Source organism: Micromonospora echinaurantiaca (assembly GCF_900090235.1).
Taxonomy (GTDB): Bacteria; Actinomycetota; Actinomycetes; order Mycobacteriales; family Micromonosporaceae; genus Micromonospora; species Micromonospora echinaurantiaca.
The window spans coordinates 6,268,183-6,324,642 of sequence record NZ_LT607750.1; the positions used below are offsets into that span (position 1 = coordinate 6,268,183).

At 73.0% G+C, this 56,460-nt stretch carries 50 protein-coding genes and 3 pseudogenes (2 of these 53 cut by a window edge); 29 read left to right on the forward strand and 24 right to left on the reverse strand.

Going from position 1 to position 56,460, the window contains the following annotated elements; all coding sequences use genetic code 11:
- Positions 1-173, reverse strand: partial view of a molybdenum cofactor guanylyltransferase gene (gene mobA, locus GA0070609_RS28405; protein ID WP_231928931.1) — the 5' portion only. It extends 550 nt beyond the left edge of the window; only the first 173 of its 723 coding nucleotides appear in the window; it begins with the start codon at positions 171-173; its stop codon lies beyond the left edge, outside the window.
- Positions 174-179: 6 nt separating this feature from the next.
- Here mobA and fdhD point away from each other — a divergent pair, with 6 nt between their 5' ends.
- A complete protein-coding gene (fdhD, locus tag GA0070609_RS28410) occupies positions 180-1,034 on the forward strand; it encodes a formate dehydrogenase accessory sulfurtransferase FdhD (RefSeq protein ID WP_088996632.1) in 855 nt (284 codons plus the stop codon).
- 13 nt (positions 1,035-1,047) lie between these two features.
- Here fdhD and GA0070609_RS28415 read toward each other — a convergent pair whose 3' ends face one another.
- Positions 1,048-1,761, reverse strand: coding sequence for a GAP family protein (locus tag GA0070609_RS28415; protein ID WP_088996633.1), 714 nt, complete (start codon positions 1,759-1,761; stop codon positions 1,048-1,050).
- 168 nt (positions 1,762-1,929) lie between these two features.
- On the opposite strand from GA0070609_RS28415, the gene GA0070609_RS28420 reads away from it, so the two are divergent.
- Genes GA0070609_RS28420 through GA0070609_RS33745 form a run of 3 tightly spaced genes read left to right on the forward strand, consistent with a single transcriptional unit; the run spans position 1,930 to position 2,832 of the window.
- Positions 1,930-2,409 (forward strand): DUF2975 domain-containing protein, encoded by a 480-nt coding sequence (locus GA0070609_RS28420; RefSeq protein ID WP_088996634.1) that lies wholly within the window; start codon positions 1,930-1,932, stop codon positions 2,407-2,409.
- Positions 2,409-2,615 (forward strand): helix-turn-helix domain-containing protein, encoded by a 207-nt coding sequence (locus GA0070609_RS28425; RefSeq protein WP_026874506.1) that lies wholly within the window; start codon positions 2,409-2,411, stop codon positions 2,613-2,615. Before GA0070609_RS28420 ends, GA0070609_RS28425 begins: the two co-directional genes overlap by 1 nt.
- Positions 2,616-2,667: 52 nt before the next feature.
- Complete coding sequence (locus GA0070609_RS33745) at positions 2,668-2,832, forward strand: hypothetical protein (RefSeq protein ID WP_172899426.1); 165 nt, start codon at positions 2,668-2,670, stop codon at positions 2,830-2,832.
- A gap of 58 nt (positions 2,833-2,890) precedes the next feature.
- Here GA0070609_RS33745 and GA0070609_RS28430 read toward each other — a convergent pair whose 3' ends face one another.
- The 4 genes from GA0070609_RS28430 to GA0070609_RS28455 form a co-directional block, all read right to left on the reverse strand.
- A complete protein-coding gene (locus GA0070609_RS28430; protein WP_088996635.1) occupies positions 2,891-3,652 on the reverse strand; it encodes a hypothetical protein in 762 nt (253 codons plus the stop codon).
- Complete coding sequence (locus GA0070609_RS28435; protein WP_088998018.1) at positions 3,652-4,203, reverse strand: SigE family RNA polymerase sigma factor; 552 nt, start codon at positions 4,201-4,203, stop codon at positions 3,652-3,654. The genes GA0070609_RS28430 and GA0070609_RS28435 overlap by 1 nt, the downstream gene beginning before the upstream one ends.
- Positions 4,204-4,332: 129 nt before the next feature.
- Positions 4,333-5,214: a thioredoxin family protein gene (locus GA0070609_RS28440; RefSeq protein ID WP_088996636.1), complete on the reverse strand. Its 882-nt coding sequence runs from the start codon at positions 5,212-5,214 to the stop codon at positions 4,333-4,335.
- Positions 5,215-5,826: 612 nt separating this feature from the next.
- The gene (locus GA0070609_RS28455) at positions 5,827-6,060 is read right to left on the reverse strand and encodes a hypothetical protein (RefSeq protein ID WP_088996639.1); all 234 of its coding nucleotides are present in this window, start codon (positions 6,058-6,060) and stop codon (positions 5,827-5,829) included.
- Positions 6,061-6,434: 374 nt separating this feature from the next.
- Here GA0070609_RS28455 and GA0070609_RS28465 point away from each other — a divergent pair.
- Positions 6,435-7,182 (forward strand): annotated as a pseudogene (locus GA0070609_RS28465) (DUF5753 domain-containing protein).
- Positions 7,170-7,361, forward strand: a complete 192-nt coding sequence (locus GA0070609_RS28470; RefSeq protein ID WP_088996641.1) for a DUF397 domain-containing protein — start codon at positions 7,170-7,172, stop codon at positions 7,359-7,361. The pseudogene GA0070609_RS28465 and the gene GA0070609_RS28470 overlap by 13 nt, the downstream one beginning before the upstream one ends.
- Positions 7,362-7,393: 32 nt before the next feature.
- Here GA0070609_RS28470 and GA0070609_RS28475 read toward each other — a convergent pair whose 3' ends face one another.
- Entirely contained in the window at positions 7,394-7,858 is a 465-nt protein-coding gene (locus GA0070609_RS28475; protein WP_231928439.1) for an Lrp/AsnC family transcriptional regulator, read from the reverse strand.
- Between the two features lie 110 nt (positions 7,859-7,968).
- Here GA0070609_RS28475 and GA0070609_RS28480 point away from each other — a divergent pair, with 110 nt between their 5' ends.
- A complete protein-coding gene (locus GA0070609_RS28480; RefSeq protein WP_088996643.1) occupies positions 7,969-8,901 on the forward strand; it encodes an SMP-30/gluconolactonase/LRE family protein in 933 nt (310 codons plus the stop codon).
- A 105-nt stretch (positions 8,902-9,006) separates the two neighbouring features.
- Here the strand turns inward: GA0070609_RS28480 and GA0070609_RS28485 are convergent, their stop codons facing one another.
- On the reverse strand, positions 9,007-10,053 hold the full coding sequence (locus GA0070609_RS28485) for a DUF4192 domain-containing protein (RefSeq protein WP_088998019.1): 1,047 nt from the start codon (positions 10,051-10,053) through the stop codon (positions 9,007-9,009).
- Between the two features lie 290 nt (positions 10,054-10,343).
- Here GA0070609_RS28485 and GA0070609_RS28490 point away from each other — a divergent pair, with 290 nt between their 5' ends.
- The 5 genes from GA0070609_RS28490 to GA0070609_RS28510 all read left to right on the forward strand — a co-directional run bounded on the left by GA0070609_RS28490 (position 10,344) and on the right by GA0070609_RS28510 (position 17,058).
- Positions 10,344-11,258 (forward strand): fructosamine kinase family protein, encoded by a 915-nt coding sequence (locus tag GA0070609_RS28490; RefSeq protein ID WP_088996644.1) that lies wholly within the window; start codon positions 10,344-10,346, stop codon positions 11,256-11,258.
- Positions 11,255-12,268 carry a GTP 3',8-cyclase MoaA gene (moaA, locus tag GA0070609_RS28495; RefSeq protein WP_088996645.1) on the forward strand — a complete coding sequence of 338 codons (1,014 nt, stop codon included), beginning with the start codon at positions 11,255-11,257 and terminating at the stop codon, positions 12,266-12,268. Before GA0070609_RS28490 ends, moaA begins: the two co-directional genes overlap by 4 nt.
- Positions 12,269-12,270: 2 nt before the next feature.
- Entirely contained in the window at positions 12,271-12,549 is a 279-nt protein-coding gene (locus tag GA0070609_RS28500; protein WP_231928440.1) for a MoaD/ThiS family protein, read from the forward strand.
- A gap of 11 nt (positions 12,550-12,560) precedes the next feature.
- Complete coding sequence (locus GA0070609_RS28505) at positions 12,561-13,805, forward strand: metallophosphoesterase (protein ID WP_088996646.1); 1,245 nt, start codon at positions 12,561-12,563, stop codon at positions 13,803-13,805.
- A 61-nt stretch (positions 13,806-13,866) separates the two neighbouring features.
- A complete protein-coding gene (locus GA0070609_RS28510) occupies positions 13,867-17,058 on the forward strand; it encodes a UvrD-helicase domain-containing protein (RefSeq protein ID WP_088996647.1) in 3,192 nt (1,063 codons plus the stop codon).
- Between the two features lie 42 nt (positions 17,059-17,100).
- Here the strand turns inward: GA0070609_RS28510 and GA0070609_RS28515 are convergent, their stop codons facing one another.
- Entirely contained in the window at positions 17,101-18,129 is a 1,029-nt protein-coding gene (locus GA0070609_RS28515; RefSeq protein WP_172899427.1) for an EamA family transporter, read from the reverse strand.
- Between the two features lie 675 nt (positions 18,130-18,804).
- Between GA0070609_RS28515 and GA0070609_RS35300 the strand changes: the two are divergent.
- The 3 genes and pseudogenes from GA0070609_RS35300 to GA0070609_RS28530 form a co-directional block, all read left to right on the forward strand.
- A pseudogene (locus tag GA0070609_RS35300) lies at positions 18,805-19,089 on the forward strand (LppU/SCO3897 family protein); the annotation flags it as partial.
- A 667-nt stretch (positions 19,090-19,756) separates the two neighbouring features.
- On the forward strand, positions 19,757-20,173 hold the full coding sequence (locus tag GA0070609_RS35085) for an LppU/SCO3897 family protein (RefSeq protein WP_088998022.1): 417 nt from the start codon (positions 19,757-19,759) through the stop codon (positions 20,171-20,173).
- 156 nt (positions 20,174-20,329) lie between these two features.
- Positions 20,330-21,571, forward strand: coding sequence for an ATP-binding protein (locus GA0070609_RS28530; RefSeq protein WP_088996649.1), 1,242 nt, complete (start codon positions 20,330-20,332; stop codon positions 21,569-21,571).
- A gap of 104 nt (positions 21,572-21,675) precedes the next feature.
- Here GA0070609_RS28530 and GA0070609_RS28535 read toward each other — a convergent pair whose 3' ends face one another.
- The gene (locus GA0070609_RS28535) at positions 21,676-22,221 is read right to left on the reverse strand and encodes a GNAT family N-acetyltransferase (RefSeq protein ID WP_231928442.1); all 546 of its coding nucleotides are present in this window, start codon (positions 22,219-22,221) and stop codon (positions 21,676-21,678) included.
- A 133-nt stretch (positions 22,222-22,354) separates the two neighbouring features.
- Between GA0070609_RS28535 and GA0070609_RS28540 the strand changes: the two genes are divergently transcribed.
- Together GA0070609_RS28540 and GA0070609_RS28545 are read left to right on the forward strand one after the other, a co-directional pair.
- On the forward strand, positions 22,355-22,900 hold the full coding sequence (locus GA0070609_RS28540) for a DoxX family protein (protein ID WP_088996651.1): 546 nt from the start codon (positions 22,355-22,357) through the stop codon (positions 22,898-22,900).
- Positions 22,901-23,115: 215 nt separating this feature from the next.
- Positions 23,116-24,561 carry a glycosyltransferase 87 family protein gene (locus tag GA0070609_RS28545; RefSeq protein WP_088996652.1) on the forward strand — a complete coding sequence of 482 codons (1,446 nt, stop codon included), beginning with the start codon at positions 23,116-23,118 and terminating at the stop codon, positions 24,559-24,561.
- A gap of 40 nt (positions 24,562-24,601) precedes the next feature.
- Here the strand turns inward: GA0070609_RS28545 and GA0070609_RS28550 are convergent, their stop codons facing one another.
- The 4 genes from GA0070609_RS28550 to moaC are packed head-to-tail and all read right to left on the reverse strand — an operon-like array spanning position 24,602 to position 27,283.
- Positions 24,602-25,030, reverse strand: a complete 429-nt coding sequence (locus GA0070609_RS28550) for a molybdenum cofactor biosynthesis protein MoaE (RefSeq protein WP_088996653.1) — start codon at positions 25,028-25,030, stop codon at positions 24,602-24,604.
- The gene (locus tag GA0070609_RS28555; protein WP_088996654.1) at positions 25,027-26,286 is read right to left on the reverse strand and encodes a molybdopterin molybdotransferase MoeA; all 1,260 of its coding nucleotides are present in this window, start codon (positions 26,284-26,286) and stop codon (positions 25,027-25,029) included. The genes GA0070609_RS28550 and GA0070609_RS28555 overlap by 4 nt, the downstream gene beginning before the upstream one ends.
- 38 nt (positions 26,287-26,324) lie before the next feature.
- Positions 26,325-26,795 carry a MogA/MoaB family molybdenum cofactor biosynthesis protein gene (locus tag GA0070609_RS28560; RefSeq protein ID WP_088996655.1) on the reverse strand — a complete coding sequence of 157 codons (471 nt, stop codon included), beginning with the start codon at positions 26,793-26,795 and terminating at the stop codon, positions 26,325-26,327.
- Positions 26,792-27,283 carry a cyclic pyranopterin monophosphate synthase MoaC gene (moaC, locus tag GA0070609_RS28565; protein ID WP_088996656.1) on the reverse strand — a complete coding sequence of 164 codons (492 nt, stop codon included), beginning with the start codon at positions 27,281-27,283 and terminating at the stop codon, positions 26,792-26,794. Before moaC ends, GA0070609_RS28560 begins: the two co-directional genes overlap by 4 nt.
- Positions 27,284-28,033: 750 nt before the next feature.
- On the opposite strand from moaC, the gene GA0070609_RS28570 reads away from it, so the two are divergent.
- The 5 genes from GA0070609_RS28570 to GA0070609_RS28590 all read left to right on the forward strand — a co-directional run bounded on the left by GA0070609_RS28570 (position 28,034) and on the right by GA0070609_RS28590 (position 33,993).
- Entirely contained in the window at positions 28,034-30,547 is a 2,514-nt protein-coding gene (locus GA0070609_RS28570) for a putative bifunctional diguanylate cyclase/phosphodiesterase (protein WP_088996657.1), read from the forward strand.
- Positions 30,548-30,621: 74 nt separating this feature from the next.
- Entirely contained in the window at positions 30,622-31,911 is a 1,290-nt protein-coding gene (locus tag GA0070609_RS28575; RefSeq protein ID WP_088996658.1) for a glycosyltransferase 87 family protein, read from the forward strand.
- A gap of 106 nt (positions 31,912-32,017) precedes the next feature.
- Positions 32,018-32,650 (forward strand): phosphoribosyltransferase, encoded by a 633-nt coding sequence (locus tag GA0070609_RS28580; protein WP_088996659.1) that lies wholly within the window; start codon positions 32,018-32,020, stop codon positions 32,648-32,650.
- Positions 32,651-32,669: 19 nt separating this feature from the next.
- Positions 32,670-33,080, forward strand: a complete 411-nt coding sequence (locus tag GA0070609_RS28585) for a TFIIB-type zinc ribbon-containing protein (protein ID WP_088996660.1) — start codon at positions 32,670-32,672, stop codon at positions 33,078-33,080.
- An 88-nt stretch (positions 33,081-33,168) separates the two neighbouring features.
- Positions 33,169-33,993: a maleylpyruvate isomerase N-terminal domain-containing protein gene (locus GA0070609_RS28590; RefSeq protein ID WP_088996661.1), complete on the forward strand. Its 825-nt coding sequence runs from the start codon at positions 33,169-33,171 to the stop codon at positions 33,991-33,993.
- Positions 33,994-34,006: 13 nt separating this feature from the next.
- Here GA0070609_RS28590 and dnaB read toward each other — a convergent pair whose 3' ends face one another.
- Positions 34,007-36,811, reverse strand: a complete 2,805-nt coding sequence (dnaB, locus tag GA0070609_RS28595) for a replicative DNA helicase (RefSeq protein WP_408630684.1) — start codon at positions 36,809-36,811, stop codon at positions 34,007-34,009.
- A 413-nt stretch (positions 36,812-37,224) separates the two neighbouring features.
- Here dnaB and GA0070609_RS28600 point away from each other — a divergent pair, with 413 nt between their 5' ends.
- Positions 37,225-38,874, forward strand: coding sequence for a chromosomal replication initiator protein DnaA (locus GA0070609_RS28600; RefSeq protein WP_088996663.1), 1,650 nt, complete (start codon positions 37,225-37,227; stop codon positions 38,872-38,874).
- A 281-nt stretch (positions 38,875-39,155) separates the two neighbouring features.
- Here GA0070609_RS28600 and rplI read toward each other — a convergent pair whose 3' ends face one another.
- From rplI to rpsF, 4 genes are all read right to left on the reverse strand, one after another.
- The gene (gene rplI, locus GA0070609_RS28605) at positions 39,156-39,602 is read right to left on the reverse strand and encodes a 50S ribosomal protein L9 (protein ID WP_088996664.1); all 447 of its coding nucleotides are present in this window, start codon (positions 39,600-39,602) and stop codon (positions 39,156-39,158) included.
- A gap of 14 nt (positions 39,603-39,616) precedes the next feature.
- Positions 39,617-39,856: a 30S ribosomal protein S18 gene (rpsR, locus tag GA0070609_RS28610; RefSeq protein ID WP_007073789.1), complete on the reverse strand. Its 240-nt coding sequence runs from the start codon at positions 39,854-39,856 to the stop codon at positions 39,617-39,619.
- A 41-nt stretch (positions 39,857-39,897) separates the two neighbouring features.
- Complete coding sequence (locus GA0070609_RS28615; protein ID WP_172899428.1) at positions 39,898-40,422, reverse strand: single-stranded DNA-binding protein; 525 nt, start codon at positions 40,420-40,422, stop codon at positions 39,898-39,900.
- A 77-nt stretch (positions 40,423-40,499) separates the two neighbouring features.
- Positions 40,500-40,790 carry a 30S ribosomal protein S6 gene (gene rpsF, locus GA0070609_RS28620; protein ID WP_076468436.1) on the reverse strand — a complete coding sequence of 97 codons (291 nt, stop codon included), beginning with the start codon at positions 40,788-40,790 and terminating at the stop codon, positions 40,500-40,502.
- Between the two features lie 643 nt (positions 40,791-41,433).
- On the opposite strand from rpsF, the gene GA0070609_RS28625 reads away from it, so the two are divergent.
- The 4 genes from GA0070609_RS28625 (at position 41,434) to GA0070609_RS28640 (ending at position 46,097) form a co-directional block, all read left to right on the forward strand.
- Entirely contained in the window at positions 41,434-42,225 is a 792-nt protein-coding gene (locus GA0070609_RS28625) for a deoxyribonuclease IV (protein WP_088996665.1), read from the forward strand.
- The gene (locus GA0070609_RS28630) at positions 42,222-44,669 is read left to right on the forward strand and encodes a hypothetical protein (RefSeq protein WP_231928443.1); all 2,448 of its coding nucleotides are present in this window, start codon (positions 42,222-42,224) and stop codon (positions 44,667-44,669) included. The genes GA0070609_RS28625 and GA0070609_RS28630 overlap by 4 nt, the downstream gene beginning before the upstream one ends.
- Positions 44,670-44,764: 95 nt before the next feature.
- Positions 44,765-45,301 (forward strand): VOC family protein, encoded by a 537-nt coding sequence (locus GA0070609_RS28635; protein ID WP_088998024.1) that lies wholly within the window; start codon positions 44,765-44,767, stop codon positions 45,299-45,301.
- Entirely contained in the window at positions 45,285-46,097 is an 813-nt protein-coding gene (locus GA0070609_RS28640) for a MerR family transcriptional regulator (protein ID WP_088996666.1), read from the forward strand. Before GA0070609_RS28635 ends, GA0070609_RS28640 begins: the two co-directional genes overlap by 17 nt.
- A gap of 45 nt (positions 46,098-46,142) precedes the next feature.
- Here GA0070609_RS28640 and GA0070609_RS28645 read toward each other — a convergent pair whose 3' ends face one another.
- The 4 genes and pseudogenes from GA0070609_RS28645 to GA0070609_RS28660 form a co-directional block, all read right to left on the reverse strand.
- Positions 46,143-47,645, reverse strand: a complete 1,503-nt coding sequence (locus GA0070609_RS28645) for a glycosyltransferase family 87 protein (RefSeq protein ID WP_088996667.1) — start codon at positions 47,643-47,645, stop codon at positions 46,143-46,145.
- 163 nt (positions 47,646-47,808) lie between these two features.
- Positions 47,809-50,385 (reverse strand): annotated as a pseudogene (locus GA0070609_RS28650) (transglycosylase domain-containing protein); the annotation flags it as partial.
- An 81-nt stretch (positions 50,386-50,466) separates the two neighbouring features.
- Positions 50,467-53,388: a transglycosylase domain-containing protein gene (locus GA0070609_RS28655; RefSeq protein WP_088996669.1), complete on the reverse strand. Its 2,922-nt coding sequence runs from the start codon at positions 53,386-53,388 to the stop codon at positions 50,467-50,469.
- Between the two features lie 191 nt (positions 53,389-53,579).
- Complete coding sequence (locus GA0070609_RS28660) at positions 53,580-54,044, reverse strand: DUF5318 domain-containing protein (RefSeq protein WP_088996670.1); 465 nt, start codon at positions 54,042-54,044, stop codon at positions 53,580-53,582.
- A gap of 174 nt (positions 54,045-54,218) precedes the next feature.
- On the opposite strand from GA0070609_RS28660, the gene GA0070609_RS28665 reads away from it, so the two are divergent.
- Entirely contained in the window at positions 54,219-54,857 is a 639-nt protein-coding gene (locus GA0070609_RS28665) for a PadR family transcriptional regulator (protein WP_088996671.1), read from the forward strand.
- Between the two features lie 23 nt (positions 54,858-54,880).
- Positions 54,881-55,960 carry an inositol-3-phosphate synthase gene (locus GA0070609_RS28670; protein WP_088996672.1) on the forward strand — a complete coding sequence of 360 codons (1,080 nt, stop codon included), beginning with the start codon at positions 54,881-54,883 and terminating at the stop codon, positions 55,958-55,960.
- Between the two features lie 68 nt (positions 55,961-56,028).
- Here the strand turns inward: GA0070609_RS28670 and GA0070609_RS28675 are convergent, their stop codons facing one another.
- A protein-coding gene (locus tag GA0070609_RS28675; protein WP_088996673.1) for a hypothetical protein crosses the window boundary here: on the reverse strand, positions 56,029-56,460 show its final stretch. The gene runs 492 nt beyond the window's last position; only the last 432 of its 924 coding nucleotides appear in the window; its start codon lies off the right edge, out of view; it ends in the stop codon at positions 56,029-56,031.

The following is a 56,460-nucleotide window of genomic DNA, read 5'->3' on the forward strand; positions in this document are numbered from 1 at the left end:
GCGTCGGCGACGGCGGCCAGCACCCGGTCCCGCATCGGGCGGCCGCCGACCGGGCGGACCGGTTTGTCCACCCCGCCCATCCGGCGCGCCGCGCCGCCCGCGAGCACCACCGCCGCGTACGCCCTCACCCGGCCACGGTAGCCCTGCGGGCCGCTCGGCGGGCGGGGCAGGATGGCGGGATGGGACGGGCGACTGACCGGCGGAGCGTGCTCCGGATCGACCTCGACGCGGCGACCGACGGGCGCGCTGCCGTCCGCCGCCGGGACAGCCTGAGCGTCGAGGAGCCGCTGGAGATCCGGGTCGGTCCGGCCGGGCCGGGGCGCCGACGACCGCTCGCGGTCACCATGCGTACCCCCGGCGACGACCTGGACCTGGCGATCGGTTTCCTGCTGACCGAAGGGCTGATCCGGTCGGCGGACGACGTGCACACCGCGCAGCTCTGCGCCGGCGCGGAGACGCCCAACACGTACAACGTGGTGGACGTGGTGCTGGCGCCCGGCGTGCCGGAGCCGACCACCGATCCGGCCCGGAACTTCTACACCACCAGCTCCTGCGGGGTGTGCGGCAAGGCGAGCATCGACGCGGTGCGTACCCGGTCGGTCTTCGCGGTGGCGGACGACCCGGTCGGCGTGCCGGCGGCGGTCCTGGCGGAGCTGCCGGGCCGGTTGCGGGCGGCGCAGAAGGGCTTCGACCACACCGGCGGGCTGCACGCGGCCGGCCTGTTCACCGCCGACGGCGAGCTGGTGGCGCTGCGCGAGGACGTGGGCCGGCACAACGCGGTGGACAAGGTGGTCGGCTGGGCCGTCCGGGAACGGCGGCTGCCGCTGGCCGGGCACGTGCTGCTGGTCTCCGGGCGGGCGAGCTTCGAGCTGACCCAGAAGGCGTGGATGGCCGGGGTGCCGGTGCTCGCGGCGGTCTCCGCGCCGAGCACCCTCGCCGCCGATCTGGCGCAGGAGGCCGGGCTGACCCTGGTCGGTTTCCTCCGCGGGCGCACCATGAACGTCTACGCCCACCCGCACCGGGTCACGGTCTGAAGCGACGCGCCGGTCAGCGGTCGACGAACCGGCCGAACAGCTCCAGCCGGGCGGCGGCGTCACGGGCCAGCAGAAACCCGGCGATGCCGAGGATCCAGCCCATCGCGCTGCCGGAGGTCCGGACGATCCACCCGTTCAGCCGGGCCAGCAGCGGCTCGATCCGGGCCGGCCAGGCCGTCCGGGCGGCCAGCAGCAGCGCCGCCGGCAGCACCATCACCAGGCAGTAGCCGGCGAGCAGCGCCACCACGGCCGCCGCGCCCAGCCCGGAGGTGGTCAGCAGGCCCAGCGCACCGAGGTACGGCAGCATCGTCGCCACCTCGGCCAGCGCGGCGAGCAGGGCCAGCCCGACCAGCCAGCGGACCGAGGAGTCACCGGAGGTGGCCCGGTCCCGCCAGCGCAGCACCGCACCGCCGCCCGACCGGTTGCGCTTGCCGTCGTAGCGGAAGCTGAGCACGAACAGCCCGACGCCGAGGACGAGCTGCCCCCAGAGCACCGGCCGGTTGTCCAACGCGCCGCCGAGCGCGTCGGCCAGTCGGCTGCCGCCCCAGACCAGCAGCAGGCCGACCGCGAGGTAGAAGCCGGCGATGGTGCCGAGGTAGGCCAGGATCCGCCGGGCGTCGACCCGGCCGGGGGTGAGCAGCAGCCAGACCGGGATGAAGAGGGTGCCGATGCTGGTGCTGTCGACCAGCGCCAGCCCGACGAGCGCGAGCAGCAGTCCGATGCTCATGACCGGCCGACGGTGGGAGCGGGCACCTGATCATTGTCCAGGTTCACCCGGACGATCGACACCCCTGGGGGACGAGCCGGGCGTACCGCGCGGCGGTTGCTGTCAACTTCGCCGCCGGGAACCGCGGAATCTATTGACATTCGATAGGTAACGAGTGATAGTCGATGCATGATCACAGAGCATCGGGCGGTGGCCCCTCTCCGGGTCTTCCTCGTGTTGTTGTTCGGGATCCTGGTCGTGCTGCAGACCTTCTCGCTGCCCGGGCAGTTCGCGCACATGGCCGAGGAGTCGCCCGACCAGGCGTACCTGCGGTGGCCGCTGACCGCCCTCGCGGTCTTCTGGGTGCTCTGCGCCCAGGTGGTGATCGTGTCCACCTGGCAGCTGCTCACCATGGTCAAGCACGACCGCATCTTCAGTCCGGCCTCGCTGGTCTGGGTGGACGCGATCGTCTGGGCCATCGCCGCCGCCTGGGTGGTGCTCGTCGGTGTCTTCCTCTACGTCGGCTTCAACGCGGACGACCCGGGGCCGCCCCTGGTGCTGCTCCTGATGGTCACCGGCGTCGCCGTGCTGGGGCTGTTGATGGTGGTCATGCGGGCGCTGCTGCGGCAGGCCACCACGCTGCGCACCGACATGGAAGCGGTGATCTGATGCCCATCGTCGTCCGCATCGACGTCGAACTGGCCAAGCGCAAGATGAGCGTCGGCGAGTTCGCCGAGCGGGTCGGGCTCACCCCGGCGAACGTCGCGGTGCTGAAGAACGGCCGCGCCAAGGCGGTCCGGTTCAGCACCCTGGAAGCCATGTGCCGGGTGCTCGACTGCCAGCCCGGCGACCTGCTCGAGTGGGTCGACGAATGAGCGCGTCCCGTCGGGATGAGCGGCGGGTCCGCCGTCGCCGAAGGGAGAACCCATGAAGTACGTCCTCGCCGTCGTCGCCCTCCTCGGCGTCGCGCTCGGCGTCGCCGGCGTCGTGCTCGGGGAGGCCGACGACTCGCCCGGCCTCCAACTCCTGGGCGTAGTGCTGGCCGTCGGCGCGATCGCGTTCGGCGTACGGGCCGTCCGGCGCAGCCGGTAGCGGTACCGCCGCCGGCATGGGCCGGCACCGGCGCATCCGGTGTCGTTGGGGCGGGCGGTCAGTCGTCGAAGACGCGGTGCAACCACCAGTCGCCGTGGATGTGCGTCCACCGTTCCTCGATCGGACGCCCCGTCAGCGGTGGTGGCGAGTCGACGCCAGGCAGGTGCACGTACTCCCAGTTGTACTGCCAGGAGTTGTCCGGCAGCTGGAAGCCGACCGCGTCGCCGACGCGGAAGATCCGCTCGACCGCCACACCGGACCGCTCGACCGCGTCTGTCACCTCGTCGAAGTCCGCCCGGGCCGCGGCGTCGAACGGCACGAGGTCCGCACACTCCGGATCGCCGTCCCGGTAGTTGCCACGGGGGTACTCCAGGATGCGGCACGGCCCACTTTCCAGGAGGTACAGGGACACCTTGAGGTCCTCGACCACGGGCAGCACCTCCGTTTCGAGGCTGTCCACGTCCGCCTGACGCTGGCTGGGCCCGGGAGGGCCGACCGGCAGGAATCGTCCCGCCAGAGCCTGGATGGCACTACTCCCCGGGACGCTCACGGTGCCGGCGCCGGGCACGGGCAGCGGCCCGGCGAGCGCGAGCATCAGGTACGCGGCCGCCGCGCCGGCCAGAGCCATCATGGAGTTCCGAAGCCGCCGGCGGCGTAACGCACCGCGCGCGCGGGAGGTGACGGTACGCGCGTCGAACCGCGAGGTCTGCAGGCCCGGGGCGCGGGCGCGAAGGTGGGCCACGACGGCGTCGTCGGACAGGGTGCCACTCGGGGAGGTCGGCTCGGCCGCCGTGGACCGCGGCTCGCGGGTGGGGTCCATCACTGCTGCCCTTCCGTGAGCAGGGTGCGCAGCCGGGCCAAGGCCCGTGCGTTGTGGGATTTGACGGTGCCGACCGAGATGTCCAGCTCCCGGGCGGTCTCGGATTCGGTGAGGTCGAGCAGGTGACGCAGCACCACCACGCGTCGCTGAGCGACGGGGAGCGCCGCCAGGGCGCGCACGACATCGTTGCGTCCGTCCACGGCGTCGGCGTGGCTCGCCGTGGTGCGCTGGGGCAGCGTGTCCGGGGCGGTGAGCACCTCCCGGCGGACGCCGCGCCAGCGGTCGATCCGCAGGTTCACCAGAGTCTTGCGGGCATACGCCCGGGGATCGGTGCTGAGGGCGCGATCCCAGGACCGGTAGGTGCGTTCGAACGTGGTCTGCAACAGGTCCTCGGCCCGATCGAGGTCGCCGGACAGCAGCAGCGCGACACGCAGGAGATACGGCCCGACGTAGGCCACGAACTCCTCGAACTGCTTGTCACGGCTCCGCGAGGACCCGGCCTGAACGCGTGGCTGCGCACCAGACAGCTCGACAGCCTCTGGTGCGTCCATGGGTTCGGCGTTCACATCCGACCGACTCGCATGCTCATACCCTCCACCACGGCAGCACCCGCCGGATGGTTGTCACCGGGCCAGCTCACCTCCGCCGCCGGCATGGGCCGGCAGGCAGGGCCGGGTCGCTCAGGGGCCGAAGGTGAAGGCGTACGCGCGGAAGCCGGGTCGGTCGGTGACCAGGGTCAGCAGGTGGTCGTCGCGGGACGCACCGGCGACGAGGCGGATCATGGCCGCGCGGTCGACCTGGGCCACCGCGTCCGGGCCGACGTCGGCGCCGCGCTCGGCGCCGATCGGCTGGCCGTCGAGCAGCACGCTGACCGGGACCGGCCGGTCCGGTCCCGGGTCGACGACGAGGTTCACCTCGCCGGCGTTGAAGGGCAGGGCGAGCTCACCGGTGCCGCCGGCGAGTTCGACGTACTCGCCGCTGTCGCGCCAGTCGCCGGTGAGCGTGAAGCTGCCCGGCACCCGGCGGTCGGTGCCCACGTACGTCTCCTCGGTGAGGTTGGCGTACGTCGGTGGCGTGGCCGCGGCGAAGGCCGCCGCCTCCGGGGTGACCGGGGGCAGGTCGGCCTCGGACACCGTGGCGAGGAGCAGCCGGCGGATCTCCGCCTCGGTGCGGTCGTAGTCGCCCTCCCCGATCCACCGGTCGGCGAGATCCCCGTCCGCGCCGAAGAGGTACCTCGCCGGCCAGGCGATGTTGCCGAGGCCCGCCCAGACCCGGAAGTCGTTGTCCAGCGCGATCGGGTAGGTCAGCTCGTGGTCCCGGATGCCCTGGTCGATGTTCTCGGCGTGCCGGCCGAACTCGAACTCCGGCGCGTGCAGCCCGACGACGGTCAGGCCGACGGGCGCGTAGTCGCGGTGCCACGCCTTGACGTACGGGGAGGTGCGGATCCAGTTGACGCAGGTGTACTCCCAGACGTCGATCAGCACCACCCGGCCGCGCAGCGCCTCCGGCGTCAGCGGCGGCGAGTTCACCCACCGCTGGACCTGGAACGCGGGGATCGGCATCGTCAACCGCCGGCCTGCTCGTCGCGGCGCGGGGTGAGGAGCCCGGTCAGCGCCGCCGGCAACCGGTCGGGCGTCTGCTCGGCGACGGGACACCGGCTGGCGGATGAGCTCAACCCGATCTCCTCACCTGTCGGGGCCGCGTCCACCCTGGCCCGGGCCCTGGACCCGCCGATTCTCCCGGCGCCGGCACCGACCGCGACTCGGTACGGCGGGCAACTCACCCGGTCGAGGTACCGCGACGCGGACCCGCGGTCGCCGGTGAGCGGACGCACCCGGACCCTGGGGGCGGTCGCCAGCCACGCGGCACCACTCCGCTCGACGCGCCGGCCCCGCTCGCGTCGGCGCGTACCGGACCGACAACGGTCATCCGCGCGGGCGCGCCCAGTTGGTGAAGCGCTCGGCCAGCGCGACCGGTGGCGCGGCGTGATCCAGCTCGGGGAGCTCCACGGCCGCCTCGGCCTGGAGCGTGGCCAGGTAGACCAGCAGGGCCGCCCGGTCCGTCCGGTACTCGGCGAGCAGGCGCAGCTTGGCCGCCGAACACGGCCAGGCGATCCCGCACGCCTGGCAGCGCCAGGTCGGCCGGGTGGGCAGGTGGTCACGGGGACCGGCGGCTCACAGGCTCACCACGCGTACGACGCGCACCCGGTCGACCCGGACGAAGGCGAAGCGCGCCCGGACGGCGAGCGACCCGTCCTCGCGTACGTCGTGCCCGCGCACCTCCGCCCAGACGTGCCCCTCGAACGGTCCGCGACTGAGGATCTCGGTGACGTGCAGCGTGAGCGGCCCGGTGCCGAAGCGGTAGGAGTCCTCGGGGACCCGGATCGTGCTGCCGATGGTCAGGCTCATCAGCGGCCTCCGTTGCCGCGCCACCGCTGGGCGGGGGTCAGGTTGCCCGGGCGGCCCGGACCCGCGGTCGGGAAGACTGCCGTCGGCTGCGCCCAGGTCGATCGCTCGTTGCGGGTCGATGGGACGGCAGCCGGGGGCGGAGTCGGCTGCGGCGTGGCGACGGGCTGACGGCACCAGAACCTGAATCGCATGGGTGGCCTCCCTGGGTGAGGGAGCCGCCCCGCCCCTCGCCGGGGCGGCTCCGAGGGACGGCTGCCGAGTTCGGGTTCCCGGCCGCCACCCTCCTGACGCCACCTTGCCGAGTGTTGTTGAACGAGCACACTGCGTTGCAGTATGTACTTCGGACGTTCGGGACGTTCGATGAAGGGCTGGGGATGAACCGTGCGGTGAAGGCCGCCATGGCCGAAGCAGGCGAGACTGCCGAGAGCCTTGCAGCTCAGATCGGTGTTGACCCGAAGACGGCGGCGCGCTGGGTGAGCCACGGACGAATCCCGCAGACCCGGCATCGCGCCCAGGTTGCGGCCATCCTGAGGTAAGGACGTTGTTGAGCTGTGGCCGGATGTGCTGAAGCCTCGGGAGCCAGCTTGGTTTCGGCCGTGGGCAGACATCGAACGCGAAGCCGCCGGACTCCGCTGGTTCGAATCGGCTGTCATTCCCGGTCTCCTACAGACGGAGGCATACGCGCGGGCGGTTCTTGCGAGCAGCCCTCTGTTGACGGATGCGGAGAGCCACGTCGGCATGCGCCTTCGTCGACAGGTGGCCGTCTTCGACCGTCCCCACCCGCCGCTGACAGTGTTCGTCATCGACGAAGCGGCTCTCCGCCGCGGCGATCCGGAAGTCCTAGGGGCGCAACTCGACCACATGGTGGCAATGGCTCAGCGGCCCAACGTCATGGTGCACGTGGTGCCGCTACGCGCAGGACTTCACCCGGGACAGGCCGGTCCGTTCATCATCGCGACCACCCGCGAGGGCGAGGAGGTGGGCTATCTCGATGATCAGTCGGCGGGGCGGATCACAAACGACGTTGTGCCTCTCTGGGCGGTCTGGGATACCGTCAGGTCGGTTGCACTTCCGCGAGACCAAACCATCGATCTCCTGAAAGCACGAGCATGGATGACCTGACCGGTGCACAGTGGCGCACCAGCACCCGCAGCAGTTCGAACGGCGGCGCGTGCGTGGAGGTCGCGGACAACCTGCCCGGCGTCGTCCTCGTCCGCGACACGAACGACCGCGACGGCGGCACCCTGACCTTCTCGCCCGCAGCCTGGCGCAGGTTCGTCGCCCACCTCACGCAGGGCTAGCGCCGCTGGCCACGTCGACGGGGGTGTGACCCCTACCGGGCCCGGTCCGGATCATCGGTGACGTTCAGCGGTCGTTCGAAGAACGTCTCGAGCACGACGATGGTCTCGGTGCCGGTGACACCGTCGATGTCGAAGACGCGGCGCAGCACAGCCTGCAACTGCTCGGTGGTCGGCGTGCGGATCTTCACCAGCAGCGACGAGGACCCGGCGACGATGTGCGCCTCCTGGATCTCCGGGATGGCAGCCAGAGCGTCCCGGGTCGGCGGGTCACCCATCCAGGCGTTGGACTGCAACATGACGAAGGCGAGCACGCCGCGGTCGACGGCGGCTGGATCGACATCGACGGTGGTACGGCGGATGACCCCACGTTCGCGCAGCTTGCGCACCCGCTCGTGAGCCGACCCCGCCGACAGTCCCACCGCCTTACCGAGGGCCGAGTACGGCAGCGTGGCGTCGGCCTGCAGCTCCGCCAGCAGCGCCCGGTCCGTGTCGTCCACCGCACCCCAATCTCTAGAACGTGAGTCAGCTAACTCGTTTGTTGACCATATCACGTTCGGCGATGCTAGCGTCCTACCGAATACCATCAGGCAACGGTGAGGAGCCGGCGATGGCCGAGACCATTCCTGCCCAGTTTCAGGTGCTCGACGAGCGCTTCCAGTACATCAACGGCGACTTCGTGCTCGAACGCATCCACACCGGCTCGCGCAAGACCGAGGGCCCGGCGTACTTCCCGGCCGGGCGCTATCTGGTGTGGAGCGACATCCCCAACGACCGGCTGCTGCGCTGGGACGAGACCACCGGCGCCGTGGGCGTCTTCCGGCACGGCTCCGGTTACGCCAACGGCAACACCGTCGACCGGCAGGGCCGCCTGATCACCTGCGAGCAGGGCAGCCGACGGGTCACCCGCACGGAGCACGACGGCACCGTCACCGTGCTGGCCGACCGCTATCAGGGCAAGCGGTTGAACAGCCCCAACGACGTGGTCGTCCGCGCGGACGGCACCATCTGGTTCACCGACCCGATCTACGGCATCTTCAGCGACTACGAGGGCAACAAGGGCGACAGCGAGTTCGGGGGCGCCTGCTACGTGTTCCGACTCGACCCGGCCACCGGTGAGCTGCGGATCGTCGCCGACGACTTCTGCCGGCCCAACGGCCTGGCCTTCTCGCCTGACGAGCAGCGGCTCTTCATCGCGGACACCCGGCAGGAACCCAGCCACATCCGCGTCTTCGACGTCACCGCCGACGGCGCGCTGACCGGCGGGGAGATCTTCGCCGAATGCGACAACGGCCGCTTCGACGGTCTCCGCTTGGACGACGCCGGCCGGGTATGGGCCGCCGCCTGGGACGGCGTGCACTGCTTCGACCCCGACGGCACCCTCATCGGCAAGCTGCTGCTGCCGGAGAGCGTCGCCAACCTCACCTTCGGCGGGCCGAAGCGCAACCACCTCTTCCTCACCGCCGGGATCAGCGTGTACGCGCTGCGGGTCACGGTCAACGGCGCCCGCTACCCGCAGGCCGACGGAAGCGATCGTCGGTGACCGGCGTCGCGACCGCTGGCCGCACCCGGGCGCGGGCGATCCTCGACCGGCACCGGGCGACCGCCCCCACCCGCGCCAGCGGCCGGTCCCACCCGGCCGGTGACGCTAGGGCCGGCGGCCACGTCGCCGCTCGCGTCGGCGCACCACCCCGGGCTCGCCCACCGCCGGCCAGCCGTCCAGCTCCGACGGCGGTACGCCCCGGCGGAGCAGGTCGTCCAGGAGCGCCGCGAGGGTGTAGTCGGGGTGCTCGGTCAGCGCCCGCTCCAGCGCGACAGCGGCCAGCGCCCCCTGCCCTGCCCGCCACGCGGCGAACGCGAGCAGGCTGGCCGGCGCGGCGGTCAGCTCCGGCTCGGCGCGGCGCAGCACGTCGGTCCAGAGGGCGATGTCCGCGTCGCGGCCATCGGTGCGGTCCCAGGCGTGGTCGCGTACCGGCAGGTGGGTCAGGAGCAGGCTCAGCCAGCCCACCTCGTCGTCGGTGAGCCGCTCGCCGCGACGTTGCCGGCGCAGCGCCGCCCGTACGGCCGCCACGCCGGCAGCGCGCAGCGACCGGCCGCCGAGCAGGTCCGCCGGGGGCGCCTGGTCGAGCAGGTCGGTCAGCCGCCGCTCGGCCCGGGCGGTGGCCCGGCGCATCGCCACCCGGACCGGACCACCGACCGGGGCCACCTGCGCCACCAGGGCGGCCCGGTCGGGCAGCGCGACCTGGCCGGCGACCACCGCGGCCGCGGGCACCGCGCTCGCCCCCGGGTCGTACGGGGAACCGTCGGGCGGGCAGCACTCCGGCTCGGCGCAGAGGTACGACCACCACCGCCCGTCGGTGACCCGCAGCGCGTCGAGCACGGCCAGCCCGGCCCCGGCCAGCGCGGCGCGTACCGCGTCGACGGCCGGGGTGACCCGGGTCGCCGGACCGTACCCGATCACGGTGGCCGAGTCGGCCTGCTGGCGGGCGATCACCCCGGCGAGGTGCCGGGCCGGCGGATCCGCCTCGCTCGCCGGCTCGGGCAGGTCGGCCCGGGCGGCGAAGGTGATCCGCCGACCGCGCATGGCCACCACGACCACGCTGTCGGCGGGATGGAAGCCGAGCAGGTACGGCACGGCGGCGATCAGGTCGGCGGGGGAACGGACGGCGAGCCGGGGGCGGTCGGTCGAGGTCATGTCCGCAGCCTGCGGGCCGGCCACCCGGCGCGGCAGCCCCTGTGGACGACACGCGGTTCATCCACAGCTACGCTCCGTGTTTGCGCTGCTCGGGCCCGATCCGCCGGTCGCGGTGACCCGCCACGTCGGCGCGCCCGGAGCGATCACAGCGGAACCGCCCAGGAGCATGGCGTCTCGTCCGGTGCCACCGCCCTGGTCCGCGGCCCCGCTCCCGGCCGCCGCGGCCACGCCGGCGAGCCGGTCGGGGCGGGGTGGGCGCGACGGCGGCGACGAGCGACTACCTTGCCGTCATGGACCTCGCGTACCTGCGGGCGCACCCGTCCCACCTGCCGACCTTCCTGACCCACCAGCGGATCCGGGAGACCCCGGTGGCCGGGGGCGACATCTGTGCCGCCTCCCGGCTGACCCTGGACGACGGCCACTCGATCTTCGCCAAGACCTGGCCGGAGCGGGCCGGGCGGCCGGTGCCAGAGGGCTTCTTCGCCACCGAGGCGGCCGGTCTGCGCTGGCTGCGCGAGGCCGACGCGGTGGCCGTACCGGAGGTGCTGGTGGCGCTGCCCGACCTGCTGGCGCTGGAGTGGGTCGAGCCGGGCGAGCCGACCGCCGAGGCGGCCGAGCGGTTCGGCCGGGAGCTGGCCGCGCTGCACCGGGCCGGCGCACCGGCCTTCGGGGCCGACTGGCCCGGGTTCATCGGCGCGCTCCCGGCGGACAACACGCCCGACCCCGGCCCCTGGTCGAGCTGGTTCGCCCGCTGCCGGTTGCTGCCCTACCTGCGCCGCTCGGTCGACGGCGGGGCGCTGAGCGGCACCGAGGTCGCCCTGGTCGAGGAGGTCGTCGACCGGATCGGCGAGTTCGGCGGCGACGAACCGCCGGCCCGCGTCCACGGCGACCTGTGGCCGGGCAACGTGCTCTGGGGCGCCGACGACCGGGCCTGGCTGGTCGACCCGGCCGCGCACGGCGGGCACCGGGAGACCGACCTGGCCCAGCTCGCCCTCTTCGGCGGCGCGCCGCACCTCGACCGGATCCTCGCCGCGTACGCCGAGGCGTGGCCGCCGGCCGACGGATGGCGGGACCGGGTGCCGCTGCACCAGCTCCACCTGCTGCTGGTGCACACCGCTCTGTTCGGCGCCGCGTACCGCGATGCGGTCGGCCGGGCCGCCCGGGCCGCCCTCGGCGGGCTGACACGCGCTACCGTCGACAGGTGACTGCCGCCCAGCCGACCGACGGCCCCCTCGTCGACCGGTACGGCCGCGTCGCCCGCGACCTCCGCGTCTCGCTGACCGACAAGTGCAACCTGCGCTGCACGTACTGCATGCCGGCCGAGGGCCTGCCCTGGCTCGCCGGGCCGCAACTGCTCACCGACGCGGAGATCGTCCGGCTGGTCCGGATCGCGGTACGCGACCTCGGCGTCACCGAGGTGCGCTTCACCGGCGGCGAGCCGCTGATCCGACCCGGGCTGGTGGGCATCGTCGCCGAGGTGGCCGCGCTCGAACCGCGCCCCCGGATCTCGCTGACCACCAACGGCATCGGGTTGGCCCGGCTCGCCCCCACGCTGCGCGCCGCCGGGCTCGACCGGGTGAACGTCTCGCTGGACACCCTGGACGCGGACCGGTTCACCCGGCTGACCCGCCGCGACCGGCTCGCCGACGTACTGGCCGGCCTGGCCGGCGCCACCGCGGCCGGGCTCACCCCGGTCAAGGTCAACACGGTGCTGATGCGGGGCGTGAACGACGACGAGGCGCCGGCGCTGCTCCGCTTCGCCCTCGACCACGGCTACGAGCTGCGGTTCATCGAGCAGATGCCGCTGGACGCGCAGCACGGCTGGGACCGCGCCGCCATGGTCACCGCCGAGGAGATCCTCGCCGCCCTGCGTACCACCTTCGACCTGCGACCCGACCCGGCCGAGCGGGGCGCGGCCCCGGCCGAGACCTGGCTGGTCGACGGCGGCCCGGCCCGGGTGGGCGTGATCGCCAGCGTCACCCGGCCGTTCTGCGGCGACTGCGACCGCACCCGGCTCACCGCCGACGGCCAGGTCCGCGCGTGCCTGTTCGCCACCGAGGAGTCCGACCTGCGCGGGGCGCTGCGAGCCGGGGCGGACGACGCCGAACTGGCCCGCCGCTGGCGGACCGCGATGTGGGGCAAGCGGGCCGGCCACGGCATCGACGACCCGACGTTCCTGCAACCCGCCCGGCCGATGTCGGCCATCGGAGGCTGACCGTGACCGACCCGACCCGGCCCGCCGCCGGGCTGCCGCCGCTGACCGTGCGCTACTTCGCCGGGGCACGCGCCGCCGCCGGCCGCACCGAGGAGACGGTGCCGGCCGGAGGCACCCTCGACGACCTCGTCACCGAACTGACCGGGCGGCACGGTGACCGGCTCGCCGCCGTGCTGCGGGTGGCGAGCTTCCTGGTGGACGGGGTGACCTGCCACGATCGTCAGGCCCCGCTGCCGGCCGGGACCACGATCGACGTACTGCCCCCCTTCGCGGGCGGCTGAGGGAGGCGCACATGCTCGCAGTGCTGGGTTTCGTGGGGACCCTGGCGCTGATCACCGGCCTGATCCACCTCTACCTGTGGAAGCGGCTGGTCCGGGACACCACGACGCCGGGGCGCTGGCGGCGGGTCGGCGGGATCAGCGCGCTCGTGCTGGCCCTGCTGGTGCCGGCCACCATGGTCGGCACCCAGGCCGGGCTGTACTGGCTGGCGTGGCCCGGCTACCTCTGGCTCGCGATCATGTTCTACCTGCTGGTCCTGCTCGTCGCGCTGGAAGTGCCGATGCTGGTGACCAGGCTGGTGCTGCGCCGCCGGGTGGCGGCGGCCGAGCCGACCGCCGCCGCGCCCGAGCCGGCCCTGGTCGGCGCGGCCGGCCCGGCCGATCCGCCGGCCGCCGGCGCCGTCGGCCAGTCCGACCACGACCCGTCCCGGCGGCTGCTGCTGGCCCGGGGGGCGGCGATCTTCGCCGGACTCACCGCCACCGGCCTCACCGGGTACGGCATCCGCACCGCGCTCGGCCCGCCGCAGCTGGACCGGGTGCAGATCCCGCTGGCCAAGCTGCCCCGGAGCATGGACGGCCTGCGCATCGCCACCGTCTCCGACATCCACCTCGGGCCGCTGCGCGGCCGGGCGCACACCGAGCGGATCGTGGCCGCGATCAACCGTCTGGACGCCGACCTGGTCGCGGTCGTCGGCGACCTGGTCGACGGCTCGGTGGCCGAGCTGGGTGAGGCCGCCGCGCCGCTGCGGGACCTGCGCTCCCGGCACGGCAGCTACTTCGTCACCGGCAACCACGAGTACTACTCCGGCGTCGAGGAGTGGGTGCGGGAGCTGGACCGGCTGGGGCTGCGGGTGCTGCAGAACGACCGGCGGGAGATCCAGGCCCGCGGCGGCGTGCTCGACCTGGCCGGGGTCAACGACGTCACGGCCGCCGGCACCGGGCTGGCCGCGCCGGCCGACTTCACCGCGGCGCTGGGCGACCGGGACCCGTCCCGCCCGGTGGTCCTCCTCGCCCACCAGCCGGTGGCCGCGGTCGAGGCGGCGAAGTTCGGCGTCGACCTGCAACTGTCCGGGCACACCCACGGCGGCCAGATCGTCCCGTTCAACCTGCTGGTCAAGCTCCAGCAGCCGGTGGTCTCCGGCCTCGGCGAGGTCGACGGCACCAAGGTGTACGTCACCAACGGCGCCGGCTTCTGGGGGCCGCCGGTCCGGGTCGGCGCCGAGCCGCAGATCACCCTCGTCGAGCTGCGTTCGGCATAGCGCAGCTCACCCCCGAGCGTGGCGACGCGCGGCGGTGAGCCGTGCCGTGGCAGGATGCGGCGTGCCTCCGTTCAGCGCCGCACCCCCCGGTGGCCTCCCGCCGTTCGTCGCGGACCTGCACATCCACTCGAAGTACTCGCGCGCGTGCAGCCGCGACCTGACCCTGCCGAACCTCGGCTGGTGGGCCCGACGCAAGGGCATCGGCCTGCTCGGCACCGGTGACTTCACCCACCCCGCCTGGTACGACCACCTGCGCGAGACGCTGCATCCGGCGGAGCCCGGCCTCTACCGGCTCAGCCCGGAGGCGGAGCGGGACATCGCCCGACGGCTGCCACCCCGGCTGGCCAGCGCGGCCGAAACCGACCCGGTGCGGTTCATGCTCAGCGTGGAGATCTCCACGATCTACAAGCGGGACGACCGCACCCGCAAGGTGCACCACCTGATCTACCTGCCCGACCTGGACGCGGTGTCCCGGTTCAACACCGCGCTCGGCCGGATCGGCAACCTCGGCTCGGACGGCCGGCCGATCCTCGGCCTGGACTCCCGGGACCTGCTGGAGATCACCCTGGAGGCCAGCCCGGACGGCTACCTGGTGCCGGCGCACATCTGGACGCCCTGGTTCTCCGCGCTCGGCTCGAAGTCCGGCTTCGACGCGATCGCCGACTGCTACGCCGACCTGGCCGGGCACATCTTCGCGGTGGAGACCGGCCTCTCCTCCGACCCGGAGATGAACTGGCGGGTCGGCAGCCTGGACGCATACCGGCTGGTGTCGAACTCGGACGCGCACTCGCCGCCGGCGCTGGCCCGGGAGGCGACCGTCTTCGCCACCACCCGCGACTACTTCGCCGTCCGGGACGCGCTGCGCACCGGCGACGGGCTCGCCGGGACCATCGAGTTCTTCCCGGAGGAGGGCAAGTACCACGCCGACGGGCACCGGCTCTGCGGGGTCAACTGGGCCCCGGAGCAGACCCGCGCGGCCGGCGGGCGCTGCCCCGAGTGCGGCAAGCCGCTCACCGTCGGCGTGCTCAGCCGGGTCGAGGAACTGGCCGACCGCCCGGCCGGGCACCGACCCGAGCAGGCTCGCGAGGTGACCCACCTGGTGCCGCTCGCCGAGATCCTCGGCGAGATCAACAAGGTGGGCGCCCGGTCCAAGAAGGTCGACGGGAAGCTCAACGACCTGCTCGCCGCGCTCGGCCCGGAGCTGGAGATCCTCACCCGCACCCCGCTGGACGAGATCGCGCGGGTCGGTGGGGAACTGCTCGCCGAGGGGATCGGCCGGCTACGCCGGGGCGAGGTGCGCCGGGTCCCCGGCTACGACGGCGAGTACGGCGTGATCACCCTCTTCGACCCGGCCGAGCTGGGCGGACCGACGCCGGGGACGCAGGCCGAGACGCTGTTCGACGTACCCGTGCCGGCGCAGCGCAGGCCCGCGGAGCCGGCGGCCGGACCGCGGGCCAAGCGCCCGGCGGCGGCCAAGGCCGAGCCGAAGCGGAAGGCCAGCGCACCGCCGCCACCGATCGCCCCGCCCCCCTCGCCGCACGAGCCGTTCGAGCCGATGCTCGCCGGCATGGAGGAGGTCGGCACCGGCCTGCTGGACCGGCTCGACGCGATGCAGCGGGTGGCCGCCTCCGCGCCGGGCGGGCCGCTGCTCATCGTGGCCGGGCCGGGCACCGGCAAGACCCGGACGCTGACCCACCGGATCGCGTACCTCTGCGCGGAGCTGAACGTCTTCCCGGAGCACTGCCTGGCGATCACCTTCACCCGGCGGGCCGCCGAGGAGCTGCGGCACCGCCTCGACGGGCTGCTCGGTCCGGTCGCCGAGGACGTCACCGTCGGCACCTTCCACTCGCTCGGGCTGACCATCCTGCGGGAGCACGCCGAGGCGGCCGGGCTGCCGGTGGACTTCCGGATCGCCGACGACGCCGACCGGGCGGCGGCCCGCGCCGAGGCCGGCGACGACCAGGCCGGGTACGCGGCGCTGCTGCGCAAGCAGGGCCTGGTCGACCTGGACGAGCTGCTCACCCTGCCGGTCGCGCTGCTGCGCGAGGACCGGGCGCTGGTCGAGCGCTACCGGGACCGCTGGCGGTGGATCTTCGTCGACGAGTACCAGGACGTCGACGCGGTGCAGTACGAGCTGCTGCGACTGCTCAGCCCCGCCGACGGCAACCTCTGCGCGATCGGCGACCCGGACCAGGCGATCTACTCGTTCCGCGGCGCCGACGTCGGCTACTTCCTGCGCTTCTCCCAGGACTTCACCGACGCCCGGCTGGTCCGGCTGAACCGCAACTACCGCTCGTCGGCGCCGATCCTGGCCGCCGCGGTGCAGGCCATCGCGCCGTCGTCGCTGGTGCGCGGCCGGCGGCTGGACCCGGCCCGGCTCGACCCGGAGGCCCCGCTGGTCGGCCGCTACCCGGCGGCGTCCGTCGCCGACGAGGCCGACTTCGTGGTCCGCACCGTCGACGAACTGGTCGGCGGGCTCTCCCACCGGTCGCTGGACTCCGGCCGGATCGACGGCCGCTCGACGTCGCTCAGCTTCTCCGACATCGCGGTGCTCTACCGCACCGACGCCCAGGCCGCGCCGATCGTGGACGCCCTGGCCCGGGCCAACATCCCGGTGCAGAAGCGCTCGCACGACCGGCTGCGGGACCGGCCCGGGGTGGCCGCCATCGCCCGGGAGCTGCGGCACGCCGGCGGGCTCGACGGCTCGCTCGCCGCCCGGGTCCGGCTGGCCGGCCAGGTGCTGGCGGAACGCTTCGCCGTGCCGACGCTGGACGGCGCCGGCGCGGTCCGCCCGGAGGACGTCCGGGCGGCGGTCGACCTGCTCACCCCGCTGGCCCGGCGCTGCGGCGACGACCTGCCGCTGTTCCTGTCCCAGCTGGCCACCGGCGCCGAGGTGGACGCCCTGGACCCGCGGGCCGAGGCGGTCACCCTGCTCACCCTGCACGCGGCCAAGGGGCTGGAGTTCCCGGTGGTGTTCCTGGTCGGCTGCGAGGACGGGCTGCTGCCGCTGCGCTGGCCCGGCAGCGAGCCCGACGACGACGCGGTGGCCGAGGAGCGGCGGTTGTTCTTCGTCGGCCTCACCCGCGCCCAGGACCGGCTGTACGTCAGCCACGCCGCCCGCCGCACCCGGCACGGCGCGGAACGCGAGTGCCGGCCGTCCCCGTTCCTCGACGCCATCGACCCGGGCCTGTTCGAACGCTTCGGCGAGACCGAGCCGCGCCGCCCCAAGGACCGCCAGCTCCGGCTGATCTGACCCGGCTGGCGGCTCGGTGCGGCGCGTGGCTCGGGCCGGGCGTCAGCGGCGGGCCGGCTCCGGGGTCGCCTGCTCGGCGGGCCGGCGCGGGCGTTCGGTGCTCACCACCAGGGCCACCCCGGCCACGATCACCGCGCCACCGAGCAGCACCTGCGCGGTGATCGGCTCCGCGACGAGCAGCGCGCCGAGCGCCACCGCGACCGCCGGGTTCACGTAGGCGTACGTGGCGACCAGCGAGATCGGCGCGTGGTGCAGCAGCCAGACGTACGCGGTGAAGGCGACCAGCGAGCCGGCCACCATCAGGTAGCCGAGGGCGAGCCAGGAGCGGGTGGTGACCGTGCCCGGATCGAAGCCCCGCAGCTCGCCCCGGCCCACGGCGAGGACGGCGAGCACCGCCGCCCCGGCGAACATCTCGTACACGGTGGCGACGAACGGGTCGGTGGGCATCCGGATCCGGCCGGACAGGAACGAGCCGACCGACCAGGAGGCCGCCCCGACCACCACGGTCAGCGCGCCGGCGAGCGGTACCGCGCCCGTCCCACCGCTGGGCAGCACCAGCAGCACCAGGCCGACGAAGCCCAGGCTCACCCCGGCCAGCGTCCAGAGTCGGGGGCGGTCACCGGTGGCCGAGCGGAGCAGCACCACCAGCAGCGGCACGGTGGCGACCAGCAGCGCCGCGATGCCGGACGGCACCGCCACCCCGGGCGGCCCGGACTCGGCCAGCACCACCAGCCCGTTACCGCCGGCGAGCAGGAGCACGCCGACCACCGCGGCGGAGGCGAGCTGACGCCGGTCGACCCGCAGCGCCCCCGGCCCGCGACGCAGCCGCAGCACCAGGGCGAGCACCACACCGGCGGCCGCGAACCGGGCGGCCGCCGAGGCGAGCGGCGGCATGGACTCCACGGCGATCCGGATGCCGAGATAGGTGGAGCCCCACAGGACGTAGACCAGCAGCAGCGCGGTCCAGATCAGCGCGGGCGCGGCGGCTGATCGGCCGCCGGCGGCGGCGCTCGGTCCGGGCCGGCCGGCCGAGTCGGTGGACGGGGACGCACTTGGCGGAGGTGAGCTCATTGGTGGACCACGCTACGGTGGCCTGGGCGTCGGCGTCCCTCGTTGGTGGCCGGCCTCTCACCACTTGGGTTCCAGGAGGACGGCATGGCCAACTACGGACCACCGGGCGGCGGTTCCCCGGACCCGTGGCGCGGGCGGGGGCCCGACGAGCCGTACGAGCCGTACGAGCCGGACCGTCGGCGCGAGTGGGACGGGTCCGAGGATCCCTACCAGCAGCACCGGCCGGGGCGACCGTACGGCGCCGATCCCTACCAGCCCACCGAGCCGTCCTACGACCCCGGGTACGGGTCCGGGCCGCACCGGCCCGCCGATCCCGGGTACGCCGCCGATCCCGGCTACCCGGCCGATCCCCGCCACGCCCCGGAGCCGGCGTACCGCCCCGGATACGGCGAGCCGGGGCCCGGCCCGTACCGGCCGGCCGAGCAGTCGTACGCCGGCTATCCGGCTGCCGGTGCGCCGGCCGCCCCGTACACCGGGGAACCGGCCCCGCCCCCGGAGCGCCCGCGCTCCCGCGGCCCGTTGCTCGCGGTGCTGGCGGCCGTGCTGGTCCTCGTGCTCGGCGGTGGGGTGGCGGTGCTCTACCTGCTCGGTCAGGACGACGACGACCCGCCGCCGACCGCCGCCGCCGGGGCGTCCGCCTCGGCCCCCGCCGACACCGCGGCACCGACGGCCGCGGGCCCGGTGCCCAGTGCGCCGGCCCCGGAGGCGTCCGCCGACCCCCGGTTCGTCAAGGCCGGCCAGTGCGTCCGCAACGAGGGGGCACCCGGTGGCAAGCCCAAACTGCTGATCAGCGACTGTGCCCCGAAGACGTACGAGGTGCTGCGCCGCTTCGACGGCGCGACCAGCGGCGAGCGGGACGCCGAGGCCAAGTGCGCCAAGGTCGCCGGCTACACCAACTGGTACTTCTTCGACAGCGAGCTGGACACCCTCGACTTCGTGCTCTGCCTGAAGCAGCGCTGAACACCGCATCCCTGGGAGAGAGATGACCACCTACGGACCATCCGGCCAGCCGGACGACCCGTCGCAGCGGCCGCCGGCCGGGCCGGAGGGCCCGACGCCCGCCGACCCGACGCTGCCCCAGTGGGGCCAGCCACCGGCGGGCGGCCAGGAACAACCCACCCTTCCCCAGTGGGGCCAGCCGGCGGGCCAGGAACAACCCACCGTGCCGCAGTGGGGCCAGCCACCCGCCGGTGGCCAGGAGCAGCCCACCCAGCCGCAGTGGGGCCAGCCGCCAGCGGGCGGCCAGGAGCAGCCCACCCAGCCCCAGTGGAGCCAACCCGTCTCCGGCGGCGCCGAGCCGCCCACCACGCCGATGTGGGCCCAGCCGCCGGCGGGCGCACCGCAGCCGGCCGAGCCGCCGCAGCCGCCCGCCGGCTACCCGCCGCCGGCCCCCGGGCCGGGGCAACCGCCGCCCGGCGCCGGCTACCCGCCGCCCACCTCGGGCGCCGGCTACCCGCCGCCCACGTCCGGGGCCGGCTACCCGCCGCCGCCCGGGCCGTTCCCACCGGCCGGGCCGCAGCCGGTCCAGCCGGCCGCCGGCCAGTGGGGCGCGCCGCCGCCGGCCCCCGGTCAGTTCGGTACGCCGCCCGCCCCGCCGGCGAAGCGGGGCGGCGGTGGGAAGATCGCCCTGATCATCGGCCTGGTCGTGGTGCTGGTCCTCTGCCCCTGCCTCGGCCTGGCCGGCTGGGCGGTGTACCAGGCCGCCGAGGACGACGACCCGAGCCCGGGGCCGTCGGTGTCGGCGAGCGCGTCGACCGAGCCGACCGCCGAGCCGAGCCCGGACGAGAGCAGCGCGGAACCGAGCCCGACCGAGGACGACGACGACTACGCCAAGGGCGACTGCGTGGTCAACGACGGCACCGACGAGGACGCCGAGCTGCGTAAGGTGCCGTGCGGCCCGAACACGTACGAGGTGCTGCTGCGGCTGCCGGCGACCACGGACGCCGATCAGTGCAAGACGCGCGCACCCCGGTCGACCGCGCACTACGTGCACGACAACTCGGTCGACCTCTTCGACTACGTGCTCTGCCTGCGGAAGCGGTAGGCCATCGGGAAAACTAGGGCTGTCTAGCGTGGACGCTAGACAGCCCTAGTTTTGTCTCGACGCGGCTCCGGCCGGGCAGTACGCCGGCACGACACGCGGTAGCCCCATCTACGGATGTCTAGCCTCCCAGCTAGACGGCCCGATACTGTGCGATGCGTGGATCCGGTCCGCAACCCGTACGCTCCGGGCGCCGGCCAGCGTCCGCCCGAACTCGCCGGGCGGGGGCGCGAGCTGGACGTCTTCGACATCGTGCTGGAGCGGATCGCGCGGGGCCGGCCGGAACGCAGCCTGATGCTCACCGGGCTGCGCGGCGTCGGCAAGACCGTGCTGCTCAACACCCTCCGCTCGCAGGCGATCAACCGACTCTGGGGCAGCGGCAAGATCGAGGCCCGGCCGGACCAGTCGCTGCGCCGCCCGATCGCCGCGGCGCTGCACATGGCGGTCCGCGAACTCGCTCCGCGACACCGCGCGCCGGACCGGATCGACGCCTTCCTCGGGGTGCTCAAGGCGTTCGCCCAGCGCTCCGCGCCGACCGGCCGGGGTGGCGCCGCGCCGAAGCTGCGGGACCGCTGGCAGCCCGGCATCGACGTCCCCGCCGCCAGCGGCCGGGCCGACTCGGGCGACATCGAGATCGACCTGGTCGAGCTGCTCACCGACGCCGCCGGGGTGGCCAGCGACGTCGGCACCGGCATCGCCATCTTCATCGACGAGATGCAGGACCTCGGCCCCGAGGACGTCTCCGCGCTCTGCGCCGCCTGCCACGAGCTGTCCCAGCTCGGGGCGCCGCTGATCGTGGTCGGCGCCGGGCTGCCGCACCTGCCGGCCGTGCTCAGCGCCGCCAAGTCGTACTCGGAGCGGCTCTTCCGGTACCAGCGGATCGACCGGCTCGACCGGATCGCCGCCGACCAGGCGCTCTGCGCGCCGGCCGAGCGCGAGGAGGTGGAGTACGAGCAGAAGGCGCTCGACCTGCTGTACGAGAAGTCCGGCGGCTACCCGTACTTCGTGCAGGCGTACGGGAAGGCCACCTGGGACCACGCCCCGCGCTCGCCGATCACCGCCGCGGACGTCCGGGTGGCCGCGCCCGAGGCGGAGGCGGAGCTGGCGGTCGGCTTCTTCGGTTCCCGGTTCGAGCGGGCCACCCCGGCGGAGCGCGAGTACATGCGCGCGATGGCCACCCTCTCGCTGGTCGAGGGCGAGGCGGACGGCGGCGGCCGGGACGACATGGACGCCGCGGTGCCGACCGCGGAGATCGCCCGGGCGCTGGGCCGCAAGCCGGCCAGCCTCTCGCCGGCCCGGGACGCGCTGATCAAGAAGGGGCTGATCTACTCCGGCGAGCGGGGCACGGTGGCCTTCACCGTCCCGCACTTCGGCCGGTACCTGCGCACCCAGCCGGCCTGAACCGGGGCCGGCGGGCGCGGCGATCCGGCTGAACGAGCGCTACCGGGCCCGGAACGGTGGGCGCGGCGATCCGGCGGAACGAGCGCTGCCAGGCGCCGAGCGGGTCAGACCCGGGACCAGGCCGCCGGGAAGAGCACCTCACCGGTGGGCGCCGGCCCGTCCCCGCTGCTGACCGGCGGCAGCACCAGCGCCTGCCACGGCTCGCCGAGCCCGGACCACGGGCTGGTCAGGCCCATCCGGTCGCCCCGCGCGAAGCCGAACCGCCGGTAGTACGCCGGCGCGCCGAGCACCACCACCAGCCGCTCGCCCAGCTCGGTGGCCGCGTCGAGGGCCGCCTGCACCACCGCCGTGCCGAGCCCGATCCGCTGCCGGTGCGGGGCCACCGCCACCGGGCCGAGGGCCAGCGCCGGCGCGGTGTGCTCGTCGGAGCGCACCCGCACCCGGGTGAGCAGCGCGTAGCCGACCACCTCACCGCCGTACTCGGCCACCATGGCCAGCTCGGGCAACCAGGCGTCGCTGCCGCGCAGCTCGTCGACCAGCCCAACCTCGGGCGGGGTGGCCACGTCGGGACGGGCGAACGCGGCGGCCAGCACCCGGTGGATCGAGCCGATGTCGGCCGGATCCTCCGGGCGGAGTCGCAGCGTGGTCACGCGGGCGACGTTACCCGGCGGGGCCGGTCCATCAGCGACGGTCGCTCGAATCGGCGTGGCGTGACGTCCACGTCGGCCGATCGGATCGGCGGTTGCCGGGGTAGGCGTGCCCGCGACGGGGTATGACTGATCCATGAAACCCGTACGCTCGCTCGCCCGAGCCATGTTGAGCGGCATCTTCGTGGTCAGCGGGGCCCGTAACTTCGTCAACCCGGAGCGGTTGGTGACGGCGGCCAAGCCGGTGACGGACCGGGTGACGCCGCTGCTGGAGCGGGCCAACCCCCGCATCCCCACCGACACCACGACGCTGATCCAGGTCAACTCGGCGGTCCAGGTCGGCGCCGGCCTGATGCTCGCCACCGGGAAGTTCGCCCGGCCGGCGGCGCTGGTCCTCGCCGGCACCCTGGTCCCGGTGACCATCGCCGGGCATCCCTTCTGGAACAACGACGACCCGGGGACGCGGAACAACAACCAGATCCACTTCCTGAAGAACCTGGGTCTGTTCGGCGGGCTGCTGCTGGCCGCGGCCGACACCGAGGGGAAGCCCGGTCTGCGCTGGCGCACCGGCCATCGCATCGGCCACTCCCGACGTTCCGTGCAGCGCGCCGTCCGGACCGCCCGCCGGGAGGCCCGGATCGCCGTACGGTCCGCCTCGACGGCCCGACGACTTCCGGGCTGACCTGCGTCTATACCATCCCCTTACCAGTCTCACCCCTCCCAACGCCGCGAATCACCTGAACCGCCAGGTAGGCGTTAACGCGGTGGAAATATCAAAAACATGTGTGGGATCGGACACGGTCGCATAACGCGGGAGGCAGTAACGTGAGGCACCGTTCTAGGCTCCGTACTGGACCTGGACGGGTAGGACGACCTTGGTACGGGGGTGGCCACGCCATGCCGGCGACCGTCGGAAGACGGGTGGACCGCCTCGCCCCAGTCCGTCGCGTAACGCGTGGGATCGATCGTAGGACAGTCGTACGGACCGGCATCGTGGCCGCCGTCGCCTACGCCGCATGGCTCGCCATCGGCGCTTTCGGGCGGCCGTACAACTTCTTCGACATGAAGATCTACCACGGCGCGGTGGTGTGGTGGGCGAGCGGTCATGAGCTGTACGAGTTCATCGCACCCGGCACCACCCTGGGTTTCACCTACCCGCCCTTCGCCGGGCTGGTCATGCTGCCGATGGCGCACCTGCCGGTCCAGGCGGCCGGGCTGGTCAACGCGCTGGGCAGCCTCGCCGCGCTGGCCGTGGTGCTGGCCGGGCTGCTGCGCCCGATCGTCGACCGGCTGGGCTGGCCGCTCTGGTACACGGTCGCCATCGCGGTGCCGCTCGCCGCGGCGATCGAGCCGGTCCGCGAGACCCTCGGCTACGGCCAGGTCAACGTGCTGCTCTTCGCCCTGGTCATGGCCGACCTGATCGGCCTGCGCTGGCGCTCCCGCCGGGGCACCCACACCGCCGACGGTGACGGCGCGCTGCTGCGGTTCGTCTACAGCGGCGCGTGGGCCGGTGCCGGGATCGGCCTGGCCACCGCGGTCAAGCTGACCCCCGCGCTCTTCATCGGCTACCTGATGATCACCCGGCAGTGGCGCGCGGCGGCCACCGCCGTCGGCACCGCCATCGGCGTGACCGTGGGCACCTTCGCCATCGTCGGCACCGAGTCCCGCGCCTACTGGGGCAGCGTGCTGTGGCAGACCGAGCGGGTGGGCGCGGCGGACATGACGCCGAACCAGTCGCTGGCCGGCCTGCTCGCCCGCCTCTACGACTCGATCGAGACGCCCGGCCTGCTCTGGCTGGCGTTCGCCGTGCTGATGCTGGCGCTGGGCCTGTCCCGGGCCGCCAACGCGCACGCCGACGGCGACGAGCTGACCGCGTTCACCCTGGTCGGGCTCACCGCCAACGTGATCAGCCCGATCTCCTGGACGCACCACCTGATCTGGGTCATCCCGGCCATCATCGTGCTGGCCGACGCCGCGGTACGCCGTCGCGAGGCCAGCCGCGGCCTCAACCAGCGGGCGGCGCAGGCGTCGTCGTACGGGGGGCCACCCGGGGTGAACGGACTGCGCCCGCCGATCTGGTACCCGACCCTGACCGGGCTGCGGCACGGGGTGGCCGCGGCCGGGCTCTACCTGCTCTTCCTGGTCTCGCCGATCTGGCCGTACGAGCACCAGCTGCCCGAGGTCTCGCACTACCAGGACGGCCTGTTCGGCGCCCTGATGGAGAACTCGCTGGCGCTGGCGCTGATCGTGCTGGTGGCCGCGCTGCCCTGGCGGCCCGGCGCGGAGCCGGTCTTCTACGCCGACCGGCTCGGCCGGCAGGCCACGCTCTACGCCCGCCGCTGAGCCGGGCCGCCGGACGCCCGCCGCTGGGCGGGGCCGGCGGTCAGGGGCAGTTGACCCACTCCTCGGTGCCGTCCGCGAACACCTGCCGCTTCCAGATCGGCAGCCGCGCCTTGACCTCGTCGACCAGCCGGGCGCAGGCCGCGAACGCCGCCGCCCGGTGGGCGGTGCTCACCGCGGCGACCAGGGCCACGTCGCCGATGCCGAGTGGTCCGATCCGGTGCGACACCGCTACCGCGTACACCTCGGGGTCGGCGGCGATCTCGGCGGCCACCTCGCGCAGCACCCGCTCGGCGCTCGGGTGGCCCTCGTACTCCAGGCTGGTCACCGCGCGGCCGTGGTCGTGGTCGCGGACCACGCCCTGGAACGAGACCACCGCGCCGGCCCGGACGTCGGCGACCGCGGCCTCGTGCGCGGCGAGGTCCAGCGGCTGGTCGGTGACCCCGCCGTAGGTCGTCGTCGGGGCGGTCACCAGGCACGCTCCCCGGGCAGCAAAGGCAGCGGCAGCACCGGCACCCGGTCGCCCGGCTCACCCGAGGCGTTCGGTCGGATCACGGCGAAGCCGTCCGCACCGGCCAGCCCGCGCAGCATCGCCGAGCCGACGTGCCGGACCGGGTGGGCGGTGTTCGCGACCCGGTCCAGCCGGACCAGCGCCAGATGGGTGTGGTCGCCGCGGCCCGGCACCGGCTCGGCGAGGGTGGCGTGCGGCAGCACCGGCATCGGCCGGCCGGCCAGGCCGGCGAGCAGCGGGACGACCAGGGACACCAGGGCGATGACGGCGGACTGCGGGTTGCCCGGCAGCCCGGCGACGAAGCGCACCCGGCCGTCGTCGCCGACCAGCCGGGCCAGCAGCATCGGGAAGCCGGGCCGGACCGCCACGGTGTTGACCACGTAGTCCGCGCCGAGCGCGGTCAGCGTCGGGTGCAGGTGGTCGACCGGGCCGTGCATGGTGCCGCCGGTGGTGCACACCAGGTCCGCGTCGGCCAGCGCCGCCCGTACCGCCGCCACGTGCGCGGGCAGGGTGTCGGCCACCGGGCCGACCACGTCGGCCGGGCGCACCTGGCAGCCGTAGCGGCGCAGCCAGGCCGGCACCGCCGGGCCGAGCGCGTCGCGGACCCGGCCGGCGGCCGGCGGGCCCTCGGTGAGCAGCTCGTCGCCGAAGACCAGCAGGGCGGCCCGCGGCTGCCGCCGCACCAGGAGGGTGTCCTGGCCGCAGGCGGCGGCCAGGCCGATCAGCGCCGGGTCGACCGGGGTGCCGGCGGGCAGCAGTTCCTCACCCGCGTACGCCTCCTCGCCGGGTGCACGCCACTCCGGCGCCGGTCGCGGTACGCCGTCGACCAGGTCGTCGGCGGTACGGCTGGACTCCTCGACCCGCAGCACGGCGGTGGCGCCCTCGGGCACCATCGCGCCGGTGGCGATCTCGACGGTGGTGCCGTCCTCGGTCAGCGGGGCCGGGGTGCCGCCGGCCAGCACCCGCCCGACGACCCGCCACGGGCCGGCGCCGCGCACCGCCCAGCCGTCCACGCTGGAGGTGGGGAAGGCGGGCAGGTCGGTCCGGGTGGTCAACGGTTCGGCGAGGGTGTGCCCGTCGGTCTCGGCGAGCGGCCGGCGCTCGGCGGGCAGCGCGGCGGCCAGCCCGACCGCGTATGCCCGGTCGCGGGCCTCTTCCCAGCCGGCCGGCGGCGGCGCGGTGACCCGGCCGGCGGCGGATGCGGTGTCCGTGCTCACCGGCCGAGCCTATCCGGGCGGCGCGCTCCGGGGGCGGGTCAGTGGTCGCCGCCGCGGATCTGGTCGACGGCGTGCCGGAGGATCGGGCCGAGCACGGCGAGCCCGTCGCGGGCGCCGCCGGTGGAGCCGGGCAGGTTGACCACCAGGGTGCGGCCGGCGACGCCGGCCAGCCCGCGGGAGAGCGCCGCGGCGGGAACCTTGTCGCGGCTGTGCGCCCGGATCGCCTCGGCGATACCGGGAATCTCGTAGTCGAGCAGCGTCCGGGTCACGTCCGGAGTGCGGTCCGACGGGTTGATGCCGGTGCCGCCGCTGGTGACGACCACGTCCATCCCGTCGGCCACCGCCGCCCGCAGCGCCACGCCGACCGGATCGCCGTCGGGCACCACCACCGGTTCGGCCACCTCGCAGCCGAGTTCGCGCAGGCCGGCGACGAGCAGCGGGCCGCTGGTGTCGGCGTACACGCCGGCGGCGGCCCGGTTGGACGCCACGATCACCCGGGCCCGGATCACGGCCGGTCCTCCGGACGGAGCCACTCACCGGTCTTGCCGCCGGTCTTGCGCAGCACCCGGACCGCGTCGACGCTGGCCGCCGGGTCGACCGCCTTGACCATGTCGACCAGGGCCAGCCCGGCGACGGCCACCGCGGTCAGCGCCTCCATCTCCACGCCCGTGCGGTCGGCGGTGCGGGCAGTCGCGGTGATCTCCACGGTGTCGTCCGTGAGGGTCAGGTCGACCGTCACCCCGTGCAGGGCGATCGGGTGGCAGAGCGGGATCAGGTCGGGGGTGCGCTTCGCGCCCATGATGCCGGCCAGCCGCCCGACGGCGAGCGCGTCGCCCTTGGGCAGCCCGTCGCGGCGCAGCAGGTCGATCACCTCGGGGGTGGTCCGCAGCCGGCCGGCGGCGACGGCCTCCCGGCCGGATACCGACTTGGCGGAGACGTCGACCATGCGGGCCGCGCCGGCCGGGTCGACGTGGGTGAGCTGCGCGGGTTCGGTCACGGGGGCGAGCCTATCGGGAAGGTTCGGCGCAGGTTGGCGGCATGCGGGTGGACAATTCGGCACGGCGGATTGTGGCGGCCCGTCGCCTCGCAGTTCATCCACTGCTTGGTGGGCCGTTACCGGTTGTCCAGATGGGGCCGCCGGCACCGCGATAACGGCTACCCACGTCGGCCCTCTCGGGTGCACCGTGCCGGGGGCAACTTGCACCGAGAAGCCGCCGAGAACGCGAATCGCAACGTCGCCCACCACGTCGACTTAGCGGGTATTCAGGTGGTGACCGGTTGCGGCCGGGCAAGCGGAAAGAAGGCCCGAAGTACCGGCCAACCAGCACGAACCCGGCGACAATCAGGGCTCGTAAGGGGTTGAGTTAGACACCTGACCGAACCGACGATGAGCTTGCCGAAGCCAGTCGTCAGACTGATTACACGCATTGACTATGACGGGTGGATGTCGCGCAGAGCGACCTGACAAGTGCATAGCGAAAGAAGCGTTCGCATTGCGTCAGGATCATCGAACTGACCGTGACAACCCAATGCCGTATTAGCTCATATTGCGCATATGGACATTTATCGTCCCAAACCAGCGGCAAGCTCCCTTAAGCTGACCCCATCGAAGCCGTTGCCGATCAGCTGGGGGTCGAAATGACGTCGAACGAATGGGGCTGAGTTGTCCTTGAGTCACCTTCTGTAGGTGACCACAATCGCAGTACTCTTGCGGAGCGCAGCCGTCGGTGACGATCGAGGATGACGGGTGGCTCCACAGGATCGACAGACTGGGACCGATCGGCAGCTACGGCTGCTAGTCGGTCTCGTCGTCGTTGTGGCCGGCCTGGCCGGAGCCGTCGCCGCGCCCCGGGTACCGCTGCACGGGCTGCCGGACACGGCGGTCGTCTGGGCGGCCCTGGTCTCCCTGGTGGCGGTGGGCTTCACGGTCAAGGTACGGATCCGGATCCGCGCCACCCACCACAACATCGCCTGGACCGAGACCGCGATCATGATCGCGCTCGCGGTGGCGCCGATGCCGACGGTGGTCCTGGCCACCGGCGCCGGCGTCGCGATCGCCGCGGCGCTGGCCCGCTTGACACCCGTCAAGGCGCTCTTCGGCGTCGGCAAGAACATGCTGGTCGCGACGGTGGCCGGCCTGGTGCTCCACGCCAGCGGCTGGCAGACCAACACCGGCGACGTCCTCGACGTGGTCGGCCCGATCGCCACGGCGTACCTGGCAGCGGTGGTGGTCGACGAGGTGATCACGCTGCCGGTCATCGCGCTCGCGACCGGCACCCGGCTCAGCGCCCTGTTCCGCGGCGACTGGGACCTCCGGCTGGGGGGAGGGCTGGCCCGGCTCCTCGTCATCATCGGCACGGTCTTCATCATCCGGATCGACAACCGTCTGCTGCTCGCCGTGCCGCTGCTCGTCCTGAGCCTGCACCTGGCCTACTCCACCCGGTTCCGGGCCCGCACCGAGCAGCAGGCCTGGCAGCGGCTGGCCCGCACCACCGACGCGCTGAACGTGGTCGACCTCGACAAGGTCCTCACCACCGCGGTCACCCAGGCCGCCGAACTCTTCTCCGCCGACGAGGTGGAGATCGAGCTCCGCGACGGCGGCCACACCGTCCGGGGCGGCGCCGGCGGCGTCACCTACGACGGGCCGGCCGGCCAGCCCACCACCGTGGACGGCACGGTCGTCCCGGCCGCGCTGGAGGGGCACGACCGGGCGGTCGACGTGGGCGTGCTCCGGCTGCGCTTCCGGGGGCCGGTCCGGCTCTCCGAACGCGAGCAGTACACGCTGCGCACCTTCGCCTCCGCGCTCTGCACCGCCGTACGCAACGCGCAGGCGTACGCCGAGCTGGCCCGGGTCGCCGACGAGCACGCGTACGCCGCCACCCACGACCCGCTCACCGGGCTGGCCAACCGGCGGCACCTGCTGGAGCAGGGCACCGAACAGCTCAGCGCCCGGCACGCCGACGGGGTCACCGCCCTGGTGCTGATCGACCTCAACCACTTCAAGGAGGTCAACGACACCCTCGGGCACGCCGCCGGCGACCAGGTGCTGGTGCAGGTCGCCGACCGGCTGCGTGGCGCCGCCCAGGGCAGCGACCTGGTGGCCCGGCTCGGCGGCGACGAGTTCGCCGTGCTGCTGCGCGGGCTGCCGGCGCCCGCGGTGGCCGCGCACCGGGCCGAGACGCTGCTCGGCGCGCTGCACGAGCCGTTCGACCTGGACGGCATGCGGATCAGCGTGGAGGCCAGCGGCGGGATCGCCGCAGCCCCGGCCAGCGGCGGGATGCCCGAACTGCTGCGCCGCGCCGACGTGGCCATGTACCAGGCGAAGCGCGCCGGCCAGCGGACCTCCACCTACGCCCCCAACCGGGACACCGCCGACCTCGGCCGGCTGGCCCTCGGCGGCGAACTGCCCCGCGCGGTGGCCGACCAGGAGTTCACCGTCAACTTCCAGCCGATCGTCGACCTGGGCACCGGCGAGGTCACCGCCGCCGAGGCGCTGGCCCGCTGGCACCACCCGGTGCACGGCGTGATCGACCCGCTGCGCTTCCTGGAGGCGGTGGAACGCTCCGGCCTGCTCCCCGCCTTCGCCGAGGCGATCCTCGACCAGGCGCTGCTCGCCGCGGGCAGCTGGCGCGACGCCGGCTTCGACGTGCCGGTGGCGGTCAACGTCTCCCCACGCAGCCTGCTCGACGCCCGCTTCCCCGGCTCGGTGCTGGCCCGGCTGCGCGCGCACGACCTACCACCCGACCGGCTGGTGCTGGAACTGACCGAGACCCTCACGCTCAGCCAGCTCGACGTGGTCGACCGGGTGCTCAGCCGGCTCCGCGACGAGGGCGTCCGGCTGGCCCTGGACGACTTCGGCACCGGCTACTCGTCGCTCTCGCTGCTCTCCCGGATCCCGGTGCACGAGTTGAAGATCGACCGCAGCTTCGTCACCGAGATGGAGACGTCGGCCGAGGCGGCCGCGGTGATCCGCTCCACCCTCGACCTGGGGCGCAGCCTCGACCTCGCCGTCGTGGCCGAGGGCGTCGAGCGGGAACCGCAGCGCCGCGCGCTCTGGGAGCTGGGCTGCGCCGCCGGGCAGGGCCACCTCTTCGGCCGGCCGATGCCCGCCGGCACCCTGCTGGCCGCGCTGCAACGCGGCTCCGGCGGCAGCCCCGGATCGCTGGCGGCCCCGCTGCACGACGCGGGCGCGGTGATCCGGCTCGCTCCGGGCCGCCGGCAGAACGGTCGCGGTCGCACCGACCGGCACCTGCCCGCCTGAACCGGATCCGCGCCCGCGTACTCCACCTCGTCGGCGCGCGAGCCCACCGGCTGCGGTCTGCCAGACTGGCGCGCGTGACCGCCGCCCCCACCACCCGACGTCCCGTCTGGCAGCAGCTGGACACCGCCGCCGGCGGCCTCGCCCTCGACCTCGGGCTGTACGCCGTCTCCGCCGCGTTCGCCGCGATCACCGCCGTCACCTCCACCCTGCTCCCGCACCGGGCCTGGGGCGGCATCGCCGCGGTCGGCTACCTCCTCGCCGCCCTCGCCGCGACCGGCCAGGTGCTGCTGCACCGCCGGTCACCCGGGTCGCCGCTGACCGGGCTGCCGGCCCGCTGGGCGGTCACCGCCTTCGCCTGGGTCACCACCGCCCTGCTGCCACTGCTCGCGCAGAGCGTGCAGCGCGCCGGTGGGCGTACCGACCGGGCGCAGGAGGAGGTGCTGGTGGTCGAGCACTCCGGCGGCCGGCTCGTCGACACCGGCACCCCCTACCTCGGGCACGACGCGATCGCCGCCCTGCCGCCCGGCGAGCAACTGCTCGGGTACACCCCGTACCAGCCGGGGATGGCACTGTTCGGGCTGCCCCGGGCCGCCGTCGACACCTGGTGGACCGACGCCCGGGTGTGGTTCGCGGTCGGCACCGCTGTCGCCCTCGCCCTGGCCGTCCGGGCACTGCGCCGGCCGGGCGGCCCGACCGCCGGCCGGGACGACGCACTGCTGCGCGGCGTGCAGGCCGCCACCGTACTGCCGATCTGCGCGCTCACCCTGGCCACCGGCGGCGACGACCTGCCGGTCCTCGCGCTCTGCCTGCTCGCGCTGGCCTTCGCCGCCGCCGACCGGCCCGGCGCGGCGGGCGTCGCGGTTGGCGTCGCCGGCGCGCTGAAGCTCTTCGCCTGGCCGGTCGCTCTCGTCCTGGTCATCTGGGGGGCGACCCGCCGGGCCGGGCTGCGGGTCGCGGCCGGCGCCCTCGGCCTGCCGGTCGCCGCGCTGCTGCCCGTGCTGCTCGTCGACCGGGACGCGCTGGTCGAGAACGTGCTCCGCTTCCCGCTCGGCCACGGCCTGGTCACCAGCCCCGCCCAGTCCCCCTTCCCCGGGCACCTGATCGCCACCACGCTGCCGGGCGGCCGGATCGTCGCCGCCGCGCTGCTCGTCGCGGCCGGGCTGGCGATCGCCGTCCGGCTCGCCCGCCGCCCGCCGCGCAGCGCCGTCACCGCCGCGCTGATCTGCGGGTACGGGCTGCTCGCCGCGATCCTGCTGATGCCGTCCACCCGGTTCGGCTACCTGCTCTACCCGGTGGCGTTCCTGGTCTGGGCGCCCGCGCTACGGCCGGTGCCGGTGGACTCGCCCGCCACGGCGTCACCCTGAAGCTCGCGCCGGCACGGCGAGCCGACCGCGGCCGAGCGCACCGTGGCGGCCGACCGGTTCCGGCAACTGGCGGGCGAAGGACGGCGGCAGGGCGTACACCTGGAACATGACCACCTACCGCGACCGGGCCGAGGCAGGCCGGATGCTCGCCGACCGGCTCACCGCCCTGATCGGCGAACCGGACGTCATCGTGCTCGGCCTGGTACGCGGCGGCGTACCGGTGGCCGAGGTGGTCGCCGAACGGCTCGGCGCGCCCCTGGACGTGCTGGTGGTACGCAAGCTCGGCATGCCCTGGGCGCCCGAGGTCGCCTTCGGCGCGCTCGGACCGGGCGGCGTGCAGGTGCTCAACGACCAGGTGGCGAGCCGGCTCAGCGCCGAGGACATCGCCGAGGTCAGCCGCCGCGAGCAGGCCGAACTGGACCGGCGGGAACGGCTCTACCGGGCCGGGCGGCCACCGCTGGACCTCTCCGGGCGTACCGCCGTGATCGTCGACGACGGGCTGGCCACCGGCGCCACGGCCCGGGCCGCCGTGGAGGTCGCCCGCCGGCTGGGCTCCCGCCGGGTGGTCGTCGCCGTGCCGGTCGGGTCCCAGGAGGCGTACGAGATGCTCTCCGCCGAGGCCGACCAGGTCGTCTGTGCCCAGCACCCGCCGGAGTTCATGGCGGTCAGCGCCTACTACGACGACTTCCACGAGGTCTCCGACGACGAGGTCACGGAGGCGCTGACGGCGACCGCGTGACCGGACCGGGTACCGTCGGGTGATGAGCCTCACCTGTCCCAAGTGTCACGGAGAAATGCGCCAGTACGAGCGCAGTGGCGTCGTCATCGACCAGTGCGGGGAGTGCCGGGGGATCTTCCTCGACCGCGGCGAACTGGAGAAGCTGTTCGAGGCGGAGGCGAACTGGAACCGCCAGCACGCCGCCGCGCCGGCCGGTCAGCCTGGTCAGCCCGGTCAGCCCGGTCAGCCGCAGGGGGGCTACCCGCCGCCCCCGCCGCCCCCGCCCGCGCCCGCGCCGCACCAGCCCGGTTACGGCGCGGTGCCGCCGCCCCCGCCCGCGCACGGCTACCCGCCGGCCCCGGCCTACGGCGGCCACGGCCAGCACTACGGCTACCACGGGCACTACCGGCGCAAGAAGCACAAGAGCTTCCTCGACGAGATGTTCGGCTGAGCACCGAAGCCGACCGGGCCGGCGCGTCGTCGGCCCGGTCGCGCCCGTCGGCGTGCCGAACCCGGCCGATCGTGCGACGCTGCCTCCCATGACGCCCGAGAGACCGTCGGGAAGTCCCGGACCGAGCGAGCCGGAGCGCGGCCGGGGATCCGACCCGGCGGAGAGTGGTGTCGCCCCGGCACCGGTCGCCACCGCCGGCGGGCATCCGCCGGACCCGCCGCCGGATTCCCCGGCCACTTCCGCCAGGCACCACATCCCGCTGGCGCAGGCGTACGACGGGATCACCCGGGTGGTGGCCGACCTCGACGACGCCGACCTGCAGCGGCCCACCCGGTGCCGCGGCTGGCTCGTCGCCGACCTGCTGCTGCACGTCCTCGGCGACGCGCAGCGGGCGCTGGTCGCGCTGGCCAGCCCCGCCGACGGCCCGGCCACCGTGGACGACGTCAGCTACTGGCGGGGCTTCCCCGGCGAAGCGGACGACAGCGCCGCCCGGCACGCCTGGTGGGTGCGCCGCTCGGCGGCCGCCTTCGAGCGACCCAGCGGCGTGGTCCGGCTCTGGTGCGACACCGCCCCCGCCGCGGTACGCGCCGCCGGCCGGGCGGACCCGGACGGCTTCGTCAGCACCCAGGGCCACGTCCTACGGGTGCCCGATTTCCTCGCCACGCTCACCACCGAGGCGGTCGTCCACCACCTCGACCTGGTGCTCGACCTGCCCGACGCGCCCCGCCCCGGTGTGCTCGCGGTACGCGTCGCGGTGACCACCATGGACGGCCTGCTCAGCGACGACGCGGTCCGGCCGGCCGGCTGGAGCGACGAGGAGTTCCTGCTCAAGGCGACCGGACGGCTGCCGCTGACCGACCGCGACCGGCTGGAACTCGGCGAGGTCGCCGGCTGGTTCCCGCTGCTCGGCTGAGCGCCGACGAGGCCTAGACGATGGCCATGTCGACGAAGCGGGACAGGTGCAGCTGCGCGGCGACGGTGATCGTGTCGGTCGGACCATTTCGGTGCTTGGCAACAATAAAGTCCGCTTCCCCGGCCCGGGGCGACTCCTTGTCGTAGTAGTCGTCCCGGTGCAGAAGGATCACAACGTCAGCATCCTGCTCAATTGACCCCGATTCGCGCAAATCAGACAACTGGGGTCGCTTGTCGGTGCGCTGCTCTGGACCACGGTTCAGCTGGCTGACCGCGATGACCGGGCACTCGACCTCCTTCGCCAGCAGCTTGAGGCCCCGGGACAGGTCCGCGACCTCCTGCTGGCGGCTCTCGGTGCGCTTCGGCGAGGTCATCAGCTGGAGATAGTCGACGACGATCATCTTCAGGTCGTGCCGCTGCTTGAGCCGCCGCGCCTTGGCCCGGATCTCCATCAGGTTCATGCTCGGCGTGTCGTCCACGAAGAGCGGTGCCTCGCTGATCTCACCCATGCACCGAGCCAGCTTGGTCCAGTCGTCGTCGGAGAGCTGACCGCTGCGCAGCACGTGCAGCGGCACCCGGGCCTCGGCCGAGAGCAGCCGCATGACGATCTCGACCTTGCTCATTTCCAGCGAGAAGATGGCCGCCGCCTGGTTGGCGCGGATCGCCGCGTTCCGGGCGAAGTCCATGCTGGCGGTGCTGTTGTGGGTCGGGATCATCGACCGACTCGCCAGGTAGAGGTGGTCGGGGTTGTCCACCGTCACGCACCGGACCGGCACGCTGGGCACCGGCCGGACGTCGACGATGAAGCGGGACGTCGTACGCACGTCGGAGGCGGTCCGCCTGCGCGCCGCGTGCGCCGCCCGCTTCCGCTCCAGCCGGAAGACGGTGTCCGGCGTGGAGAAGTTCAGCGTGTACGCGGTCGAGGACGCGGCGCTGCGCCCGGACACCGGTCGTTCGTTGACCGTGCAGCGGTAGCCGAGGCTGACGACAAGTTCCCGGACGTCCTCGGCCAGCCGGCGCGAGGTGGAGGTGTACTGCAGATTGCCAGCCGGCGCCACGGTGCCGTCGGTGTCCATCAGGCCGGCCAACAGCGCCCGCCGCTGGGCCTCGGAGGCCCGCAGGTAGCTCTGCGGAATGTGCTTTTCGCTCGCCACGCCGGCTTCTCGCAGCAACCCGAGGAACGATCCCTTGCGGTCGTGGCAGTCGGCGCAGCGCACCGTGGCCCGGTTCTCCCGCAGCGCCCGGGTGGACCCCCCGCAGTCGACGCAGCGACGGTCGACGGACGGAGCGGGCGTCGGGAGATGGATGGCGTAGACCATCCGGCCGCTCGGGCGCACCACGAAGCCGTCCCGCTCGACGAGGGTCACCACCTCGGCGTCCGCCGTGGTGAACCGGCTCGCGCCGGTGTGCCCGTCGCCGAGCCACACTCCGAGGGTGTACGGCGGGACCGGCAGGTCCCGTTCCGCCAACTGGAGCGCGCCGCAGTTCGCCACCGCGTGGTTCAGCCGCCGGTCAGCCGTGTCGGTACGCAACGTCGCCGCGATCTGCGCGGTGGTGACCACCCCGTCGTGGCGCACCCGGCTACCTGCGTTGACCTGCCGCTCGGCCCGCGCCAGCAGCCCACCGAGCAGGGCGCCGGCGGGGTAGCCGGGGGCACTCCAGTTCCGTACCTTCCCGGCGCGGGTCACCGGCCGGCTGACCCGACCGTTGGCGCCCACCTCGCGGGCCACCGTGTGCAGCACGTTCCGGAACTCCGCACCCACGTGCTCGGCGGCCTGGGACAGCGTCACCAGGCGGTGCGGCTCATCGCCGACCGTCGCGTACGCCGCGCGCACACGCGCCAACGATGCCTCCGACCAGTAGCGGGTGGGGCGGGCCGCCTCCTGCCGCCGGCTCGCCCGGGTCGTGGTCTTCCAGAGGTGCTCGGCGTCCGCGACGATCACCGTCCCGTCGGAGAACTCCACCTCGTAGCAGGGCCGGTCGTGCATGACGTCGAAGGCGGCGGTGACCGTGGTCGGACTGCCATCGGCGGCCAGGAGTTGGTCCCCCACCGCGATCTCGCCCATGGTCGTCCAGCCGTCCGGCGTCGGCAGCGGCGTGTCGAGAGCCAGCGCCTTGCCCAGACCAGGCCGCCCGGCCACGATGATGAGCTGCCCCGGGTGCAGGCCGTTGAGCAGCCGATCGAGATCGGTGAAGCCGGTCGGCACGCCGGTCATCACGCCGCCCTGGGCACCCACCGCCTCGATCTCGTCGAGGGTCGGCTGGAGCATGTCGGCGAGGACGGCGAAGTCCTCGCTGACCCGGCGCTCGGTGACGTCGTAGACCGCCTGCTGGGCGAGGTCGACGATGTCGTCGACGTCCCGGCTGCCGCCGTTGGCGGTGCCGTAGCCGAGCTGCACGATCTTGGTGCCGGCCTCGACCAGTCGCCGGAGCACCGCCCGCTCGCTGACGATCCGCGCGTAGTACGCGGCGTTCGCCGCGGTCGGCACGCTGGCGATCAGGGTGTGCAGGTAGGGAGCGCCGCCCACCCGCACCAGGTCGCCCGAGTCGGCCAGCGCCGCCGCCACCGTGATCGAGTCGGCCGGCTCGCCCCGGCCGTAGATCTCCAGGATGGTGTCGAAGATGGTGGCGTGCACCGGCCGGTAGAAGTCGTTGGTCTTGAGGATCTCGACGACGTCGGCGATCGCGTCCTTGGAGAGCAGCATGCCGCCCAGCACGCACTGCTCGGCGGCGACGTCCTGCGGCGGGGTGCGGTCGAACTGCCCGTCGGGCTGCGCCGGGACGGGCGGCGGCCCTCCGGAGCGCGACTCCGACCGCATGTCATCGGTGACCGACACCGGGCCCCCTCCACTGCGTCGGATCCTCATCCAGCTCTACCGCCGGGGTACGACAATCTCCCGACCGGCCGGGTCGATCGGGGGTCATCTCGCGGTCGGTCGGGGGGTAACCATACGGAAACCGAGCTCAGGCACTCAACTGCCCCGGTGGACGAGCCTCGGGACAACCTGTGGACGCCGGTGGGCGAGCATGTGCGCAGGGTGTGCACAGCCTGTGGACAACCGCTGGGGAATTCCCGGCCATACGGCTCTGACCTGGTAAAACGCGATCCCCACCCTGTGGACGGCAAGTTTTCGGTCGATCCCGTGGGTCGATCGTCCCGTACTATCTCCAGCGAACGGCTACACCTGGACAGCGGATTGCGCTATCGGTTGAGAAGGGTCACGCTCCGGCCGTGAGTTACCGGGACTGGGGACGCGGAGAGGACGGTCCGCGCGAGCGACGGCCCGTCGCCCGCTGGGACGATCCCGCCGGTCCGCTCCCGGCGGATCCCTACTCAGCGGACGTCGAGGGCTACCGGACGCCGAGCCGCCGCCGGGCGATCGAGCGCGGCCAGCAGGAGCCGGTCGACACCTACCTGCCGCGCTGGGCGCTGGAGTCGGGCGTACGCAGCGCCGACGGTGGTGGCCGGCACGCCGCTCCGGACGACGACGACATCGACCCGCCCTCCTCGGGAGGTGGCTGGCGGCCGACCGACGCCACGGGCGACTGGCGGACGGGTGAGTCCGTGAGCGACTGGCCTGCCGGTGCGGCCGCCCGCGACTGGGGGGCTGCCGAGTCCACGGGTGACTGGCGGGCGAGCGGGAGCACCACCGGCTGGCGCCGCGTCGCCGAGACCAGTTGGCGGGAGGTGCCGGCGATCGAAGCCGAACCCGCGTCGGACCACACCCGGGAGTGGACCTTCGACCGCCCGCAGGAGCAGGGGTACGTCGGCAGCCGCCGGGCCGGTGACGATCCGGTCTCCGGAGTCCCGCCGCAGAGCCGTCCGCGCCGCACCCCGTCCCGTCAGCAGCAGGTGATCTGGTCCGGCGGCGAGGAGGAGACCACCGGCGCCACCGTCGAGCCGGAGCTGGAGCGGCCGTCCCGGCGGAACCGGCGGGCGTCGGCCGAGTCCTGGGCCCGGCCGAGCAACGACCCGTGGGAGCGGAGCGCGGAGCCCGACGAGCCGGCGTACCGCCCGGCGGTGGATCCGTGGGACGCCTCGGGAATGCACGCGTGGCAGCCGGCCGCCGGCGCGGACCGTTGGGACCGGACGTCGGGCACCGGCCGGTGGGACGAGCCGGACAGCACCGGCCAGTGGCACCAGCCGGACAGCACCGGGCAGTGGTACCAACCCGCCGAGAGCACCGGCCAGTGGGACCGGTTTCCCGACGACGGGTGGGACCGGACGGCGCCGCCGCGCTCGGGCGGCTCCGCCGGGACCTGGTCGTGGCCGGGGCAGGACGGGTCGGAGGAGGGGTTCTGGTCGGGCACCCGGTTGGCCGGCGACGACCCCCGCTGGGTGGACGCGCCGGTGTCGGCGCCACGCTCGCCGGTGGTCGGCTACACCGCGCCGCGCCCGCGCTCCGCGCCACGTCGGCGCGTCGAGCCGGTCGGCGCGCCGGGGGCCGGCACCCCAGCGGCCGTACGACGGGCCCAGCCGGCGGGCGCGCAAGCCTGGACGCGACGTCTCGAGGACGACCTGCTCGACCCGGATCAGGGCGGTTCGCTGCGGCCGCTGCTCTACACCGCCGCCTGCTACCTGCTGCCGGCGGTGATGGTCTTCTTCTGGTTGCTGACCCTCGACGGCCAGGCGCCGGCCGGTTGCGTGACCGACATCAGCGGCGGTGGTTGCGACTCGCCCCGTTCCCGGGCGCTCGGTTCGATGCTGGAGGGCATGCCGCGTTTCGGGCTGGCCTTGGCGAGCAGTTTGGTGGTGGCGCTGCTGCTGCGTCGGGTGGGGACCACCTGGCGGTCGACCACGGTGGCACTCGCCGCCGCGGTGGTGGGCGGTGGTCTGTCCACGGTGATGATCAGCGCGGTGACCGGCCAGCCGATCGGCTGACGCCCCGCGCACTCCGCCCGCACGGGGTCCGTCACGCGGCGGCGTGCCGGGCACACTGCCATGCGGAATTCAGCCGTTGTGCCCGGGCGCGCGCTGTCGCGCGGGGCGCGCGCCGCAGTCCGGGTGCGCCGCCGTGCAACGTGCCGATGGGGCTGGTCGGCACCAAGGGCAGGGCCAGGTGCGAATGGGTCGACGCGCGGAGCGGGCGATGGCGCGTACGGAAGAAGCAGGGCCCCGCACCGGTCGATCGGTGCGGGGCCCTGCTGTGGTGCTGGTGGGTGTCAGCCCTGGACGACGTTGAGGTCGAACTTGGCGGTCACCTCGGGGTGCAGCTTGATGCGCACCGGGTAGGAGCCGATCGACTTGATGTGACCGGGCAGCTCCAGCCGGCGGCGGTCGAGGACCGGACCACCGGCGGCCTTGACGGCGTCGACGATCTCGGCCGGGGTCACCGAGCCGAAGAGCCGGCCACCGTCGCCGGCGCGGGCCTTCAGGTTGACCTTGAGACCCTCGAGCTGGTCCTTGACCTCGTTGGCGTGGCCGAGGTCGCGGATCTCCCGGGCGGAGCGGGCGCGCTTGATGAGCGTCACCTGCTTCTCCGCACCCTTGGTCCAGGCGATCGCGAAGCCCTGCGGCAGCAGGTAGTTACGGCCGTAGCCGTCCTTGACCTCCACGATGTCGCCCGGGGCACCGAGGCCGGACACCTCCTGAGTCAGGATGATCTTCATATCGGTGCCTCCCCTCAGCGCGCCGTCGCGGTGTACGGCAGGAGCGCCATCTCACGGGCGTTCTTGACCGCACGGGCGATCTGCCGCTGCTGCTGCGAGGTGACGCCGGTCACCCGCCGAGCGCGGATCTTGCCGCGGTCGGAGATGAACTTGCGCAGCAGCGCGGTGTCCTTGTAATCGATGTAGGTGATCCCGTCCTTGTCGAGCGGGTTCACCTTCTTCTTCGGCTTGCGCAGTGCCGCAGCCTTGGCCATTGCTCTTGCTCCTGGTTTGCGATCGCGGGCGCTCGGCGCCATTAGAACGGGGGCTCCTCGTCGAAGTTTCCGCCGCCCGAACCGGAACGGGAGGGCGCGGGGGCAGCCGAGGCCCAGGGGTCGTCGAAGTTGCCTCCGCCGCCCTGGCCACCACCGCCACCGAAGCCGCCGCCGCCGCCGGAGCGGGACATCTTCTGCACCTTCGCCGTGGCGTAGCGCAGCGACGGGCCGATCTCGTCGACCTCCAGCTCGATGACGGTGCGCTTCTCACCCTCGCGGGTCTCGTAGGACCGCTGACGCAGCCGGCCGGACACGATCACGCGGGTGCCGCGCTGGAGCGACTCCGCGACGTGCTCGGCTGCCTGCCGCCACACCGTGCACGAGAGGAACAACGGCTCGCCGTCCTTCCACTCGCCGGACGCCTTGTCCATGAACCGGGGCGTCGAGGCGACCCGGAACTTGGCGACCGCGGCACCGGAGGGGGTGAACCGCAACTCGGGGTCATCGGTCAGGTTGCCGATGACCGTGATGGTGGTGTCTCCTGCCATGACCATCTCCTCGCGCACTCATCCGTTCTGCCGTACAGGTTCTCAGAACCCTCCGACAGCCCGGTGAGGCTGATCCGGGCGTTACCGGGGAATGCTCAGCGCATCTCCGGCCGGATGACCTTGGTGCGCAGCACCGACTCGTTGAGTCGCAGCTGACGGTCCAGCTCGGCCACCGCCGCAGGCGTCGCCTGCAGGTCGATGACGGCGTAGATGCCCTCGGCCTTCTTGTTGATCTCGTACGCGAGGCGCCGGCGGCCCCACACGTCGGTCTTCTCCACCGAGCCACCCGCGGTCCGGATCACGTTCAGGTACGTGTCGAGCGACGGGGCGACGGTGCGCTCCTCGAGGCTGGGGTCGAGGATCACCATGATCTCGTAATGACGCAAGACGTGCTCACCTCCTGTGGGCTAAGCGGCCACGGTCCTTCCGTGGCAGGAGGTCGTGCGTCGTGGCCCGCTCCGGAGTCGGGGGATCCCACCCGGGCGCGGACAACCGGACCAGGATACCCGGTCCGGACGATCATGTCCGGGCAGGTCGCGGCGGCCGGCGCCGGACGCGGTGACGGGGGCCGGCTCGACAGCACTGTCGGTGGCCGGCCCCCGTCAACGAGGCCGCGGGGCGTCCCGTCCGCATTCCTTGGGTGGGACCTGGGGAGGAACGACCACACCGATGAGGTTGGACCGGGGACGCCCCGCGGAGCTTTATCATGTTGTTACCCGACGATACGTTGGAACTCGCCGCTTGTCGGGGTAAATGGCTAAATCTCCGACAATTCTTTTCGTGGGGCCTCCGGAAGCGCTGGTCGCCGGTGGGGCGGGCCCCCGTCGCGCCGGGCCGCGCGACGGGGGCTGCCCCGCTCTGGCGACGGTCCGCGGCAGCGGGCGGCACGACGTGCGCCACGACCTGCCGGAGAGCCGACCGTCGATCCCACTCCCCTCAACGAGCGCCGAACCGTCCGGTGACGCGGGCGGCCCGATTCGGCGGCGGGCGTCACCCCGGTTGTCGGGCACGCGACGTAGGCTCCCCTGCATGCGTATCGGAGCACACGTCGATCCGACCGACCCGCTGGCGGAGGCGACCGCCCGAGCGGCCGAGACCGTGCAGTTCTTCCTCTCCGACCCGCAGGGGTGGAAGGCGCCGAAGCCCCGGGAGGACGCGGAGCGGCTGAGGGCCGCCGACGTCGACCTCTACGTGCACGCGCCGTACGTCATCAACGTCGCCACGCTGAACAACCGGATCCGCATCCCGAGCCGCAAGCTCCTGCTCGGGCACGCGCAGGCGGCCGCGGCGGTCGGCGCCAAGGGCCTCATCGTGCACGGCGGGCACGTCAACGCCGGTGACGACCTCGCGGTGGGCTTCGACAACTGGCGCAAGACCTTCGCGTACGCGGCGGAGTCGGGTGGCTTCGGCGTACCGGTCCTGATCGAGAACACCGCGGGCGGCGACAACGCCTGCGCCCGCCGGCTCGACGCGCTCGCCCGGCTGTGGGACGCGGTCGGCGACTACGGCGCCGGCTTCTGTCTGGACACCTGCCACGCCCACGCCGGCGGCGAGGAGCTGCTCGGGCTGGTGGACCGGGTCAAGGCGATCACCGGCCGGATCGACCTGGTGCACGCCAACAACTCCAAGGGCGCGTTCGGCTCCGGCCAGGACCGGCACGACAACCTCGACGGCGGCACGATCGACCCGGAGCTGGTGGTCGCGGTCATCCGCGCGGCCGGCGCACCGGTGATCGTGGAGACCCCCGGTGGGGTGACCGGCCAGGCGGCCGACATCGCCTTCCTCCGGGAGCAGCTCGGGACGGAGAGCCCGGCGGTATGACGACGGACCAGTCCGCCGCCGGCGGACCGCAGCCGGCCGACGCGCCCGGCGCCGAGGGCGCCGCCGACCGCGCGGCGAAGAAGCCCGCTGCTGGCGGAACCGATCCCGGGAGCGGCACCGGCGCGCGGGAGACGGACGGCAGGACCACGGACGCCGGCCGGGCACCCGGCAAGGCCGCCGATGGCAAGGCCGCCGACGGCACGAGCGCCGACGGCACGAGCGCCGACGGCAGGGCCGGGAACGGCGGGGGCGGGACCGACAGCACCACGAGCGGCAGGGCCGAGCGCGGCAAGGCCGAGTCCGGCAACACGGCCGGATCCGGCAGGACCGCCGAAGCCAAGGCCGGGGACGGAAAGAACGCCGACGGCACGAGCGCGGACCGAAAGAGCGTGGACGGCGGGAGCGGGCGCGACAAGTCCGACAGCACAGCGGCCGGCAAGAGCGGACCGGGCAACACCGCCGACGACAAGACCGCCGACGACAAAGGCGGACCGGCCGAGACCGCCGACGGCAAGAGCGGAGCGAGCGGGACCGACGGCGCCAAGGACGGGTCCGGCAAGACCGACGGCAAGGACGGATCCGGCAAGATCGACGGCGCCAAGGACGGGCCCGGCAAGACCGACGGCAAGGACGGATCCGGCAAGACCGCAGGCGACAAGGACGGCGAGACCGACCCGTTCGCGGCCTTCGCGCCGGCCCCCGAGCCGGTGCCCACCCGGGTGGGGCGGATCGGGCGGGCGATCGGCCGGGGCCTGATCCACGAGTGGACCCTGGCCACCGTCGGGTCGCTGCTGCTGGCCGTGTTGCTGACCTGGCCCACCCTGCGCTACCCGCGCCACACGCTGCCGCAGGATTACTGGGACCCGAGCCTGCAGGCCTGGCAGATGGCGTGGTCGGGGCACATCCTGCTGACCAACCCGGCGCAGCTGTGGCACGCGAACACGTTCTTCCCCGAGTCGTGGAGCTTCGCCTTCTCCGACACCCTGCTCGGTTACGCGCCGGCCGGGATGCTCGGCACCGGCCCCGAGGCAGCCATCCTGCGCTACAACATCATCTTCGTGCTGGCGCACGCGCTCGCCACGCTCGGGGCGTACGCGCTGGCGCGGCAGCTCGGCGCGGGCCGGATCGGCGCGGCGGTGGCCGGGGTGAGCTACGCCTACGCGCCGTGGCTGCTGGCCCAGGCCGGCCACCTGCACGTGGTCTCCAACGGCGGCATCCCGCTGGCGCTGGCCATGCTGGCCCGCGGGCACGGCTATTCGCTGCGACACGGCTACCGCCCGGAGCGTCGGCACGACGGCTGGGTCTACGCCGGCTGGTTGGTGGCGGCCTGGCAGCTCAGTCTCGGGTTCGGCATCGGGCTGCCGTTCGCGTACTTCCTCGGCGGGACGGTGGTGGTCGCGGCCGTCACCTGGTTCCTGCGCCGCTGGGTGGTCCGGCCGGTGAAGCGCCCGTTCGGGCGCCGGCTGCTCCTCGCCGACCTGGTCGGTGGGGCGATCTTCGCCGGGATCGGCCTGCTGATGGCGCTGCCGTACTTCAAGGTGGCGCAGCTGCACCCGCAGGCGGAGCGCACCATCGGCGACATCTCGATCTTTTCGCCGCCGGCCATCGGCTTCTTCACCGCGCCGGCCGAGTCGCGGGTGTGGGGGAGCCTGCACGAGGGCGCCCGCGCCACGCTGCCGTGGCACCCGGAGATGACCCTGCTGCCCGGCTTCGTGCTCTACGCGCTCGCGGCCGGCGGGCTCTTCTTCTCGGTGTGGAAGCTGCGCCACCGGCTGCTGCTGCTCGCCGGGGTGGTGGTGACCATGGTGCTCGCCATGGGCACCCGGTTCTTCGACGGCACGTTCACCTACGTGCCGCTCTTCGAGCACCTTCCGGGCTGGAACGGCCTGCGGACGCCGGGCCGGCTGATGCTCTGGACCACGCTGCTGCTCGGGTTGCTCGCGGCCGGCGCGGTGAGCGCGTTCGCCGCCCGGGTACGCGAGATCTCCGCCGAACGGATTCCGTCCTGGCCGAGCCCGGGGCTACGGCTGGCCACGCTGGTGCCGCTGCTGCTGGTGATCGTCGAAGGGCTGAACGCCACCCCGCACCCGGTGGTGCCGCCGCAGCCGGCCGCGATGCGGACGGTGGACGGCCCGCTGCTGGTGCTGCCCAGCAACCAGAGCCTCGACCAGCCGGTGATGCTCTGGTCGACCAGCCGGTTCCAGGACGTGGTCAACGGGGGCAGCGGCTTCACCCCGCACCAGCTCGACGAGGTGCGCCGGGTGTCGGCCGCCTTCCCGGACCAGACCAGCGTCGACTACCTGCGCACCCTCGGGGTGCGCAACGTGCTGCTGATGCGCGACCAGGTGCGCGGTACGCCGTGGGAGATCACCATCGACGCGCCGGTGGACGGGCTCGACATCACCCGCGAGGAGATCGGCCAGGTGGTGGTCTTCCGTCTCTGAGCCGCGCCACGGGCGCGGTGGGGTTGCGGGAAGCCCAACCGGGTTCGCGGATCCGGCTTGACCCTTACGTCGCGTGAGGCCGGAGGGTGAGGCACATGAGCGACCACTACAACGCTTTCGAGATCAGTCCCGTGCCCGCTCCCGGCCCGGAGGCGGTTGCGCCGGAGCCGTTCCGGGGGATCTACGGCATGCCCGCGTTCGTGACGATCCCCACGAACGATCTGGCGGCGTCGGTGGACTTCTGGGTTCGTGGGCTCGGGTTCTTCGAGCTGTTCAGCATCCCCGGCACGCTCGTGCATCTGCGCCGGTGGGCGTTCCAGGACGTGCTCCTCGTCTCGGCGGCGAGCGTTCCCGCGCAGGCACCGGCGATGAGCGTCAGTTTCGCGTGCGTGCTCAGCCAGGTCGACTCCGTGGTCGAGGCCTGCCGTGCGGTGAACCCGGACTCGGTCGACGGCCCACGGGACACTCCCTGGAACACCCGCGACGTGGAGGTGATCACGCCCGAGAAGGCGCGGATCGTCTTCACCGCGGCGAAGCCCTTCGATCCAGCCAGTCAGGAGGCTCGGAACCTTGAAGCCATCGGGATCACCCCGCCTGGCGTCGGTCGCGACGACAGTGCGGAGCACGCCTGATGCCGCTGACGCCGACGGCCTGACCGTCGGCCAGGTCTCGACGCGGCTGGGCGTGACGGTCCGCGCGCTGCACCACTGGGACGACATCGGTCTGGCGCGACCGTCGCTGCGCACGGCTGCCGGATACCGGCTCTACACCGCCGGCGATCTGGAACGGCTGCACCGCATCGTCGTCTACCGGGAGCTCGGCCTCGACCTGGACAGGATTCGGGCCATCCTGGACGACTCGACCGTGGACGTGCCCGGGGCACTGCGCGCGCAGCGCACCCAGGTCGCCCAACGGATCGACCGCCTCCAGCAGCTCAGCGCCGGTCTGGATCGGATGATTGATGCCCACGAGCGCGGCCTGCTGCTGACCGTCGAGCAGCAGGCCGCGATCTTCGGCCCGGACTGGAACCCGGACTGGCCCGCCCAGGCCCGCCAGCGCTACGGAGACACGACGCAGTGGCAGCAGTACGCCGAACGCTCAGCCGCTCGTAGTCCGGAGGAATGGCAGGCCATCGCCGACACCATCGCCGACCTCGACCGTGCCCTCGCGGACGCGGTGGACGCCGGTGTCACCCCCGGCAGCCCGGAAGCGAACCAGCTCGTCGAGCGACACCGTGAGGTGTTCGGTTCGTACTTTCCCCTCACCAGGCGGATGCAGGTCTGCCTCGGCCGCATGTTCGAGACCGATCCGGCGTTCGCCGCCCACTACGACGGCATCCGCGCCGGCCTCGCCACGTGGTTCCGGCAGAGCATCGATGCCAGCGCACGCGCCCACGGCATCGACCCCGACACCGCCACCTGGCAGTAGCGCCGCCGGTCAGCCGGCTGCGACCAACCTCCTGACCGGGTCCGCCTAGGGGCTGACCGGCTCGGGCGTGGGCTGGGCCGGTCGGTGTCGCCAGTGGTCGAGCCATCCGGCGTCCGGGGCACCGTCGAGCACCCCGCCGTCCGGGTCGTCCCGGTAGGTGCCGCGGACCGCGTCCAGCTCCGGGCGCATGATCTCCCGGATGACCAGCGCACAGAGCACCACCACGGTGGTCAGCCGCAGCGTGGCGGCGAGCACGAAGACCCCCTCCGGGAAGACCGGCCGGGCGGTGGCCGCGCCGAGCAGTTCGCCGTAGAAGGCCGCGAAGTAGCAGACCTCGGCCGCCTGCCAGGCCAGGACGGCGCCCCACTTCGGGCGAGCCAGCACGGCCAGCGGCAGCAGCCAGAGCACGAACTGCTGCGACCACACCTTGCTGAAGATCAGGAACGCGGCGACCACCAGGAACGCGAGCTGGGCGAGCCGGGGACGGCGCGGCGCCGCCAGCGCCAGCGCGGCCACCCCGAGGCAGGCCAGCCCGAAGAGGGCGTACGTCAGCACGTTCAGGGTGGGGATGTTGACGTTGAGCCACTCGAACGGGCCGAGGTCGGTGGGGTCCGGGCTGCCCACCTTGTTGTCCAGGTAGCGGCCGATGTACCAAAGGGTGCCCCAGTCGATGGCGCGCTCGGTGTTGAGTTCGAAGAACCGGTCCCAGTTCTCCCGGTACGGGATGGCCACCGGCAGGTTGACCACCACCACGGCGACGATGGCGCTGCCGATGGCGGTCAGCGCGGCGCGTAGTCGCCCGGCGCGCAGGGCGAGCACCAGCACCGGGCCGAGGATGAACAGCGGCCACAACTTGGCGGCCCCGGCCAGGCCGAGCAGGGCGCCGGCCAGGGCGGGGCGGCTGCGCGCCCAGGCGAGCAGCCCGAACGCGGCCAGCCCGATGGCCAGCAGATCCCAGTTGACAGTGGCAGTGAGCAGCAGCGCCGGCGCGAGCGCGAAGAGCGCGGCGTCCCAGGGTCTACGGCGGCGCAGGGCGAGGATCACCGCGACGGTGGCCACCGCCAGCGCGCCGAGCACCAGCGCGTTGAGGTTGTAGAACCACTGGCCCTGGTTGAGCTCGGGATCGCCGGTGCCGAGGGCGTGCACGGGCAGGCCCAGCGCGCCCATGAGGTAACCGGTCAGCACCGGGTACTCGACGGGGTGGTCGCGGTAGGGGACCTTTCCCTCGTTGAGCCCCTCGGCGTAGTAGAGCGCCAGCACGTCGGTGTAGCAGAACCGGGTGTACTGCACGTTGTTCTGCCAGGCGCCGTCCTGGCACGGCGACTTCTGCACCCAGTGCAGGGCCAGGGTCAGGCAGACCAGGGCCAGCACGATCCGGGCGGCAGTCCAGAACCGGCGCTCTCGGCCGGCCGGCCGGTCCAGCGCCACCGCGTGGTCACCCAGCGGGCCGCCGATCAGACCGGAGAGCCCCCGGACGAACCCGTCGGAGCGGGACGGGTGGTCGGGGGCACCGGGCTCGTCGATGCCGGGCGTCGACTGCGTGCTCATGAAGGAGCATCCTGCCGTACGGGCGGCCTCCGCGTCCCGTCCCGCCCGACTTGTCGTACCCGAAACGCCGCTGGCGGCCGGTGTCGTCGTCCGGCCGTCGGCGGCGCCCGTGGGGTCAGTGCCGCTCGGTCGCGCGGGATGGGGTGGTGGGTGACAGTCCACCGCCGGTCCCGCCGTTGTCGGGTGGTGGCGGGGTGGCCGGGAGCGTCGGGATGGTAGGTGTCCCGCCGCCGTTGTCGCCGCCGTCGGGCGGGCAGCGGGGGTTCAGCACGTCCGGGCAGCCCGGCGGCGTCGACGGCTGGGTGGGCGGCGGCGACGGCGGGGCCGGCTCGGTGCCGTTGCCGGCGTCCGCGTCGCCCATCCCGGTGACGCCGGGCAGGTCGGAACTGGCCTTGCCCTTCAGCGCCGCGTCCATGTACCGCTTCCACAGCTTGGCCGGGAAGCTGCTGCCACCGATGTCGTTGCCGTCGTCGTCGACGATCGTCGGCTTCTTCGCGTCCCGGCTGCCGACCCAGACCGCTGTCGCGACGTTCTTGTCGTACCCGACCATCCAGGCGTGCGCGTTGCGCGGCGTGCCGTTGTACTCCCAGGTGCCGGTCTTGCCGGCCGCGTCCCGGCCGCCGTCCAGGTTGGCGTTGTTCTTCTCGGGAATCTCCTTCAGCACCGCGGTCACCTCGCGGGCGACCTCCGGCCGGATCCGCTGCTGTCCGCCGTCCTTGTGCAGCTGCTCCCCGGCTCCCGGCACGGCGACCCACTCGCCGGTGGTCTTGTCCTGCTTCTCCACCGACAGGACGAAGTGCGCCTTGTTGTACTTGCCGTCGTTGGCCAGGGTGGCCAGCCCGTTGGCGTGGTCGAGCACGGTGATCGGGTACTGGCCGTAGCCCACCACCCGGTCGAACCGGGTCGGCGCGAGCTCCGCCGCGTCGGAGGTGGTGAGGTCGTACGGCTTGGGCGGGTCGACGGTCCACATGGTGCCGACCCCGGCCCGCTTGGCCATCTCGACCACCCTGTCCGGGCCGATCTCGTCGGTGACGTGGAAGAACGGCACGTTGTACGACCGGATCGTCGACTCCTCCAGGGTGCACCACTTGCCGCACACGCCCGCGCCCCGGCCGGCGTTCTGCACCTTGTCCTTGAACCCTCTCGGCTTGAAGGGGGTGGCGTCCCAATGCGACTTGACCGAGATGCCGGCGTCGATGGCGGCGGCCAGGGTGTAGACCTTGAACGAGGAGCCCGGCGGATGCCCGCCGACGATGTCGCCGTTGGCGTTGGTGTTCCTGCCCGCGTAGTCGAAGTCGGCGCCGCTGTCCCCGCCGTAGTAGGCGAGCACCCGGCCGTTGCGCGGGTTGATGGAGACCGCCGCCGCCATCAGGTTCTTGGGCTGCCCGTACAGCACCGAGCCCTTCTTGTCCGGCTGGGCCGCCGCCTCCAGCGCCTTCTGCAGTTTCCAGTCGATGGTGGTCTTGATCCGGTAGCCACCGTCGCGCAGCTCGTCGACGCAGGCCGGCTTCCCCGACGCGCCGGAGTCGGAGCAGATGCCCCACTGCTCCAGCTCCTGCCGGACGTAGTTGACCACGTTGCCGCTCGGGCTCTTCACGCCGAACCCGTTGCCGTCCTTCGGCGGCGGCAGCACCTTGGGGTACTCGGTGGGCCGGTCCGGTCGGCCGGGTACGCCCAGCCAGCCCTCGGCGACCATGCCGTCGATGACGTACTGCCAGCGGGCCTGCGCGTCGGTGGGGTTGACCGCCGGGTCGTAGCCCTGGTGGGTCTGGCTGGCGACGGGCTGCTTGATGAGGGCGGCGAGCACGGCGCCCTGGGCCGGGGTCAGCTTCGCCGCCGAGGTGTCGAAGTAGGTGTGCGCCGCCGCCTCGATGCCGTACGCGCCCCGGCCGAAGTAGATCACGTTGAGGTAGTGCTGCATGATCTGCGGCTTGGTGTACTTGTCGTTCAGCTTCGAGGCGAGGATCGCCTCCTTCACCTTCCGGCCGTACGTGTCGTCCTGGAGGTTGTCGAACGCGTTCCGCGCGTACTGCTGGGTGATGGTCGAGGCGCCCTGCTTGTCACCGCCGGTGAAGTTGTTCCACGCGGCCCGGGCGATGCCCTTGTAGTCGACACCGGCGTGCTTGTAGAAGTTCCGGTCCTCGGCCGCGGCCACCGCGTCCTGCACGTGCTGCGGGATCTGGTCGATGGTGACGAACGTCCGGTTCTCGCTACCGAGCTTCGCCACGATGTTCTTGCCGTCCGCGGCGTACACGGTGGTGGAGAGCGGCAGCGGCACCTCGTTGGGCAGCACCACCCGGGTGGAGTACCAGGTGAAGCCGACGACGCCGAGCCCGGCCAGCATGATGAGGACGGCGAACCCGGCGATCAGCGTGTTCAACCGCTTCCGCTTCCGCTTGCCTGGCCGAGCCGCGGCCGGGCCGCCGGCGCCACGCCGGCCACCACCGGGACCGGTCGGCCCGACCGGCCCACCCGGTGCGCCGGTGGCCGGCGGCACGCTGGCCCGGGCCACCGGCGCCCGACCACCCACCGCCGCCGAACCCACCCGGGCTCGCCCGGCCGACGCCGCACCCACCGGGGCGGAAGCGGAACCGACCGTCGCCCGACCGGTCTGCCCACCGGAGGCCGGTGGCGCCGGAACCCGGCCCGGGATCCGGGCCCGCCCGCGTGGGGAATCGGGTTCGCCGTCCACTCCACTCGTGCTCATGAAACCGCATCCTGCCGCACGAGCGGGCTCCGCGTGCCCCCTCTCACGTCGTGGCGGGGACGCGAAACGCCGCCGGCGACCGGATCTCTCCGGCCGCCGGCGGCGTTCACGGGCTCAGTAGCCCGCTGTCGTGCGGGGTGGTGTGCTGGGCAACAGGCCTCCCCCTCCGCCGCCGCGTGGCGGGTCGAACGGGTTGGTCGGCGTGCCACCGTCGTTGCCGCCGCCGTCGTTGCCACCACCGTCGTTGCCGCCGCCGTCGTTGCCGTCGCGCGGGCAGAACGGGTTCAGCGGGTTCGGGCAGCCCGGCGGGTTCTGCGGCACGGTCGGCGGCGGTGGCGCCTCGCCGTTGCCGGACTCCGGGTCACCGACGTTGGCCGCCGGCGGGAAGTCGAGCTTCTCCTGGTAGGGCTTCCCGGTCTTGTGCGCCTCGTCCATGAACCGTTCCCAGATGGTGCCCGGCAGGTTGCCGCCACTGATCCGGGTGCCGTTCTTCATCTTGAGCGGCTTGCGCTCCTTGACGTTGCCCACCCAGACCGCGGTGGCGATCTGCGGCGTGTAGCCGACCATCCAGGCGTCGCCGTTCTCCGGGCTGTCCGGCTTCTGCTCCCAGGTACCGGTCTTGGAGGCGGCCTTCCGGCCGTCGTCGAGCCGGTGGTTGACCTGGGCCGGGTACTGCTCCAGCACCGAGGTCACGTCGGCCACCACGTCCTTCGGGATCCGCTGCTGGCCCTTGAGCTTCTCTCCGCCGCCGGGGACCTTCACCCACTTGCCAGTGTTCTTGTCCAGCTTCTCGACGCTGTAGAGGAAGTGCGCCTTGTGGTAGACGCCCTGGTTGGCGAAGGTGGCGACGCCGTTGGCGTGGTCCAGCACGGTGATCGGGTACTGGCCGTAACCGACGACGTGGAAGAACGGGCCGTTGGGGTGCGCGATCTTCTCCGGGTCGTTCTCGGTGAGGTCGTACGCCTTCGGCGGGTTGGTGTCCGACCGCCAGATGGTGCTGACCCCGGCGTCCCGGGCCATCTGGATGACCTTGTCCGGCCCGATGTCCTCGGTGACGTGGTAGAACGGCACGTTCAGCGACTTCAGGGTGGAGACCTTCAGCGTGCAGGAGTTGCCGCAGGAGGGGTTGTCCACGCCGGCGTTGCTGACCTTGAACTTGGTGCCCGGCGGGGTGAAGGCCCGGCCCTTCCAGCGCGACTCGAGCGCCTTGCCCTCCTTGAGCGCCGCCGCGAGGGTGTAGATCTTGAAGCTCGAGCCCGGCGAGTGGCCGCCCGTGACGTTGCCGTTGGAGTCGGTGTTCTTGCCGGCGTAGTCGGTGCCGGTGCCGTTGTCGCCGCCGTAGTAGGCGAGCACCCGGCCGGTCTCCGGGTGGATCGCCACCACCGCCGCCATCAGGTTCTTCGGCTGGCCGTTGAGTTCAGAGCCCTTCGCACTGCGCTGGGCCGTCTCGACCGCCGCCTTCTGGATCTTCATGTCGATGGTGGTGCGGATCCGGTAGCCACCGGCCATCAGCGCCTGGGAACAGAGCGGCTTGGCGTCGGTGACGTCGGCCTCGCTCTCGACGCAGAGGCCCTTCTCCCGCATCTCGTCCCGGACGTAGTTGATCACGTTGCCCTGGGGCGTGTTGACGCCGAAGTCGACCCCGACGCCACCCTTGTTCGGCTTCTGGATGTTCTTCGGGTACTCGGTGGGCCGCTGCGGCTTGCCGGGCGCGTCCAGCCAGCCCTCGGCGACCATGCCGTCGATGACGTACTGCCAGCGGCCCTGCGCGTCGGTCGGGTTGACCGCCGGGTCGTAGCCCTTGTGGGTGGCGGTGGCCTGCGGCTGCTTGATCAGCGCGGCCAGCACCGCGCCCTCGGCGACGGTCAGCTTGCTGGCGTCCTTCTTGAAGTACGTCTGCGCCGCCGCCTGGATGCCGTACGCGCCCCGGCCGAAGTAGATCACGTTGAGGTAGTGCTGCATGATCTGCGGCTTGGTGTACTTGTCGTTCAGCTTGGAGGCGAGGATCGCCTCCTTCACCTTCCGCGCGTACGTGTCGTCGTTCAGGTTGTCGTAGGCGTTGCGGGCGTACTGCTGGGTGATGGTCGAGGCGCCCTGCTTGTCGCCGCCGGTGAAGTTGTTCCACGCGGCCCGGGCGATGCCCTTGTAGTCGACACCGGAGTGCTTGTAGAAGTTCCGGTCCTCGGCCGCGGCCACCGCGTCCTGCACGTGCTGCGGGATCTGGTCGATAGTGACCAGGGTCCGGTTCTCCTCGCCCAGCTTCGCGATGATCGTCTTGTTGTCGTAGGCGTAGATCGTGGTCGCCTGCGGCGGGTCGGTGTCCTCGGGCAGCACCACGTTGGTGGAGTAGTAGGTGAAGCCCACGACGCCGAGACCGGCCAGCATGATGAAGACCGCGAACCCGGCGATCAGCATGTTCATCCGCTTGCGCTTGCGCGCCCGCGCCGCCGCGGCCGGGTCACCCGCGCCGCGCGCACCGCGACCGGGCCCGGCCGGCCCGCCGGGGCCACCGGGGCCACCGGGGCCACCGGGGCCACCCGGCCCGCCGGAGACCGGCGACACGCTGGCCCGAGCCACCGACGCCCGGCCACCCACGGCCGCCGAACCGCCGACCCGGGCCCGCCCGGCGGACGCCGCACCCACGGCGGCGGCACCGACCGTCGCCCGCCCGGCCGGCCCACCGGGGGCCGGGGACACCGGCACCGAGGCCCGCCCCGCGCCCGCCCGGCCACCGCCCGGCGCCGGGGAGACCGGAACCGAGGCCCGGCCGGCGCGCCCGACGGACGCGGAACCGGCCGCCGAACCGCCGCGCGGGGGGACCGCCGCCGAACCGCCGACCGAGGCCCGGCCACCGGCCGCGCCACGCGGCCCCGCCGAGGCCCGGCCGGCCGGGGCCGCACCCTCCGCGGCCGACCAACCGTTCCCCCGCGGTTCACCACCGCGGCCGTACGCGTCGTCCGCCCGTCCCGGGTCGCCGTTCTGGCCCGGGATCTGGGCCCGCCCACGCGAAGAACTGGGATCGCCGTACGAGTTCATTCCTCACACCCTGCCGGTCGCGGTGGGGCGCGGATGCGCCGCCACCGGGTTGCCGTGAGTTGAGACACCCGCCACGGCGGCACACGCGTGCCGACCAGCCGGTGTCAGTTCCGGATCAATCGGGCCATTCGGACCGAGGAGCTGTCGGTCGCCCCAGCACTCCTGCCCGGGATCAACCGATCCAGCTGGGATCACCGTTGCGCCTCTCGCCTCCGTCGATTGGCCGGCGCGGCGGCCGCGGCGTTGCCGCCCACCACGTCCTGGTCCGGCCCGCCCTCGTTGCCGCCGGTCAGCCCGTCCCGCCCGAGCAGGAACTGCTCGACGAGATGGTTCCAGTCACAGCCGAGGCACACCTCCACCACGAAAACCTGGAACTCACGCAGCGTCATCGCCAGCACGGGCAGTTCCGCCAGGGTGCGGGCCTGGCCGGCGGACTGCTTGAGTTCGTCCCCGTAAATGTAGTGGACGTGGATCAGGTTCTCGCTCCGGCAGATCGGGCACCGCTCGTCGGTCGGCTCGCCGTGGAACCGAGCAGCGTTCTTCAGGTACGGCGAGGCGTCGCAGACGTCGTAGGTGCCGACCCGCCCGGCGAGGAGCTCACGCAGCACCGCTCGCTTCTGAAGCGAGTAGTCGACGACCTGGCGCTGCGTACGCATGCGGAGAAGGGTACGCGGTCTGGCCTGACGAGGCGACCGTGGTGACCATGCGTGACGGCAGGAACTCGGATTGGGGGTTTGCCCTGATCGCGGTGAACCGCTAGCGTGCGATGTATCGGTCCGATACATCGCGGCGGTTAGCACTCCCCGCACAGGGTAAGGGAAGGATGGTCCGTGCTCGAACTCGCCATCCTCGGCCTGTTGCAGGAGTCTCCGATGCACGGCTACGAGCTGCGCAAGGAGTTGACCGCGAAGCTCGGGGCCATCCGGGCGGCGATCAGCTACGGCTCGCTCTACCCGACCCTGCGGCGGCTCCAGGCGGCGGGCTGGATCGCCGAGGCCGCCGAGACACCCGCCACCGCCGAAGAGGTTCCCGCGCTGACCAGCCGACGAGGTCGGGTGGTCTACAAAATCACCGCGGAGGGCAAGGAACGCTTCGCCCAACTCATCGCGCAGGCCGGGCCCGAGACGTACGACGACACGGGCTTCGGTGTGCACTTCGCGTTCTTCGCCCGGACCGACCAGGCGACCCGACTGCGCATCCTGGAGGGTCGCCGGCGAAAGATCGAGGAACGTCGCGAAGGGCTTCGTGACGTGCTCGGCCGGGCGGCCGAGCGCCTCGACGCGTACACCCTGGAACTGCAGCGCCACGGGCTGGAGGCCTGTGAGCGCGAGGTTCGCTGGCTGGAGGAGCTCATCGCCAACGAGCGCTCCGGCCGTGCCCCGACGGTCCCGCAGCCCGGGACGGCCGGCGGCCGACGAGAAGACACCAGCCCGCCTCCGCCTGGAGAGTCCAGGAAAGAGCGGCCGTGATGAAGAAGAAGGAGGCAGACGCTATGGGCTCCGTCCGCGTCGCCATCGTCGGTGTGGGGAACTGCGCCTCGTCCCTGGTACAGGGCGTGGAGTACTACCGGAACGCCGACCCGAACGACCGCGTCCCGGGTCTCATGCACGTCACCTTCGGCGACTACCACGTTTCGGACGTGCAGTTCGTCGCGGCGTTCGACGTGGACGCCAAGAAGGTGGGCATGGACCTCGCCGAGGCGATCGTCGCCAGCGAGAACAACACCATCAAGCTCTGCGACGTGCCGCCGACCGGCGTCACCGTGCAGCGCGGCCCGACCTTCGACGGTCTCGGGCAGTACTACCGCGAGATCATCGAGGAATCGGACGTCGAGCCGGTCGACGTGGCCAAGGCGCTGCGTGACGCCCAGGTCGACGTCGTCGTCTCCTACCTGCCGGTCGGCTCCGAGCAGGCCGACAAGTTCTACGCCCAGGCCGCGATCGACGCCGGCTGCGCGTTCGTGAACGCCCTGCCGGTCTTCATCGCCTCCGACCCGGAGTGGGCGAAGAAGTTCACCGACGCGGGCCTGCCGATCGTCGGTGACGACATCAAGAGCCAGGTCGGCGCCACCATCGTGCACCGGGCCCTGGCGAAGCTCTTCGAGGACCGCGGTGTCGAGCTGCTGCGCACGTACCAGCTCAACTTCGGCGGCAACATGGACTTCATGAACATGCTGGAGCGCAACCGCCTGGTCTCGAAGAAGATCTCGAAGACCCAGTCGGTGACCTCCCAGATCCCGCACGAGATGAGCAAGAGCGACGTGCACATCGGCCCGTCCGACCACGTGCCGTGGCTGGACGACCGCAAGTGGGCGTACATCCGGCTGGAGGGCCGCTCGTTCGGTGACACCCCGCTCAACGCCGAGCTCAAGCTCGAGGTGTGGGACTCGCCGAACTCGGCCGGCGTCATCATCGACGCGGTCCGGGCCGCGAAGATCGCGCTGGACCGGAAGATCGGCGGCCCGATCCTGTCGGCCTCGTCGTACTTCATGAAGTCCCCGCCGGTGCAGTACGCCGACCACGACGCGCACGCCGCCGTCGAGGCGTTCATCGCCGGTGAGGTCGAGCGCTGACGCGCTGACCAGCAGCACCGACGAGGGCCGGGTCCGCACGGACCCGGCCCTCGTCGCGTACGCGCCGGCTACTTCGCCCAGGACGGCTTGGTCCGCCGGGCCAGCCGCGCCCGCCGGTCCTCCGCCACCAATTCGCCGGTGGAGGGCAGAATCGACGGGTTGACGCTGCCTGCCGAGACGACGAACGCGACCACGTCCAGGATCACGTGGGTGGTCTGCTGCGCGTGCACGGAGATCTGGTCGACCAGCGGGTTGATCCCGGTCAGGAAGAAGTTCGACAGGGTCTGGCCGGCCTGGAAGTTGATCGTCGAGAAGGCCGGCGGACGCTGGCCCGGGTCCGGGTAGATCTGCAGGAAACCGGCGGCGAGCGCGCCGGTGACGGTCACGTTGCCGTACACGGCCTCGCCCAGGTGTACGTAGTCGTCCAGGTTGACCTGGATCGTGCGGCCGCGCAGCAGCCGGCCCGCGCTGTCCAGGTTGCCGGCGGCGTTCACGATGCG

Bases quoted from the DNA above. Each gene is read 5' to 3' on its own strand.
- fdhD (WP_088996632.1), top strand. From the start codon at position 180: ATGGGACGGGCGACTGACCGGCGGAGCGTGCTCCGGATCGACCTCGAC.
- GA0070609_RS28415 (WP_088996633.1), bottom strand. From the start codon at position 1,761: ATGAGCATCGGACTGCTGCTCGCGCTCGTCGGGCTGGCGCTGGTCGAC.
- GA0070609_RS28420 (WP_088996634.1), top strand. From the start codon at position 1,930: ATGATCACAGAGCATCGGGCGGTGGCCCCTCTCCGGGTCTTCCTCGTG.
- GA0070609_RS28425 (WP_026874506.1), top strand. From the start codon at position 2,409: ATGCCCATCGTCGTCCGCATCGACGTCGAACTGGCCAAGCGCAAGATG.
- GA0070609_RS33745 (WP_172899426.1), top strand. From the start codon at position 2,668: ATGAAGTACGTCCTCGCCGTCGTCGCCCTCCTCGGCGTCGCGCTCGGC.
- GA0070609_RS28430 (WP_088996635.1), bottom strand. From the start codon at position 3,652: ATGGACCCCACCCGCGAGCCGCGGTCCACGGCGGCCGAGCCGACCTCC.
- GA0070609_RS28435 (WP_088998018.1), bottom strand. From the start codon at position 4,203: ATGGACGCACCAGAGGCTGTCGAGCTGTCTGGTGCGCAGCCACGCGTT.
- GA0070609_RS28440 (WP_088996636.1), bottom strand. From the start codon at position 5,214: ATGCCGATCCCCGCGTTCCAGGTCCAGCGGTGGGTGAACTCGCCGCCG.
- GA0070609_RS28455 (WP_088996639.1), bottom strand. From the start codon at position 6,060: ATGAGCCTGACCATCGGCAGCACGATCCGGGTCCCCGAGGACTCCTAC.
- GA0070609_RS28470 (WP_088996641.1), top strand. From the start codon at position 7,170: ATGGATGACCTGACCGGTGCACAGTGGCGCACCAGCACCCGCAGCAGT.
- GA0070609_RS28480 (WP_088996643.1), top strand. From the start codon at position 7,969: ATGGCCGAGACCATTCCTGCCCAGTTTCAGGTGCTCGACGAGCGCTTC.
- GA0070609_RS28485 (WP_088998019.1), bottom strand. From the start codon at position 10,053: ATGACCTCGACCGACCGCCCCCGGCTCGCCGTCCGTTCCCCCGCCGAC.
- GA0070609_RS28490 (WP_088996644.1), top strand. From the start codon at position 10,344: ATGGACCTCGCGTACCTGCGGGCGCACCCGTCCCACCTGCCGACCTTC.
- GA0070609_RS28505 (WP_088996646.1), top strand. From the start codon at position 12,561: ATGCTCGCAGTGCTGGGTTTCGTGGGGACCCTGGCGCTGATCACCGGC.
- GA0070609_RS28515 (WP_172899427.1), bottom strand. From the start codon at position 18,129: ATGAGCTCACCTCCGCCAAGTGCGTCCCCGTCCACCGACTCGGCCGGC.
- GA0070609_RS28540 (WP_088996651.1), top strand. From the start codon at position 22,355: ATGAAACCCGTACGCTCGCTCGCCCGAGCCATGTTGAGCGGCATCTTC.
- GA0070609_RS28545 (WP_088996652.1), top strand. From the start codon at position 23,116: ATGCCGGCGACCGTCGGAAGACGGGTGGACCGCCTCGCCCCAGTCCGT.
- GA0070609_RS28580 (WP_088996659.1), top strand. From the start codon at position 32,018: ATGACCACCTACCGCGACCGGGCCGAGGCAGGCCGGATGCTCGCCGAC.
- GA0070609_RS28590 (WP_088996661.1), top strand. From the start codon at position 33,169: ATGACGCCCGAGAGACCGTCGGGAAGTCCCGGACCGAGCGAGCCGGAG.
- dnaB (WP_408630684.1), bottom strand. From the start codon at position 36,811: ATGCGGTCGGAGTCGCGCTCCGGAGGGCCGCCGCCCGTCCCGGCGCAG.
- rplI (WP_088996664.1), bottom strand. From the start codon at position 39,602: ATGAAGATCATCCTGACTCAGGAGGTGTCCGGCCTCGGTGCCCCGGGC.
- rpsR (WP_007073789.1), bottom strand. From the start codon at position 39,856: ATGGCCAAGGCTGCGGCACTGCGCAAGCCGAAGAAGAAGGTGAACCCG.
- GA0070609_RS28625 (WP_088996665.1), top strand. From the start codon at position 41,434: ATGCGTATCGGAGCACACGTCGATCCGACCGACCCGCTGGCGGAGGCG.
- GA0070609_RS28630 (WP_231928443.1), top strand. From the start codon at position 42,222: ATGACGACGGACCAGTCCGCCGCCGGCGGACCGCAGCCGGCCGACGCG.
- GA0070609_RS28635 (WP_088998024.1), top strand. From the start codon at position 44,765: ATGAGCGACCACTACAACGCTTTCGAGATCAGTCCCGTGCCCGCTCCC.
- GA0070609_RS28645 (WP_088996667.1), bottom strand. From the start codon at position 47,645: ATGAGCACGCAGTCGACGCCCGGCATCGACGAGCCCGGTGCCCCCGAC.
- GA0070609_RS28655 (WP_088996669.1), bottom strand. From the start codon at position 53,388: ATGAACTCGTACGGCGATCCCAGTTCTTCGCGTGGGCGGGCCCAGATC.
- GA0070609_RS28660 (WP_088996670.1), bottom strand. From the start codon at position 54,044: ATGCGTACGCAGCGCCAGGTCGTCGACTACTCGCTTCAGAAGCGAGCG.
- GA0070609_RS28670 (WP_088996672.1), top strand. From the start codon at position 54,881: ATGGGCTCCGTCCGCGTCGCCATCGTCGGTGTGGGGAACTGCGCCTCG.